General features: G+C 47.8%; 50 protein-coding genes (2 of these 50 cut by a window edge). 41 read left to right on the plus strand and 9 right to left on the minus strand.

Going from position 1 to position 57,671, the window contains the following annotated elements; all coding sequences use genetic code 11:
* Positions 1-1,517, plus strand: the 3' portion of a protein-coding gene (locus LKD36_RS08670; RefSeq protein WP_308459366.1) for a transglycosylase domain-containing protein. Its footprint begins 1,249 nt before the window's first position; only the last 1,517 of its 2,766 coding nucleotides appear in the window; its start codon lies beyond the left edge, outside the window; its stop codon occupies positions 1,515-1,517.
* Between the two features lie 94 nt (positions 1,518-1,611).
* Here LKD36_RS08670 and LKD36_RS08675 read toward each other — a convergent pair whose 3' ends face one another.
* A complete protein-coding gene (locus LKD36_RS08675; RefSeq protein WP_308459367.1) occupies positions 1,612-3,549 on the minus strand; it encodes a transglycosylase domain-containing protein in 1,938 nt (645 codons plus the stop codon).
* Positions 3,550-3,771: 222 nt separating this feature from the next.
* Between LKD36_RS08675 and uvrB the strand changes: the two genes are divergently transcribed.
* The 25 genes from uvrB (at position 3,772) to LKD36_RS08800 (ending at position 34,831) form a co-directional block, all read left to right on the plus strand.
* The gene (gene uvrB, locus LKD36_RS08680; protein ID WP_308459368.1) at positions 3,772-5,757 is read left to right on the plus strand and encodes an excinuclease ABC subunit UvrB; all 1,986 of its coding nucleotides are present in this window, start codon (positions 3,772-3,774) and stop codon (positions 5,755-5,757) included.
* Positions 5,758-5,760: 3 nt separating this feature from the next.
* Complete coding sequence (gene uvrA, locus LKD36_RS08685; protein ID WP_308459369.1) at positions 5,761-8,598, plus strand: excinuclease ABC subunit UvrA; 2,838 nt, start codon at positions 5,761-5,763, stop codon at positions 8,596-8,598.
* A gap of 79 nt (positions 8,599-8,677) precedes the next feature.
* Positions 8,678-9,574, plus strand: coding sequence for a UDP-N-acetylmuramate dehydrogenase (murB, locus tag LKD36_RS08690; RefSeq protein WP_308459370.1), 897 nt, complete (start codon positions 8,678-8,680; stop codon positions 9,572-9,574).
* A gap of 20 nt (positions 9,575-9,594) precedes the next feature.
* Positions 9,595-10,470 carry an RNase adapter RapZ gene (gene rapZ, locus LKD36_RS08695; protein ID WP_118771010.1) on the plus strand — a complete coding sequence of 292 codons (876 nt, stop codon included), beginning with the start codon at positions 9,595-9,597 and terminating at the stop codon, positions 10,468-10,470.
* 7 nt (positions 10,471-10,477) lie between these two features.
* Positions 10,478-11,425, plus strand: coding sequence for a DNA-binding protein WhiA (gene whiA / locus LKD36_RS08700; protein WP_308459371.1), 948 nt, complete (start codon positions 10,478-10,480; stop codon positions 11,423-11,425).
* Positions 11,426-11,445: 20 nt separating this feature from the next.
* A complete protein-coding gene (locus LKD36_RS08705; RefSeq protein WP_118771008.1) occupies positions 11,446-11,703 on the plus strand; it encodes an HPr family phosphocarrier protein in 258 nt (85 codons plus the stop codon).
* 104 nt (positions 11,704-11,807) lie between these two features.
* A complete protein-coding gene (locus LKD36_RS08710; RefSeq protein WP_118771007.1) occupies positions 11,808-12,566 on the plus strand; it encodes a class I SAM-dependent DNA methyltransferase in 759 nt (252 codons plus the stop codon).
* A 23-nt stretch (positions 12,567-12,589) separates the two neighbouring features.
* The gene (gene hslO / locus LKD36_RS08715) at positions 12,590-13,468 is read left to right on the plus strand and encodes an Hsp33 family molecular chaperone HslO (protein ID WP_118771006.1); all 879 of its coding nucleotides are present in this window, start codon (positions 12,590-12,592) and stop codon (positions 13,466-13,468) included.
* Position 13,469: 1 nt separating this feature from the next.
* Entirely contained in the window at positions 13,470-15,395 is a 1,926-nt protein-coding gene (locus LKD36_RS08720; protein ID WP_308459372.1) for an NAD(+) synthase, read from the plus strand.
* Positions 15,396-15,410: 15 nt separating this feature from the next.
* Complete coding sequence (locus LKD36_RS08725; protein WP_118771004.1) at positions 15,411-15,692, plus strand: hypothetical protein; 282 nt, start codon at positions 15,411-15,413, stop codon at positions 15,690-15,692.
* Positions 15,693-15,784: 92 nt separating this feature from the next.
* Positions 15,785-17,047, plus strand: a complete 1,263-nt coding sequence (locus LKD36_RS08730) for a peptidoglycan-binding protein (RefSeq protein WP_308459373.1) — start codon at positions 15,785-15,787, stop codon at positions 17,045-17,047.
* A 172-nt stretch (positions 17,048-17,219) separates the two neighbouring features.
* Complete coding sequence (gene mreB / locus LKD36_RS08735) at positions 17,220-18,218, plus strand: rod shape-determining protein (RefSeq protein WP_118771003.1); 999 nt, start codon at positions 17,220-17,222, stop codon at positions 18,216-18,218.
* Between the two features lie 92 nt (positions 18,219-18,310).
* On the plus strand, positions 18,311-20,542 hold the full coding sequence (gene recD2, locus LKD36_RS08740) for an SF1B family DNA helicase RecD2 (RefSeq protein ID WP_308459374.1): 2,232 nt from the start codon (positions 18,311-18,313) through the stop codon (positions 20,540-20,542).
* Positions 20,526-21,245, plus strand: coding sequence for a ComF family protein (locus LKD36_RS08745; RefSeq protein ID WP_308459375.1), 720 nt, complete (start codon positions 20,526-20,528; stop codon positions 21,243-21,245). The genes recD2 and LKD36_RS08745 overlap by 17 nt, the downstream gene beginning before the upstream one ends.
* Positions 21,246-21,285: 40 nt before the next feature.
* A complete protein-coding gene (locus tag LKD36_RS08750) occupies positions 21,286-21,729 on the plus strand; it encodes a hypothetical protein (protein ID WP_118771000.1) in 444 nt (147 codons plus the stop codon).
* Entirely contained in the window at positions 21,713-22,663 is a 951-nt protein-coding gene (locus LKD36_RS08755; protein WP_308459376.1) for a hypothetical protein, read from the plus strand. Before LKD36_RS08750 ends, LKD36_RS08755 begins: the two co-directional genes overlap by 17 nt.
* A 33-nt stretch (positions 22,664-22,696) precedes the next feature.
* Positions 22,697-23,572 carry a diadenylate cyclase CdaA gene (gene cdaA / locus LKD36_RS08760; protein ID WP_118770998.1) on the plus strand — a complete coding sequence of 292 codons (876 nt, stop codon included), beginning with the start codon at positions 22,697-22,699 and terminating at the stop codon, positions 23,570-23,572.
* Positions 23,550-24,809 (plus strand): CdaR family protein, encoded by a 1,260-nt coding sequence (locus tag LKD36_RS08765; RefSeq protein WP_308459377.1) that lies wholly within the window; start codon positions 23,550-23,552, stop codon positions 24,807-24,809. The genes cdaA and LKD36_RS08765 overlap by 23 nt, the downstream gene beginning before the upstream one ends.
* Positions 24,810-24,885: 76 nt before the next feature.
* Positions 24,886-27,486 carry a DUF2142 domain-containing protein gene (locus LKD36_RS08770; RefSeq protein WP_308459378.1) on the plus strand — a complete coding sequence of 867 codons (2,601 nt, stop codon included), beginning with the start codon at positions 24,886-24,888 and terminating at the stop codon, positions 27,484-27,486.
* Between the two features lie 24 nt (positions 27,487-27,510).
* The gene (locus LKD36_RS08775) at positions 27,511-29,046 is read left to right on the plus strand and encodes a lipopolysaccharide biosynthesis protein (protein WP_308459379.1); all 1,536 of its coding nucleotides are present in this window, start codon (positions 27,511-27,513) and stop codon (positions 29,044-29,046) included.
* 4 nt (positions 29,047-29,050) lie between these two features.
* Positions 29,051-30,070 (plus strand): glycosyltransferase family 2 protein, encoded by a 1,020-nt coding sequence (locus LKD36_RS08780; protein ID WP_308459380.1) that lies wholly within the window; start codon positions 29,051-29,053, stop codon positions 30,068-30,070.
* Complete coding sequence (locus LKD36_RS08785; RefSeq protein ID WP_308459381.1) at positions 30,067-31,053, plus strand: glycosyltransferase family 2 protein; 987 nt, start codon at positions 30,067-30,069, stop codon at positions 31,051-31,053. The genes LKD36_RS08780 and LKD36_RS08785 overlap by 4 nt, the downstream gene beginning before the upstream one ends.
* Positions 31,050-32,108, plus strand: coding sequence for a glycosyltransferase family 2 protein (locus LKD36_RS08790; RefSeq protein ID WP_308459382.1), 1,059 nt, complete (start codon positions 31,050-31,052; stop codon positions 32,106-32,108). The genes LKD36_RS08785 and LKD36_RS08790 overlap by 4 nt, the downstream gene beginning before the upstream one ends.
* A complete protein-coding gene (locus LKD36_RS08795) occupies positions 32,098-32,946 on the plus strand; it encodes an HAD family hydrolase (RefSeq protein ID WP_308459383.1) in 849 nt (282 codons plus the stop codon). The genes LKD36_RS08790 and LKD36_RS08795 overlap by 11 nt, the downstream gene beginning before the upstream one ends.
* Before the next feature lie 10 nt (positions 32,947-32,956).
* Positions 32,957-34,831, plus strand: a complete 1,875-nt coding sequence (locus LKD36_RS08800) for a DUF6020 family protein (protein ID WP_308459384.1) — start codon at positions 32,957-32,959, stop codon at positions 34,829-34,831.
* A 67-nt stretch (positions 34,832-34,898) separates the two neighbouring features.
* Here LKD36_RS08800 and LKD36_RS08805 read toward each other — a convergent pair whose 3' ends face one another.
* Positions 34,899-36,101: a class I SAM-dependent rRNA methyltransferase gene (locus LKD36_RS08805; RefSeq protein ID WP_308459385.1), complete on the minus strand. Its 1,203-nt coding sequence runs from the start codon at positions 36,099-36,101 to the stop codon at positions 34,899-34,901.
* A 358-nt stretch (positions 36,102-36,459) separates the two neighbouring features.
* On the opposite strand from LKD36_RS08805, the gene LKD36_RS08810 reads away from it, so the two are divergent.
* The gene (locus LKD36_RS08810) at positions 36,460-36,651 is read left to right on the plus strand and encodes a small, acid-soluble spore protein, alpha/beta type (RefSeq protein ID WP_118770988.1); all 192 of its coding nucleotides are present in this window, start codon (positions 36,460-36,462) and stop codon (positions 36,649-36,651) included.
* 462 nt (positions 36,652-37,113) lie between these two features.
* A complete protein-coding gene (locus LKD36_RS08815; RefSeq protein ID WP_308459386.1) occupies positions 37,114-37,251 on the plus strand; it encodes a thioredoxin domain-containing protein in 138 nt (45 codons plus the stop codon).
* On the opposite strand, the gene LKD36_RS08820 is transcribed toward LKD36_RS08815, so the two are convergent.
* A complete protein-coding gene (locus LKD36_RS08820; RefSeq protein ID WP_308459387.1) occupies positions 37,230-37,907 on the minus strand; it encodes a hypothetical protein in 678 nt (225 codons plus the stop codon). The two genes, LKD36_RS08815 and LKD36_RS08820, sit on opposite strands and share 22 nt — an antisense overlap.
* A gap of 125 nt (positions 37,908-38,032) precedes the next feature.
* Between LKD36_RS08820 and LKD36_RS08825 the strand changes: the two genes are divergently transcribed.
* Positions 38,033-39,754, plus strand: a complete 1,722-nt coding sequence (locus LKD36_RS08825) for a S8 family peptidase (protein ID WP_308459388.1) — start codon at positions 38,033-38,035, stop codon at positions 39,752-39,754.
* A gap of 71 nt (positions 39,755-39,825) precedes the next feature.
* Here the strand turns inward: LKD36_RS08825 and LKD36_RS08830 are convergent, their stop codons facing one another.
* Both LKD36_RS08830 and LKD36_RS08835 read right to left on the minus strand, forming a co-directional pair.
* Entirely contained in the window at positions 39,826-40,257 is a 432-nt protein-coding gene (locus LKD36_RS08830; RefSeq protein ID WP_308459389.1) for a DUF2115 family protein, read from the minus strand.
* Between the two features lie 10 nt (positions 40,258-40,267).
* Entirely contained in the window at positions 40,268-41,290 is a 1,023-nt protein-coding gene (locus LKD36_RS08835; RefSeq protein ID WP_308459390.1) for a transglutaminase domain-containing protein, read from the minus strand.
* A 161-nt stretch (positions 41,291-41,451) separates the two neighbouring features.
* Here LKD36_RS08835 and LKD36_RS08840 point away from each other — a divergent pair, with 161 nt between their 5' ends.
* A complete protein-coding gene (locus LKD36_RS08840; RefSeq protein ID WP_118770983.1) occupies positions 41,452-41,820 on the plus strand; it encodes a RidA family protein in 369 nt (122 codons plus the stop codon).
* Between the two features lie 69 nt (positions 41,821-41,889).
* Here the strand turns inward: LKD36_RS08840 and LKD36_RS08845 are convergent, their stop codons facing one another.
* Positions 41,890-42,879: a 2-hydroxyacid dehydrogenase gene (locus tag LKD36_RS08845; RefSeq protein ID WP_308459391.1), complete on the minus strand. Its 990-nt coding sequence runs from the start codon at positions 42,877-42,879 to the stop codon at positions 41,890-41,892.
* A 146-nt stretch (positions 42,880-43,025) separates the two neighbouring features.
* Positions 43,026-44,171, minus strand: a complete 1,146-nt coding sequence (locus LKD36_RS08850) for a DUF4317 domain-containing protein (RefSeq protein ID WP_308459392.1) — start codon at positions 44,169-44,171, stop codon at positions 43,026-43,028.
* A gap of 152 nt (positions 44,172-44,323) precedes the next feature.
* Between LKD36_RS08850 and LKD36_RS08855 the strand changes: the two genes are divergently transcribed.
* On the plus strand, positions 44,324-45,406 hold the full coding sequence (locus tag LKD36_RS08855) for a PucR family transcriptional regulator (RefSeq protein WP_308459393.1): 1,083 nt from the start codon (positions 44,324-44,326) through the stop codon (positions 45,404-45,406).
* A 3-nt stretch (positions 45,407-45,409) separates the two neighbouring features.
* Entirely contained in the window at positions 45,410-46,168 is a 759-nt protein-coding gene (locus LKD36_RS08860; RefSeq protein WP_308459394.1) for a sulfite exporter TauE/SafE family protein, read from the plus strand.
* Positions 46,169-46,254: 86 nt separating this feature from the next.
* Here LKD36_RS08860 and LKD36_RS08865 read toward each other — a convergent pair whose 3' ends face one another.
* Complete coding sequence (locus LKD36_RS08865) at positions 46,255-46,665, minus strand: cupin domain-containing protein (RefSeq protein ID WP_308459395.1); 411 nt, start codon at positions 46,663-46,665, stop codon at positions 46,255-46,257.
* Between the two features lie 438 nt (positions 46,666-47,103).
* Here LKD36_RS08865 and LKD36_RS08870 point away from each other — a divergent pair, with 438 nt between their 5' ends.
* The 5 genes from LKD36_RS08870 to LKD36_RS08890 are packed head-to-tail and all read left to right on the plus strand — an operon-like array spanning position 47,104 to position 51,438.
* Positions 47,104-48,381, plus strand: a complete 1,278-nt coding sequence (locus tag LKD36_RS08870; RefSeq protein WP_308459396.1) for a TRAP transporter large permease — start codon at positions 47,104-47,106, stop codon at positions 48,379-48,381.
* A gap of 51 nt (positions 48,382-48,432) precedes the next feature.
* Entirely contained in the window at positions 48,433-49,515 is a 1,083-nt protein-coding gene (locus tag LKD36_RS08875; protein ID WP_308459397.1) for a DctP family TRAP transporter solute-binding subunit, read from the plus strand.
* Positions 49,516-49,550: 35 nt separating this feature from the next.
* Complete coding sequence (locus LKD36_RS08880) at positions 49,551-50,231, plus strand: cyclase family protein (RefSeq protein WP_118770975.1); 681 nt, start codon at positions 49,551-49,553, stop codon at positions 50,229-50,231.
* Between the two features lie 13 nt (positions 50,232-50,244).
* Positions 50,245-50,739, plus strand: coding sequence for a TRAP transporter small permease (locus LKD36_RS08885; RefSeq protein WP_308459398.1), 495 nt, complete (start codon positions 50,245-50,247; stop codon positions 50,737-50,739).
* A 3-nt stretch (positions 50,740-50,742) separates the two neighbouring features.
* Positions 50,743-51,438, plus strand: a complete 696-nt coding sequence (locus LKD36_RS08890; protein WP_308459399.1) for a cyclase family protein — start codon at positions 50,743-50,745, stop codon at positions 51,436-51,438.
* Positions 51,439-51,528: 90 nt separating this feature from the next.
* On the opposite strand, the gene LKD36_RS08895 is transcribed toward LKD36_RS08890, so the two are convergent.
* A complete protein-coding gene (locus tag LKD36_RS08895; RefSeq protein ID WP_308459400.1) occupies positions 51,529-53,640 on the minus strand; it encodes a glutamine synthetase III family protein in 2,112 nt (703 codons plus the stop codon).
* 195 nt (positions 53,641-53,835) lie between these two features.
* Between LKD36_RS08895 and hydF the strand changes: the two genes are divergently transcribed.
* The 4 genes in view from hydF to LKD36_RS08915 are tightly spaced (at most 29 nt apart) and all read left to right on the plus strand, a layout consistent with a single transcriptional unit that may run on beyond the window.
* Positions 53,836-55,026 carry a [FeFe] hydrogenase H-cluster maturation GTPase HydF gene (gene hydF, locus LKD36_RS08900; protein WP_308459401.1) on the plus strand — a complete coding sequence of 397 codons (1,191 nt, stop codon included), beginning with the start codon at positions 53,836-53,838 and terminating at the stop codon, positions 55,024-55,026.
* A 13-nt stretch (positions 55,027-55,039) separates the two neighbouring features.
* Complete coding sequence (locus tag LKD36_RS08905; RefSeq protein WP_118770970.1) at positions 55,040-55,474, plus strand: RrF2 family transcriptional regulator; 435 nt, start codon at positions 55,040-55,042, stop codon at positions 55,472-55,474.
* Positions 55,475-55,503: 29 nt separating this feature from the next.
* A complete protein-coding gene (locus tag LKD36_RS08910; protein ID WP_308459402.1) occupies positions 55,504-56,670 on the plus strand; it encodes a class I SAM-dependent methyltransferase in 1,167 nt (388 codons plus the stop codon).
* A gap of 6 nt (positions 56,671-56,676) precedes the next feature.
* On the plus strand, positions 56,677-57,671 hold the 5' portion of the coding sequence (locus LKD36_RS08915) for an alanyl-tRNA editing protein (RefSeq protein ID WP_308459403.1). Its footprint extends 211 nt past the window's final position; 995 of the gene's 1,206 nt are visible here — the first part of the coding sequence; its start codon is at positions 56,677-56,679; the stop codon falls past the right edge of the window.

The raw sequence follows: 57,671 nt of genomic DNA on the forward strand, positions 1-57,671 counted from the left end.
GCTATGTGGCGACACTGGGAATCACCGACGACGATACGGTCTATGAGAAATCATCTTTCATCATGCAGCCGCAGGCTTCCATGGTCATTGAAGATCAGAAGGCCGGCGAAGTGGTGGCAATGATCGGAGGCCGTGGTGAGAAGACGGCCAACAAGACACTGAACCGTGTTACCAACGCTCTCAGAAACCCAGGTTCTACTTTCAAGATCGTAGCGGCGTATGCACCGGCATTTGAAGAGCTTGGATATGGACCGGGCACCGTACAGTACGACGGACCGTTTGCCTACACAGAGAACGGAAAAGTCGGACGATTAGTCAATAACTGGGATAAGAAGACTCAGTACAGAGGATGGACGACGCTTCGTGAAGCGATTGCCCGTTCCATGAATATCGTGGCAGTCAAGACGATTACGGATGTCACTCCGAGTGTGGCTATAGATTATCTGCTCCGCTTCGGATTCACCAGTCTGCAGCTGGATGGAGCAAACTCCGATGCCGGTCAGGCAATGGCCCTTGGCGGACTGACCAATGGTGTATCCAATCTGGAGCTGACCGCAGCCTATGCGGGAATAGCAAATGGAGGTTCTTATTATAAGCCGAAGCTGTACTCGAAGATCGTGGACAATGAAGGTAATGTGATCCTTGATAATACGGTGGAGGAGCCGACACAGGTGATCTCTGAGCAGAATGCATGGCTTCTGATCGACTGTATGAAAGATGTAGTCACCGGTGCAGGCGGAACGTCCAGTGCAGCCAAGATCAGCAATATGACTACTGCCGGTAAATCCGGTACCACTTCCGAGAACCGTGATGTATGGTTCGTCGGCATGTCTCCGTATTATACGGCAGGCATCTGGGTAGGATATGACAACAACGGTTACAAGCATGAACTGAGCAGTAAGGCAGGAGAGACAAGTTTCCATAAGAAGCTGTGGTCCAAAGTCATGAGCCGGATTCATCAGAATCTGGAAAATAAAGATTTCGACAAACCTTCGGGCATTGTACAGGTAACGATTTGTACTAAGTCCGGCAAGCTGGCAATTCCAGGTGTATGTGACAGCGATGGACGATCCGGCATCGTCATCAATGAATATTTTGCGGATGGCACACAGCCCACAGAGACCTGCGATAAACACGTACTTGCGAATATCTGTGCAGATACGGGTCTTCTGGCAACGACCATGTGCCCGAATCAGATTGTACAGTCCAAAGTACTGCTTCCACCGATGCAGAGTGGAGTGGCAGAGGCAGTCACACTGGATACCGCATATGGCATCAGTTCCAATCTGCAGGCAGCGACCTGTACCGTTCACACGGGAGGTGTCTATCTGCCAAGTATTTATGAGCAGACTGGTTCTGCAGCAGGCGCAGTGACACCGACGGATCCGAATGCGGCGGCAGCGGATCCAAATGCAGCGGCGGCTGACCCGAATGCGGCGACAGCCGATCCAAACGCGGCGGCAGCGGCCGACCCGGCAGCCGGTGATGGAACTGCAGGTTCCGCAGAAGGACAGTAATCATATTACAACAGACATAAAAAGATCCCCGGTATGGGAAGCTGAATATTGGATCAGCCTCATGCCGGGGATTTTTTGTATGTTTGGAATCCGGTTAATCATTCAGGGCTTTGGAAGTCAGTCCCTGATGAAGTTCGGTCATATAAGTGTTCCAGATCGCCAGCGGATAGGAAGCTCCGGAAAGAGCCTTGGCGCTTCTGGGAGAGTCAAATCCGACCCAGACACCGGTGGTATAATATCCAGTATAACCGACAAACCATCCGTCCAGATTATCGTTGGTGGTGCCGGTCTTTCCTGCACAGGGCATGCCGGGAATGGCATTTCCGTGGGCGGTACCGCGTGTCAGAACCCCTTCCAGAATATTGGTCATCTCATGAGCTGCGGATGACTGATAGACCTGCTTTTCTTCCTGTTCCGGCATGACGACGATATTGCCGTCCATGTCGGTGATCATGGTGATGCAGGTGGGCTGCCGGTAGACACCTTCATTTTCCAGGGTGGCATAGGCAGCGGTCATTTCCAGGGAGCTGGCTCCGGTAGTCAGTCCACCCAGGGCAGCAGCCGGTGTATAATCCGTATCTTTAATGGAAGAGAAATTCATATCCAGCAGATAGGAAATCCCCACTTCCGGGGTCAGTTCTTTGAACAGTTTATAGGCAACTGTGTTCTTGGACTGCTCCACAGCCGTGCGTAGAGAGATGGCACCGGCATACCGGTTGCCCGAGTTGGACGGTCCATCCACCTCTTTGGAATCAATAACCGTACTGGAAGCGGAATAGCCGCGTTCCAGAGCTGGGGTGTAGACAATCAGCGGTTTGATGGAACTTCCGGGCTGGCGGAAACTTAAGTAAGCACGGTTATAATCCTGGGAGACACCTTCCTGAGATCTGCCGCCCACAATGGCAGTGACGAGGCCGGTCTCATTATCAATGGTGACGGCAGATGCCTGCAGGGCATAGGTGCCGTTGCTGTTCATAGTATTATAGGCTTCCAGTTCATTGTCGATGGTATCCTGCAGAAGTGCCTGGGCGTCCATATCGATGGAAGTATAGACCCGGTATCCACCGGTATACAGCTTTTCATGACAGGTATCGTAGTCTTCGCCGGTTGCTTCCATAAGCGCCCGTGTCGCACATTCATAGATATAAGTGTGCGCCCAGGTGCGGGTAAACTGCGGGGAGGAGTTATCAAGGGTGATCTGTTCGTTCAGTGCTGTCTGGCAATCACTCTCGGAGATCATGCCGTCATCCAGCATGTTTTTCAGGATCAGGTCACGGCGCGTCAGGGTGTCATCCTTATGCTTCAGTGGATCGTAGAGGCTTGGACTGTTGGGAATCGCACAGAGAAATGCAGCCTGTGACAGGCTTAAGTCCGAAGCATCTTTGTTAAAATACCCCTGGCTTGCCGCCTGAATCCCATAATAGCCGTTGGAAAAATAAATATTGTTGATATAGAATTCCAGCAGTTCCTCTTTGGAATATTTTTTCTCCAGCGCCATGGCGATGAAGATCTCTTCCACTTTACGTTCCCAACGGACCGTATGGGTCAGGTAAATATTCCGGGCCAGCTGCTGAGTGATGGTACTTCCGCCCTGGGTAATGCTCTCACTGGAGATGATGGATTTCGCCGCACGGATGATTGCCAGCGGATCGAATCCATGATGTTTGTAGAACCGCTTGTCCTCAATACTGACAAATGCCTCTTTTACCGTGTCCGGAATTTCATCTGAAGTAAGATAAATCAGGTTGCGGTCGTTTTTCAGAAGAGCAATGAGGTTGCCGTCCTTATCATATACTTCTCCCTGCTGGTCGGTCTGGAAATCAGCGGCGGTGGAAGTCTCCATAATCTGCTGTGCTTCCTGATGTAGCTGGAAGATTTTCTGAATGTATCCGGTTTGAAAGATGATAAAACAGACGCCGAGGAAGATACAGAGGATCGCCAGCTGTGTGATGTTGAAAAACAGGTTTCCCATATCTTTTTTCCGTTTTTTCTTTTTTCGTCGTTTCTTCTTTAAAGGTTCTTCGTTTTCCATAATTACTCCCATTAATATGATGTCGGGGCTCGGACAGAATCTGCAGTTTCTACAGCCCCAAAATATTACCAACATTATACCGTGATTATACAGGTGGAACAAGTAAAAAGTAGGAAAAAGTACAGAACAAACATTCGATTCGTTCTGTACTTTTTTTATTTAGAATGATATACTGATCAGGTAACCATACTAAGAACGAAGTGATAACAATCAGGAGAAATCATGGACCATTTTAAGTTAGTATCTGAATATCAACCAACCGGGGACCAGCCCCAGGCAATCAAAGAGCTGGTGGAAGGTTTTAAAGAAGGCAACCAGTTCGAGACACTTCTTGGTGTTACCGGATCCGGCAAGACCTTTACCATGGCCAATGTGATTCAGCAGCTTAATAAGCCTACGCTGATCATTGCCCATAATAAAACGCTGGCCGCACAGCTTTACGGGGAAATGAAGGAATTCTTTCCGGAGAATGCAGTGGAATATTTTGTTTCCTATTATGATTATTACCAGCCAGAGGCTTATGTGCCCTCCAGCGATACCTATATTGCCAAAGATTCTGCGGTCAATGACGAGATTGATAAGCTGCGCCTGTCGGCGACGGCGGCCCTCATTGAGCGGCGGGACGTGATTATTGTCTCCAGTGTGTCCTGTATCTATGGTCTGGGTGAGCCGGAGAATTTTGAGAAAATGATGGTATCCCTGCGTCCGGGTATGGAGAAGGACCGGGACGAGGTCATCCGGCAGCTCATCGACATCCAATATGACCGGAACGAGATGGATTTTAAACGAGGTACCTTCCGGGTGCGCGGAGATGTGGTGGAGATTATTCCGGCCAATGAATCCGATACCGCTGTGCGGGTGGAATTTTTCGGAGATGAGATCGACCGGATTACCCAGATCGACGTGCTCACAGGAGAGATCAAGGGAGAGCTGGAGCATGTGGCTATTTTCCCGGCTTCTCACTATGTAGTACCTGCTGAGCAGATTAAGAAGGCAACAGCGGCGATTGAGCAGGAACTGGAAGAGCGGGTGCGCTATTTTAAAGGAGAAGACAAGCTTCTGGAAGCCCAGCGCATTGAGGAACGGACGAATTTTGATATCGAGATGCTCAAAGAAACGGGATTTTGCTCAGGAATCGAAAACTATTCGAGACATCTGGCAGGATTAAAGCCGGGGCAGCCTCCCCATACGCTGATGGATTATTTCCCGGATGATTCCCTGATTATTATCGATGAGTCCCATAAGACCGTACCCCAGATCCGGGGCATGTTCTTCGGCGATCAGAGCAGAAAAACCACGTTGGTGGATTATGGGTTCCGTCTTCCATCGGCAAAGGATAACCGGCCATTAAACTTTGAGGAGTTTGAAAGCAAGATCAATCAGCTGTTGTTTGTATCGGCGACACCGGGAGACTATGAAGCAGAACACGAGCTTCTAAGAGCGGAGCAGATTATCCGTCCTACCGGACTTTTGGATCCTGAGGTAGTGGTGCGTCCGGTGGAAGGGCAGATCGATGACCTGATCGGTGAGATTAATAAAGAAGTGGCAGCCCACCATAAGGTACTGATCACCACCCTGACCAAGCGTATGGCGGAAGATCTGACCAACTATATGAAGGAACTGGGTATCCGGGTTCGTTACCTGCATTCCGATGTGGATACGCTGGAGCGGACGGAGATTATCCGGGATATGCGTCTGGATGTCTTTGATGTGCTGGTGGGTATCAACCTGCTGCGAGAGGGACTGGATATTCCGGAGATTACGCTGGTGGCAATTCTGGATGCGGATAAGGAAGGATTCCTGAGATCCGAGACATCCCTCATTCAGACCATTGGCCGTGCTGCGCGAAACAGCGAAGGCCATGTAATCATGTATGCGGACAATATGACGGATTCCATGCGTCTGGCCATTGAAGAGACAGAGCGAAGACGTGAGATCCAGAAAGCATACAATGAGGAGCATGGAATCACCCCACAGACCATCAAAAAGGCCGTGAGGGATTTGATCAGTATTTCCAAAGAAGTAGCTCAGAAGGATCTGCAGTTTGAGAAAGATCCGGAGTCCATGAGCGCAAAAGAACTGGAAAAGCTCATTGGAGAAGTACAGAAGAAAATGAAGAAGGCGGCAGCGGAGCTGGATTTCGAGACGGCGGCAATGCTGCGTGATCAGATGATCGGACTGAAGAAGCAGTTACAGGAGATTTCATAGAAGATGGCAGAAGAGAGAAGAAAATTTATCAAGATCAGAGGTGCCAATGAGCATAATCTGAAAAATATCAGTTTGGAGATTCCGAGAAATGAGCTGGTAGTGCTCACCGGACTTTCCGGATCAGGAAAAAGTTCCCTGGCATTTGATACAATCTATGCAGAGGGACAGAGACGCTATATGGAGTCCTTATCTTCCTATGCAAGACAGTTTTTGGGCCAGATGGAAAAGCCGGATGTGGAGAGTATTGAAGGACTGTCCCCGGCTATTTCCATCGATCAGAAATCCACCAACCGGAACCCCAGATCTACTGTGGGTACGGTAACAGAGATTTATGACTATTTCCGTCTGCTCTATGCGAGAATCGGGATTCCCCACTGTCCAAAATGTGGCAGAGAAATTAAAAAGCAGAGCGTAGACCAGATGGTGGATCAGATTATGACATTGCCGGAGCGGACGAAGATTCAGCTGCTGGCACCGGTAGTAAAGGGACGGAAGGGCGAACATGTAAAGGTGCTGGAGAAAGCCAGAAAGAGCGGTTTTGTTCGGGTGAAGATCGACGGCCATATCTATGATCTGTCCGAGGAGATTAAGCTGGAGAAGAATAATAAGCATCTGATCGAGATTGTGGTAGACCGTCTGGTGGTGAAGCCGGGTATCGAGAAGCGTCTGACAGATTCGATTGAAACGGTCCTTGGATTATCTGACGGACTTCTGGTGGTGGAAGTGATCGATGGTGAGATCATGACCTTCAGCTCCAGTTATGCCTGCCCGGATTGCGGTATCAGTATCGAGGAAGTGGAACCGAGAAGCTTTTCCTTTAATAATCCCTTCGGTGCCTGCCCGGAGTGTTCCGGACTTGGCTATAAGATGGAGTTTGACGAGGATCTGATGATTCCGGACAAATCTCTGTCCATCGCAGAGGGTGCGATTCAGGTGATGGGATGGCAGTCCTGTACGGATCCGTCCAGTTTCACCTATGCGATCTTAAGAGCACTTTCTGAAGCTTATAGCTTTGATCTGAATACGCCGTATCAGGATTTGCCGGAAAATGTCCGCCATATGCTGATCCATGGCACCGATGGCATGGAAGTGTTGGTGCATTACAAAGGACAGCGTGGCGAAGGTATCTATCCGGTAGCCTTTGAAGGCCTTATTAAGAACAGTGAGCGCCGTTACCGGGAGACTGGTTCAGACACAATGAAACAGGAATACGAATCCTTTATGCGGATCACTCCCTGTCGTGCCTGCCATGGACAGCGTCTGAAAGCTACCTCTCTGGCAGTGACCATTTGCAATAAGAATATATATGACATGACCAATCAGTCCGTTCGTGATCTCCATGCATTCCTGGAGCAGATGACGCTGACAAAGCAGCAGCTTCTGATTGGCGATCAGATCTTAAAGGAGATTAAAGCGAGAATCCGTTTCCTGATGGATGTGGGACTCGACTATCTGTCCCTGACCCGTGCAACGGGAACCCTGTCCGGCGGCGAAGCCCAGCGTATCCGTCTGGCAACCCAGATCGGTTCCGGACTGGTAGGTGTGGCCTATATCCTTGATGAACCAAGTATCGGACTTCATCAGAGGGATAACGATAAATTGCTGGCAACCTTATGTAAACTGCGCGATCTGGGCAATTCTGTGATCGTGGTGGAACATGATGAGGATACCATGCTGGCGGCGGATTATATTGTGGATATCGGTCCGGGTGCAGGAGAGCACGGTGGACAGGTGGTGGCCACCGGTACGGCAAAGGAGCTGATGGAGAATCCCAATTCCATTACGGGAGCCTACTTAAGCGGCCGCATGAAGATTCCGGTACCGGAGACAAGACGGACACCTAACGGCTGGATGACGGTGAAAGGTGCCCAGGAAAATAACCTGAAAAATATTGATGTGAAATTCCCATTGGGAGTGCTCACCTGTGTGACAGGGGTATCGGGATCGGGAAAGAGTTCCCTGGTCAATGAGATTCTGTACAAAAGCCTGGCAAAGCAGCTGAACAGGGCAAGAACCATTCCGGGCAAACATAAATGCATCGAAGGAATGGAGCAGCTGGATAAGGTGATCTGTATCGACCAGTCTCCCATTGGAAGAACCCCCCGTTCCAATCCGGCTACCTACACAGGCGTGTTCGATATGATTCGTGATCTGTTCGCGGCAACCTCCGACGCCAAAGCAAAAGGTTATAAAAAAGGGCGCTTCAGCTTTAATGTCAAAGGCGGACGCTGTGAGGCCTGCTCCGGTGACGGTATCTTAAAGATCGAGATGCATTTCCTGCCGGATGTGTATGTTCCCTGTGAGGTTTGTCAGGGAAAACGGTATAATCGAGAGACACTGGAAGTAAAATATAAAGGAAAGAGCATCTATGACGTGCTGGAAATGACGGTGGAGGAGGCACTGACATTTTTTGAAAATGTGCCCTTTGTACGCAGAAAGATTCAAGCCCTCTATGATGTAGGACTTTCCTATATCAAGCTGGGACAGCCATCTACGACCCTGTCTGGCGGCGAGGCACAGCGTATCAAGCTGGCAACGGAGCTGTCTCGCAGAAGTACGGGAAGGACTGTCTATATCCTGGATGAGCCGACTACCGGACTTCATTTTGCAGATGTGCATAAGCTGACAGAGATTCTTCAGCGCCTGGCAGAGGGCGGCAATACGGTCATCGTCATTGAACATAATCTGGATGTGATTAAGACCGCTGACTATATCATTGATATGGGACCGGAAGGCGGAGATGGCGGCGGAACCATGGTTGCCTGCGGTACTCCGGAGGAAATCGCGGAAGTACCGGAATCTTACACCGGATATTATGTGAAAAAGTATTTGAAGAAATAGGAAGATGACTTTTCAAAAACAGGAAAGTGTTGTATGATAAATATTTAGAGTTATGAGTAATCAGAGCAGGAGAAAAAAGATGCTGGAACAATTGCGAAAGCTGGTGGGCGAAGACCACGTATGGATCAATGAACCCATGAAAAATCATACGACATTCCGGGCAGGAGGCTGTGCTGACTATCTGGTTGAGCCGGAGTCTGTGGATGCAGTCCGGGAAATTGTCCGTCTGTGCTGCCAGGAGAATATGCCCTATTATGTAGTTGGGAACGGAAGCAACCTTCTGGTCAGTGATAAAGGTTATCACGGAGTCATTCTCCATTTATATAAAAATATGTCTGATTTTGAGATCAGTGGAAATCACCTGAAAGCCCAGGCAGGAGCGCTGCTGGTTCGTGTGGCGAAGATGGCTGCAAAGGAAGGACTTTCCGGTCTGGAATTTGCATCGGGTATTCCGGGAACCATCGGAGGCGCCATGGTTATGAATGCAGGTGCCTACGGTGGAGAGATAAAGGATGTAGTCACAAAAGTCCGGGTACTTTTGCCGGACGGGACCATCAGGGATTACACGGGAGAAGAGATGGCATTTGGCTATCGGAAAAGCCGTGTGATCGAGGAACAGGGAATTGTTCTGGAGGCAGAGCTGGAGCTGAAGGCAGATGATCCGGAAGCGATTGCTGCCAGAATGGAAGCATTAAAAGAAAAGCGAGTGTCGAAACAGCCGCTGGAGTATGCCAGTGCGGGAAGCACTTTCAAACGTCCGGAAGGTTATTTCGCGGGAAAACTGATAGAGGATGCAGGTTTAAGAGGTTTTAGGGTCGGAGATGCGCAGGTGTCGGAAAAACATTGCGGTTTTGTGATCAACCGTGGAAATGCCACGGCATCCGAGATTATGGAACTGATACAGGAGGTACAGAAGCGGGTGTACGAACAGTCCGGTGTCCGTCTGGAGCCGGAGGTAAAGCTTCTGGGTTTTTAAGGTAGAGAGGGAGATACAACATGAGACTGGTGATCGTGACTGGAATGTCCGGCGCGGGCAGAACGACAGCCTTGAAGGTGCTGGAAGATGCAGGCTATTTTTGCGTGGACAATCTGCCGGTTCCTTTTATCGATAAATTTGCTGAGCTGACAGCGTCAGGAAACAGTGAGATCACAAAAGTAGCCATCGGAATCGATATCCGGAGCGGCAAATCACTGGGACAGCTGGAACAGGTGCTGGAACATATGACGATGGAAGGAATTTCCCATGAGATTCTCTTTCTGGATGCGTCAGATGAAGTCCTGGTGAAGCGTTATAAAGAGACCAGAAGAATGCATCCCCTTGCGGAGTCCGGCAGAGTGGAGCAGGGAATCACACTGGAACGGGAACGTCTGGCATTTCTGAAAAAGCAGGCAGACTATATCATTGACACAAGCCAGCTGCTGACAAGGGAATTGAAACAGGAGCTGGATAAGATCTTTATCCAGAACCGGGAGTTTAAGAATCTGATGATCACGGTTCTGTCCTTCGGGTTCAAGTACGGAATTCCCAGTGATGCGGATCTGGTATTTGATGTGAGGTTCCTTCCGAATCCTTATTATTATGAGAATTTAAGAAAACTGACCGGAAACGATCAGGAGATTCAGGACTTCGTCATGGGTTATGACATGGCCCATGTATTTCTGGACAAGCTGGAGGATATGTTACTGTTCCTGGTGCCGAACTATGTGCTGGAAGGTAAGAATCAGCTGGTAGTAGCTATCGGCTGTACCGGAGGAAAGCACCGTTCTGTGACACTGGCAAATAAATTGTATGAGCGTCTTCAGAAGCAGGCAGATTACGGCGTGCGTCTGGAACACCGGGATATCGGCAAAGACGCTGCCCGGGGAAAGTGAGGATAAAATGTCTTTTTCCGGAGAGATCAAGGAAGAACTTTCAACGCTGGTTCCGGCGGCTCATCACTGCCGTCTGGCAGAAACTGCGGCAATTTTGCTGTTTTGCGGAAAGATCATTCTGACGGAGACAGATTCCTGCTGTGTAAAAATACAGACGGAAAATCTTCCGGTGGCAAGAAAGTACTTTACATTACTGAGAAAAACATTTAATATGAGAGCTGAAGTATCTGTCCGAAAAAGCCGGGAAATACGGTATTATTCCATAGTAATCCGGTGTGATAAGGATGCGAGAAGGCTTCTTGCCGGCACGCATCTGATGAATCCGGATGGACACATTGACGGAGATATCCGTCAGATACATAACAGTCTTCTGAAACAGAACTGTTGCAGGCGTTCATTTATTCGAGGGGCATTTCTTGCAGCAGGGTCCGTCAGTGATCCGGAGAAATCCTATCATTTTGAGATTGTCTGCAGCACACAGGAAAAAGCAGAGGAACTTCAGAGTCTTCTGACTGCATATGAGATCGATGCAAAGATTGTCATGCGGAAAAAGCATTACGTAGTCTATGTAAAAGAGGGATCTCAGATTGTGGAACTGCTGGGACTGACAGGAGCCCATGTGTCTCTGATGCAGCTTGAAAATATACGGATTGTGAAAGAGATGCGGAATTCTGTGAACCGCAAGGTAAACTGTGAAACCGCAAATCTAAACAAGACTGTATCCGCAGCAGTGCGGCAGGTAGAAGACATTAGATACATTCAGAGGACAATTGGATTTCAGGAACTGAACGAAGGATTGGCGGAGATGGCAGTGCTCCGGCTGGAACATCCGGAAGCCAGTTTAAAGGAGCTTGGGGATTTGCTGACGCCACCCGTTGGAAAATCGGGAGTGAATCACCGTCTTCGGAAACTGAGTCTGATTGCGGAAAAACTGCGCGAAGGTAAAGAGGAGTAAAAAGGAGGAGCAGAAACACTATGATTAAGAAACCGATTACTGTTCAGCTGGCAAATGGCCTTGAGGCAAGACCGGTGGCGCTGCTGGTTCAGGTAGCAAGCCAGTATGAGAGTAAGATCTATGTAGAGACAGAGAATAAAAAGGTGAATGCAAAGAGCATTATGGGAATGATGACTCTTGGTCTGAATGCAGGTGAGTCTGTAGTAGTAAGTGCAGATGGAACCGATGAGCAGGCTGCAATTGAGAATATCGAAAAGTATCTGAGCAGTCACAACTAAGCACAGATCACATAGAGGAGAAGGGGCTGTTTGCAGAACCAAGGTTCGCAGCAGCCCTTTTGTTATCATATAGGACAGTTAAGAAAAGCAGGAGAAAAGAGCCTATGGAAGCATACACAGGATTTGCGGAAGTCTATGACCTGTTTATGGATAATATTCCCTATGAAGAATGGGGAACCTATGTAAAAGGGCTTCTGAAAGAATATGGAGTGGATGAAGGATTGGTGCTGGAGCTGGGATGCGGCACAGGTACCATGACGGAGATTCTGGCATCGGCAGGCTACGATATGATCGGTATCGACCAGTCAGAGGAGATGCTGGAGGAAGCACTGGAGAAAAAGCAGGAGTCCGGCCATGAGATTCTGTATCTTTGTCAGGATATGCGGGAATTTGAGCTTTATGGAACGGTGCGGGCAATTATCTGTATTTGCGATTCCATGAATTATATTCTGGAAGAGGAAGAGGTACTTGGTATTTTAACCTCCGCAGCACACAATTATCTGGATTACGGCGGACTGTTTATTTTCGATCTGAATACAGAATATAAGTACCGGGAGATTCTGGGAGAGCAGACCATCGCGGAGAACCGGGAAGAGGGAAGTTTTATCTGGGAAAATTATTATGATGAAGAGTCTATGATCAATGAATACGACTTGACTCTTTTTGTGAAGGAACCGTCAGGACTTTACAGAAAAGAAGAAGAAAATCATTTTCAGAGGGCATATTCGCTGGAGACGATCCGGGAACTGGTGAAGAAATCAGGACTGAAACTTCTTCATATTTACGACGCATTTACCCATGAACCGGCAAGAGAAGATTCGGAGCGGGTTTATGTGATCTGTCAGCGTCCGGAAGAAAAATGACGAAGAAAAAGGAGAAGAGACAGATGAAAGATTATATTGTAAGAGCGACAGCAGCAGAAGGACAGATCCGTGCATTTGCCATTACTTCCAGAGAGCTGGTGGAGACTGCGAGACAGGATCATAATACCAGTCCGGTAGCTACTGCAGCACTGGGACGACTCCTGAGTGCAGGTGCCATGATGGGTGTCATGATGAAAGGTGAAAAAGATGTGCTGACCCTGCAGATCCGCTGCAATGGACCTATCGGAGGACTGACAGTCACCGCAGATTCCCACGGAAATGTAAAAGGATTCGTGGAGAATCCGGATGTGATGCTGCCTCCCAATGCGAAAGGAAAGCTGGATGTGGGCGGAGCGCTGGACCTTGGATTTTTAAGCGTGATCAAAGATCTGGGGCTTAAAGAACCCTATGTGGGCCAGACAGAACTGAAAACAGGTGAGATTGCAGAAGATTTGACTTACTATTTTGCCAATTCTGAACAGGTGCCTTCTTCCGTAGGACTGGGTGTCCTTATGGAGAAGGATAACACCGTCCGTCAGGCAGGCGGATTTATTATTCAGCTGATGCCCTTCGTGGAGGACAGTGTGGTAGATCGGCTGGAGAAGAAGCTGTCTTCCGTAGATTCTGTCACATCCTATCTGGACAGAGGATTTACACCGGAACAGCTGCTGGAAGAATTCCTGGGCGAATTTGGTCTGGAGATTCTGGATAAACTGGATACCCGGTTCCACTGCGACTGCAGCCGTGAGAAAGTAGAAAAAGCGCTGATCAGTGTGGGGAAAAAAGAGCTGAATGACATGGTACAGGAAGGAAAGCCGGTTGAGGTGAAATGCCATTTCTGCAATACCCCATATGTATTTGATATGGAAGAACTGAAAAACCTGATCAGAAGGAGCAAATAAGATGAAATATGGATTTGTGAAGACAGCAGCGGTCTCTCCGAAGATCCGCGTGGCTGATACAGAGTACAATGCACAGGAAACCATCCGTCTGATGAGGGAAGCCTGGGAGAAGGGTGCCAGGATCATTGTATTTCCGGAGCTTGGCATTACCGGTTACACCTGTTCCGACCTGTTCCGCCAGGATATTCTGCTGGAAGGAGCGCAAAAAGCGTTGCAGGAGATCGTAGCGGCAAGTAAAGGCATGGACGGTCTTTTCTTTGCAGGTCTTCCACTGGAAATAAACGGAAAGCTCTACAATGTGGCAGCTGCTTATTCTGACGGACATTTGCTGGGACTGGTGCCAAAGGCATATATTCCCAATTACAGTGAGTTTTATGAGGCGCGTCATTTTACGGCAGCACCGGTTGGATGCACTTCTGTTACATGGCAGGATGGGACAACTGTTCCCTTTGGAACAGATCTTCTGTTTACCTGTAAAACCATGCCGGGCCTGAAGGTGGCAGCGGAGATCTGCGAAGATCTGTGGACGCCCAATCCGCCCAGCGTCTGCCACGCCATGCACGGTGCGACTGTGATCGTCAATCTGTCTGCCAGTGATGAGGTTACCGGCAAGGATTCCTATCGCCGGGATCTGGTGAAGATTCAGTCCGGCCGTCTGGTATGCGGCTATATCTACGCCAGCGCAGGCGAAGGAGAGTCCTCCACGGATCTGGTATTCGGTGGACATCATCTGATCGCAGAGAACGGCTCCGTGCTGGCAGAGTCTGAAAGATTCACCAACGAGACTATCTATGGAGATCTGGACATTGAACGTCTGGTGGGAGAGAGAAGACATTATACGACCTATGATGTAACTGCAGATCCGGATGGTTATATGGAAATAACTTATGAGATGAAATCTGCGGATGCATCTTTTGACCGTTATGTGGACAAGGCTCCCTTCGTGCCGGGACGGAAAGAGGAGCGCGAGAAACGTTGTGAGGAGATTCTTGCCATCCAGTCCATGGGGCTGAAGAAACGTATGGAGCATACCCATTGTAAAAGCGTGGTCATCGGTATTTCCGGAGGTCTTGACTCCACACTGGCACTTCTGGTGGCAGCAAGAGCAGTGGATCGCCTGAACCTGCCAAGAACCTGTATTACAGCAGTGACCATGCCATGCTTTGGAACTACAGACCGTACTTACAATAATGCCTGTGAGCTGACCAGACGTCTTGGGGCACAGCTTCGGGAAGTGGATATTAAGGAAGCGGTCAGCATTCATTTCCGTGATATCGGGCATGACAGCAGTGTCCATGATGTGACCTATGAGAATTCCCAGGCCAGAGAGCGTACCCAGATTCTGATGGATGTGGCAAACCAGACCTGCGGTATGGTCATCGGAACCGGAGATATGTCCGAGCTTGCCCTTGGCTGGGCAACTTATAACGGTGATCATATGTCCATGTACGGTGTCAATGTATCCGTGCCGAAGACCCTGGTGCGCCATCTGGTACGCTACTATGCAGATACCTGCGGGGATGAAGAGCTTTCCGCAATTCTGTTGGATATCCTTGATACACCGGTGAGTCCGGAACTTCTGCCACCGGAAAATGGAACCATCTCCCAGAAGACGGAAGATCTGGTAGGGCCTTATGAGCTTCATGATTTTTATCTTTACTATATGCTCCGCTTCGGTTTTGCACCGGATAAGATTTTCTATCTGGCAAAGCAGGCCTTTGCAGGGGAGTACGATGATGAGATCATTCTAAAATGGCTCAAAACCTTTATGCGCCGGTTCTTTGCGCAGCAGTTCAAGCGTTCCTGTCTGCCGGATGGCCCGAAGGTCGGTACGGTAGCCGTGTCTCCGAGAGGAGACCTGCGTATGCCGAGTGACGCCTGCGCGAAGCTCTGGCTGGACAGTCTGGAGAAGATCAATTTATCATAACGGAGGAGAAAGTATATGGATAACGAATCAAGAGAAAAATTAAGACCTGTTCTGTATCTGGCAGCAGGTGCCTATCTTGTCTATCTGGCATTTAAGATGTACGGAGGGCTGGGACAGATGGCAGGAACTGAACATACGGTGAGCATGATTGCCATGGTAGTATTCGGCGTGTTCGGAGCTGCAACCTTTATCTTCGGGCTTCTGGTGGCGAAGAAAGTATTTCTGGATCAGAAACCGGGTGCATTCGGGGAGACCCCGGAAGAGACCGAAGAGTCGGAGCAGGAAGAGGAAAAATAAGGAAACTTAAAAAAGTCATAATCAGAAACCTCATTCATATAGTTTATAGAGAGTTAAAGTGCGACTATAAAATATGGAATGAGGTTTTTGTTATGCCGGAAAATGAGATGATGGAGACAGGAACAGATGGAATTGTAGGAAAACTGCAGGTCCGTCTGGTGGAAGAAGGGACACGCCGTCCGGTTGCGGGGGCGGACATACAGATCACCTATGAAGGCAGCCCGGACAGTCCGGTGAAAAGTACGGTGACGGATGAGTCCGGAATGACGGGGATTATGGATCTTCCTGCGCCGGATCCCTCCTACAGTGAAAATTATTCGGAGCAGCAGCCCTATTCGGAGTATACGGTGCGGGTGCTGGCTCCCGGTTATGAAGATGTGGAAGTGGCGGGAACGGAAGTGCTGCCGAATGTGACAGCGATTCAGGAGATCCGGATGCGGAAAGCCAGACAGCAGGAAGAATTTTGGCGGATTGTCATCGGCCCACATACACTTTTCGGCAATTATCCACCAAAGATTGCGGAACCGGAGATCAAGCCGGTGACGGAGACCGGGGAGATTGTCTTAAACCGGGTAGTTATTCCGGAATATGTCATCGTTCATGACGGTGTACCTACGGACAGTACAGCAAAAAACTACTGGGTCCGTTACCGGGATTATATTAAAAATGTGGCTTCCAGTGAGATCTATGCCACCTGGACGGACGCTGCCATCCGGGCAAATGTGCTGGCAATCATGTCATTCACCCTGAATCGTGTCTATACAGAATGGTACAGAAATAAGGGATATGATTTCACGATTACCTCTTCTACGGCATTTGATCAGAAATGGATCTACGGGAGAAATATTTTCCAGGATATTTCTGATGTGGTGGATGAGATGTTTGGAAATTATCTGTCCAGACCCAATGTAAAACAGCCGATCCTCACCCAGTACTGTGACGGGCGGCAGGTATCCTGCCCAAACTGGATGACCCAGTGGGGTTCCCAGGCGCTGGGACAGCAGGGATATTCCACCATTGAGATTCTGAGGTATTATTATGGGGAGAGCATCTATATCAACACGGCAGTGGAGATTGCAGGAGTTCCGTCTTCCTGGCCGGGATATGATCTGGGAGAAGGGTCCGGCGGTACTAAGGTACGGCAGATGCAGGAGCAGCTGAATGTAATTGCGCAGGCTTATCCGGCTCTTCCCATGGTAGATGCGGACGGTATTTTCGGGCCGGAGACCAAAGCAGCAGTAGAAAAATTTCAGTCCATCTTTGGACTCCCGGTGACCGGAATCGTGGATTATCGCACCTGGTATAAAATATCCGAGATCTATGTGGGTGTCTCCAGAATTGCAGAGCTGGCATGATCTGCGGATAACAACGATAATTTAAGAAAAACATAAGAAATAAAGTCTTTGCAATTTAAAAAAAATTGAGTATAATGTAGTGTATCGGTTTGCGGGGTAATCCCCCCCTTGACAGAAGAAAAAAACAGATGCATCATTTGAAATAGATGAAAAGAACGAAAGGAGAACATTTATGGCAGGAACAGATGTAGGAATTGATTTGGGAACAGCCAGCATCCTTGTGTATATCAAAGGAAAAGGTGTCGTATTGAAAGAGCCGTCCGTAGTGGCGTTTGACAGAGATACAAATAAGATTAAAGCAATTGGTGAGGAGGCCCGCCTGATGCTGGGCCGTACACCTGGCAATATTGTGGCAGTACGTCCCCTTCGTCAGGGCGTTATTTCTGATTTCACCGTTACGGAGAAGATGCTGGAGCACTTCATCCGCAAGGCAGTCGGCAAAAAGACATTCCGGAAGCCGAAGATCGCAGTCTGCGTGCCAAGCGGTGTTACCGAGGTAGAGAAGAAAGCAGTTGAGGATGCGACCTATCAGGCAGGAGCAAGAGAAGTATTTATCATCGAGGAGCCGATTGCAGCAGCTATCGGAGCAGGTATCGATATTTCCAGACCGTGCGGAAATATGATCGTGGATATCGGAGGCGGTACCACAGATATTGCAGTCATCTCTCTTGGAGGAACTGTAGTTAGCACTTCCATTAAGATTGCAGGTGATGATTTTGATGAGGCGATTGTCCGTTTCATGAGAAAGAAACATAATCTTCTGATTGGAGAGAGAACCGCAGAAGATATTAAGATTAAAGTAGGAAGCTGCTATCCGAGATCCGAGGTAGACAGCATTGATGTCCGCGGACGTAACCTGGTAACCGGTCTGCCGAAGACGGTAACCGTTACTTCTGAGGAGACTGAGGAAGCGCTGAAAGAGACCACTTCCCAGATTGTGGAGGCTGTTCACAGTGTACTGGAGCGCACGCCACCTGAGCTGACTGCAGATATTGCAGAGCGTGGAATCGTTCTGACCGGAGGCGGAGCACTGCTTCGTGGACTGGAAGAGCTTCTGGAGTCCAAGACAGGAATCAACACCATGACCGCAGAAGATCCCATGAAGTGTGTGGCAATCGGAACCGGTAAATTCGTAGAGTTCCTTTCCGGACATAAGGATGAAGAACCGTAATCAATAAGAAGAACAGATGTGGGGCTGTTGCAGAAAGGCAGAAGATCAAAAATCTGCTTTTTTGAAGCAGCCTTTTTTGTACGGGGTTAAGGATGGAGATACGAAAAGGATATGTGGAACACATTGTGTTCCGCAACACAGAAAATGGATATACGGTTTTTCAGATGGTGACCGACGATGAGGAACTGACCTGTGTCGGTGTGTTCTCCGTGATTTCCGAGGGGGAACTGATTCAGGTGTCCGGCACGATGAAGGAGCATCCCTTATACGGGGAACAGCTACAGGCAGAACAGTATGAACTTCTGGCGCCGGAAGATGAGACGGCTATGGAGCGTTATCTGGGAAGCGGTGCCATTAAGGGGATCGGAGCGGCGATGGCAGCACGGATTGTCCGGAGATTCAAAGGAGATACCTTTCGGATTATTGAGGAAGAGCCGGAGCGCCTGTCAGAGGTCAAGGGCATCAGTGAGCGGAAAGCCATGGAGATCTCGGAACAGATGGCAGAGAAAAAGGAACTGCGTCAGGCCATGATGTTTCTGACTCAGTACGGTATCTCCATGTCACTGGCAGTGAAGATTTATCAGGAATATGGACCGAAGACTTATCAGGTGGTGCAGGAAAATCCGTATCGTCTGGCAGATGACATTTCCGGAATTGGATTTAAGATGGCAGACGAGATCGCGGGGCGGATCGGGATTCATACGAATTCCGATTACCGGATCCGAAGCGGACTTTTGTATGTGCTTTTACAGGCGGCTGCGGAAGGACATACCTGTCTGCCGCGAGAGATGCTGCTTCGCCGGGCATCGGAGCTTTTGCATGTGGCAGCGGAAGATATTGAAGTACAGATGATGAATCTCTGTATGGATCGAAAACTGATCCTGAAGGAAAAGAATGACCAGACCATGGTCTTTTACAGCCAGTATTACTATATGGAACTGAACACGGCCAGAATGCTCCACGACCTGAATCTGACCTGCAGGATGGAGGAAGAGGATATCCTGAAGAAACTGCAGGCAGTGGAACGGCAGGAGAAGATGGAGCTGGATGAGATGCAGCGCCGGGCGGTGGTGGAATCGGTGAAGAACGGACTTCTGATTCTGACGGGAGGTCCCGGAACCGGTAAGACGACAACGATCAATTCCATCATCCGATATTTTGAGACGGAGGATATGGAGATCCTTCTGGCGGCGCCTACGGGCCGTGCGGCCAAGCGAATGACGGAGGCGACCGGTTATGAGGCAGTGACCATTCACCGGCTTCTGGAGCTCTCTGGCGCGCCTTCGGAAGATCGGACACAGGTTTCCTTCGAGCGAAATGAGGAAAATCCGCTGGAGGCGGATGTGATCATTATCGATGAAGTGTCCATGGTGGATATTTTCCTTATGCATGCACTTTTAAAAGCAGTGACGCCGGGGACCCGTCTGGTACTGGTGGGTGATATCAATCAGTTGCCAAGCGTGGGTCCAGGCTGTGTATTAAAGGACATTATCCGGTCCGAAGCGTATCCGGTTGTCATGCTGACGAAGATTTTCCGTCAGGCCAGCCAGAGTGACATTATCGTCAATGCCCATAAGATCAACCGTGGAGAACAGGTGACGCTTGATAATAAGAGCCGGGATTTCTTCTTTCTGGAACGGCAGGATCCGAATGTGATTCTGCGGGTAGTGCTTGCACTGGTGCAGGAAAAGATGCCGCGTTATGTAAATGCGAAGATGTACGATATTCAGGTGCTGACACCCATGCGGAAGGGTGTGCTGGGTGTGGAACATCTGAATGAAATCCTGCAGCGGTATCTGAATCCGCCTGCGGAAGACAAGGCAGAGCGGCAGACTGCCCGGGGGATGTTCCGGGAAGGCGACAAGGTCATGCAGGTAAAAAATAACTATCAGATCGAATGGGAGGCAAAAAACCGGTATGGCATAGCCATCGACAAAGGAACCGGAATCTTTAACGGCGACATGGGTGTGATTCAGGAGATTGACCTGCAGGCAGAGCAGGTGGAGGTCCTGTTTGACGATTACCGGACCGTGACCTACAGCTTTGAAAGCCTGGATGAGCTGGAACTGGCCTATGCGGTCACGATTCACAAATCCCAGGGAAGTGAGTATCCGGCAGTGGTGATTCCGCTGCTCACAGGTCCACGGATGCTCATGAACCGAAATCTTCTCTATACGGCAGTTACGAGAGCCAGATCCTGTGTGACACTGGTGGGAAGTAAGGAGACCTTCCGGATGATGGTGGAAAACAGCAGTGAGCAGGCGCGTTACAGCGGTCTTGCGGACCGCATCAGTGAGGTGGAGCAGCTTGAGCAGATGGAATAAATTTGACCCGGTGGGACTTTTGTTTCCACGCAGATGTCCCGTATGCCATGAGGTAGTGGAAGATTCCGGAGAGCTTGCCTGCGACATTTGCAGGACAAGACTTGTGAGAGTTCGGGATCCATTCTGCGGGAAGTGCGGAAAACCACTCGCCGTAGAAGAACAGGAATACTGTGGGGACTGTATGCGAAAGAAGCATGCTTATGACAGAGGGCGTGCCGCATTTGTGTATGAGGAATGGATGCGGCGGTCCATTGCGCAGTATAAATATGGAGGCAGGAGAGAATATGCAGAATTTTATGCAGAGGAAATTCTGCTGGCCTGTGCGCGGGAGATGATAAGATGGAAAGCGGAAGTACTGGTTCCGATCCCGCTTCATCCATCCAGACAAAGAAAAAGAGGCTATAACCAGGCAGAACTTCTGGCGGCGAAGCTGGCGAAAAAAAGTGGCATTCCAATGGATGCGGACTGCCTTATAAGAACAAAAAGAACCCGGGCACAGAAGGAATTAAGTGACCGGAACCGTCTTGAAAATCTGAAAAACGCTTTTTCCGTTCAGGAAAAAAAGGTTCCCTGTAAACGAATCATTCTGGTGGACGACATCTATACGACCGGAAGTACCATGGACGAAGCAGCCCGTGTTTTAAAGGAAAACGGTGCAGAATTCATATATTTTTTATGCATTTCTGTTGGAAGAGGCTCCTGAGTGTGTTATACTATGTAGTATTGAGGTGGAGACTGCTTATATGATTAATGAAGAGAAAGTAATTCTGATGACCAGAGCTTCTCTCTATGAAGAGAAGCAGAAAAAGAAAGCTTTGAAGATCAGCAAATATTTCCGGCATGACTATATCAGCCTGCAGCTCCTTACTGGATGGTTTTTTGCAACCGTCAGCTTTGCACTCTGTGCGGCACTGTGGGCAGTATGTAATATGGAATATCTGCTGAATAATATACATAAGATGGATTTGAAAAGTTTCGGACTGACCATACTGGTGCTGTATGTACTTACAGTAGCGGTCTATTCTTGTCTGCTGTACGGAGTATGTTCCTACCGCTATAGTCAGGCCAGAAGAAGTGTGGGAAGTTATGCTCAGACTTTAAAGAAGATCTCCGATATTTATGAGAAAGAGGAAGCAGCAGGATCGGAGAAAACAGACGGAGGAGAGAAGCATGACAGCATTACTTGAGATAAAACAGCGCATGAAGGAATTTTATGCGAAATATGATATTTATATTATTCCGGCTGTGAAGTTTATTCTGGCAATGGCGGCGTTTCTTACAATCAACAGCCAGATTGGGTTCATGGAGAAGATTACCAGCCCTGTGATTTCCGTATTGCTGGCACTCTTATGTTCCTTCCTTCCAGTCAACATGATTGCCGTATTTGGAAGCTTGCTTATGTGTGCACATGCCTTTGCACTTTCCTTGGAAGTATTTGCTATGACAGCGGGACTCCTGCTGATCATGTATCTTCTGTATTTCCGGGTTGCCCCCGGACAGGGCTATGTGCTGGTGCTGACGCCGCTGGCATTTCTGCTTCAGATTCCTTATGTGATACCGCTGGTGCTGGGACTGGTAGGAGGTCCGGTCTGTGCGGTGCCCATGGCATTTGGAACAATGCTTTACTATCTGATGTATTATATGAAAACGAATGAAACCATGCTGTCCAGTACGGAAACAGAGGGCATGGCTTCCCGTCTGACCTATCTGGTGGAAAATGTGCTGAACAACAAAGCGGTACTGATGACGATTCTGATCTTTGCTCTGGTGCTGATGGTGGTCTATGCGATCCATCGGATGAGTACAGATTACGCGTGGTACATGGCGATCGGTTCCGGCGCAGTGCTGAATGTGGTGCTGTTCCTGACCGGCGGACTGATCATGCAAGTCAGAATTTCCCTGTTGGGCCTTGTGATCGGTACAGCAGTGTCTGTACTGATCGCACTGCTTGTAGAGTTTTTTGTATTCAGCGTGGACTATTCCAGAACGGAATATGCTCAGTTTGAAGATGATGAATATTATTACTATGTGAAGGCAGTGCCGAAGATGTCCATTGCCATTCCTGATAAAAAAGTAAAGAAGATTAATACGAGACGCAGAAACACAAGGAGAAAACACTAAGCAGCAATTATAAAGGAAAAGGATGTGAGACGAATGAATCTTCAACAGCTTTACAGATATCTTTCGCTGGATGCGCTGCATGTGACATGGACGGATGTGGCGGAGATTATCATTTTGTCCTTTATCATTTACCAGATTCTGATCTGGATTAAGACAACCCGTGCGTGGTCGCTGCTGAAGGGCTTTTCGGTTATCATGGCTCTTCTTGCCGTTGCCGCGATTTTTCATATGAATACCATTCTGTGGATTGCGAAGAACTTCTTCAGCCTTGGTATTATGGCGGTCATCGTCGTATTTCAGCCAGAACTGCGTCGGGCGCTGGAACAGCTGGGTGAAAATAATCTGCTGACGACGATTGTTCCGTTTGACAGTTCCAGAAAAGAAGAACTCAGCATCTCCGATCGGACTATCTCCGAACTTGTGAAGGCAAGCTTCGAGATGGGAAAGGCGCGGACAGGTGCACTGATGGTTCTGGAACAGAGCGTCAGCCTGAATGAGTACGAGAGAACCGGTATTGCCATTGACTCTCTGGTATCCAGCCAGCTGATCCTTAATATTTTTGAAAAAAACACACCACTCCATGACGGAGCTGTGATTCTGTCAGGGGACAGAGTGCGTTCTGCCACCTGTTATCTGCCGCTGTCCGATAATATGACCCTGAGCAAGGCTCTTGGAACCAGACACCGTGCGGCAGTGGGTATCAGCGAGGTCAGTGATTCTCTGACGATCGTTGTATCTGAGGAGACCGGTTCTGTATCGGTGGCAAAGAATGGCCGGCTCTTAAGAAATCTGAATCAGGAGCAGTTAAAAGAACAGCTCCAGACTCTTCAGACCAGAATTTCAGAAAAGAACAGAAAGATTAAACTGTGGAAAGGACGTGGCCGACATGAAGACAAAGCTGCTGAATAATCTGCCGTTTAAAATTATCTCTGTGATAGCCGCAATTGTTCTGTGGCTGATTGTGGTAAATATTGATGATACGGTCGAGACAGATGTATTTAAAAATCTGCCGGTAACCCTGATCAATACAGATACACTGACTTCCCAGGATCAGACTTACCGGATTGAGCCGGGTACCGATAAGGTGAATGTAACCGTCCATGCGAGGAGAACGGAGCTTGCGAAGATCAAGTCTTCGGATTTCGTCGTGACGGCGGATATGCAGAAGGATCTGCGCTATGACAGCATGGTGAAGATCGAAGTTATCTATACCGGAAATGCGACGATCGACAGCATCGAGCAGAGCCGGGAGAATGTACTGGTAAGCATTGAAGAGAAAGCAACAGAGGAATTCAAGGTAACCGTAGATACGACAGGAACGCCGAGTGCGGGACTTGAAAAGGGAACGGTAACGCCTGAAAAATCGCTGGTTGAGATCAGTGGACCGAAGTCTGTGGTGGAACAGGTGAAGAAAGTTGTTGCAAGCGTAAATATCAACGGCATTACAGGAACTTCTGTACTGAACTGTCGTCTGAAGCTGACCAACAGCGACGGAGTGGAGATCGACGATTACTCCCAGCTGGAGTATGAGTGGAAGGATAAAGACTTCTCTGTGACGGTTACAACGCTGAAAAGCAAGGTGGTCGGTATCGGTTTTGATATCAGTAAGGCTGCGCCGGAAGGATATGGAGTGGCTTCTGTGAGCTATAAGCCGGAGACGGTGACTATTGCCGGAGGACAGTCCGATATCCGTCCTATTTATAATCTCAATATTCCGCCGGAGGCGCTGAATCCGGAAGGAAAGACGGGAAGGATAGAGCAGACGGTGGATATCAGTGAATATCTGCCGGAGGATATTATTATTCCGGAAGAGGATGAACATGAGATCGTGGTGACTATGGAGATTGTTGCCATGGAGACGATGGAGTACAGTTTCACGCCGGATCAGATCACGTATACCAATATCAGTGACGGAATCAAGGTGGATCTGGCAAACTGCGAGACACTGGTGCTTCCGGTCAGCGGTCTGGCTTCCGATCTGGCAGGTCTGACCCAGGACAGAATCCAGATAACGGCGGATATGTCAGGTGTAGTACGCGCGGGCAATTATTCTGTACCAGTTATGGTCACCATATCGGACGGAGATGCATTTTCCTGCCCGTCTGACCTGGAAGTTACGGTACATGTAGTTTCCACGGATAATTAAAAAAGTAACAGAACAGACAGACTCGAAGCACAGGAGTGTTTTGAGTCTGCCTTTTATGATTTTTGCGGAGGATGGAATGGAAAAGAAAAAAAGATATTTACTGTATTGGGCGGTTGTCTGCCTGCTGGTATTTATAATCGGCGCGGCCATTCCCCGCAGTGAAATGCGTTCTCTTGGACTGGAAGGAGCCAATCAGGCAAACTTAAAAAATGCAACAGAAGAACTGACCGAAGGAAAGACGCTGACATTTACAGTGGCACCGCCGGAAAAAACGACAGACCAGATCGGCTTTTTTGTTACGCTGAACGGACATGAATTTAAGGATGGTATGCTCAGAATCATAGCCAGTGACGGTGAGAAAGTCATTGGAGGGCGGGATTTTCCCCTTGCTGATCTGAATGGAGATCAGTTTCTTTTTGTAAAGCTGGAAGAAGTACCGGAAATACTGACGGTCCGGATTGCCAGTGACAGCAGAAAGGACGGACCGTCCATCTGGCTGAATGAGACGACGGTGACGCCGGGTGAGGCAGTGATGGATGGTGAAACACTGTCCCAGAGTCTTGTCTATAATCTGACCTATACCGTGCAAGTACACCGATTTGTGCAGCCGCTGATACTGGCTCTGATTCTTCTGCTTTTTGGAATGGCCGTGTACAGTGCAGGCGGATTTGTAAAAGCGCAGAAAAGAGAAAATGAACTCCCCAGGCTTCAGCAGGGGATCACCATGCGGAGAATTGCAGGACTTGGCATAGCGGTGGTGCTGTGTGCGCTTCTGTTTTTTTATCTTTATGATACCCGCATTCGAATTGCGCAGAATACGACAGAAAAAGTGACGATTTATCAGCCAGACGGAGATTCACTGGAGATTACGAAGAATACAGCGGAGTTAAAGCAGCTGGTACGTCCGGAACAGGACCGGCTCACCGGATTCGGTATCCGGTTCTGGATTACGGATGGGGCAGTCCTTTCAGGAGGAAGCATGCATGCCAGAGTGACGGATCTGACACTGGGAGAAATCCTGTGTGAAACGGATATTCCGGCGGAACAGTTTATCTCAGGTGAATATGTGGGGCTGTTGTTTGAAAATTCCCAGACGGGTGTGAAAGACCATGAATATGAGATTGATCTGACCTTTTCCAGGGAACTGTGGAACAGTGGCCTGGAAGTGATGACCAGCCACAGAAATCTTTGTGTAAATGCGTATTTGTATTTTAATATTTTCCTCAAGAAATTTTTCTTCTTTATGTTTCTCGGTGTGGAAGGACTGATCTGTCTCTTCTGGTATCTGGCTTTTGTGAGAAAGGTGCGGGTGGAGACACTATTCCTGGTGATGGTACTTGGACTCGGTCTATTCTATAATGTACTGATTACGCCGCAGATGGTGCCGGACGAGGCGAAGCATATTGATATGGCATATCGGTACAGTAACGAACTGCTTGGATATGAGTCGTTGGGAGATACTACCTGTCTTATGAGAGCAGATGATGCGGCAATGGAGTTTACTTCTTCTCCTTCCTTTAAAAATTACCGGAATATCTACTACGGATTGTTTTCACGGGTGCAGGATGATCGGATGGTGGAAGCGGACATTAACAGCAATATTGAGGGAAGCATTCTCTTCTACGCACCGGCGGTGCTGGGTATGACACTCGCACGGCTGCTGCATCTGGGAACGGTGCCAATGCTGCTTCTTGCCAGGTATCTGAATCTGGCAGTTTTCGCCTTGCTTACATGGCTGGGAATGAGACGACTTCCTTTTGGAAAGACAACACTTTTCCTTATTTCTGTACTGCCGGTCAATCTGCAGCAGTGTACGTCATTTTCCCATGATGCCATGGTCCACGGAATTCTGTTCCTGTATGGTTCTCTCTGCCTGGAGGCAATTTATGTGAAAGAAAAACTGACCGGACAGAAAATGCTGCTTCTTGCTGTACTGGGAGTGGCGGCAGTGTATTGTAAGAGCGGAAGTTATCTTCCGATGGTGCTTTTGACGCTTCTGATTCCGGCGGCAGCTTATGGAAGCAGACAGATGAAACTGTTCGGTACCTGTTCGCTGTTCGGAACGGTGCTGCTTACATTCCTGATGAAAAATGCGGCAGTCGTAAGAGAAATTACCGGAACCACGGAAGCAACCAGCGTCGTGACCAGTGTTGCCGGAAGCGGCAGCGGGGACGCAGTCTATGCGACTGGATATACCCTTGGTTATTTTCTTCATGATCCGCTGCAGCTCATTTACATGATTGTCAATACAATTCTCGACAAAGGCGGATTTTACATGGAATCCCTGATCGGCTACAAGCTTGGATGGGTGGAGATCGAGACTTCGGAGATGCTGGTAGTGCTCTTTTTGTTCCTGCTGTTTTTATCCATCTTAACTACACGGGAAGAGGCGGTGTGGATAAACAGTGTGCAGAGAGGAATCATGATCATTTCCTGCCTTGGATGTGCCGGATTTATTGTGCTCGGCATGCTGCTTTCCTGGACACCTGTCGGGCATGTATCCGTGGAAGGTGTGCAGGGACGTTATTTCCTTCCGTTTCTGCTGATTTTACTGACTGCATGCAGAAATAACGGAATTTATCTGCGGACCAAAATGGACAGAACGATTATCACAGCTGCGTTAAGCGGTCAGCTTCTGACGATTGTCTATGTGATTAAACAAGTAATGGCTGTGTAGGACAGCCTGGAGAGGAACGATTTTATGGATAAAAAAAGACTGGCCGTCAATATGGCGGCACAGCTTCTTGCATTTGCCGTCAATATGGGGATCAGTTTTCTCCTGGCACCGATTATCGAAGCCAAGATGGAAAATACCTATGGATTTGTCACGTTGGCCAACCAGTTTGTATTGTATGCCCAGATTGTTGTGTCTGCGTTAAATACAATGGCCAGCCGTTTCATCACAATCCACATCCACAGAGGGGAAGACCAGACGGCCAGTGAATATTTTTCATCGGTATTTTTTGGCAATGTGATGATGGCGGGGATATTTCTGCTGCCGGCGCTTGTCATTGTCATTTTCATGGGGAGTATGCCGTTTTTGAATGTACCGGCGGATGTGCTTCATGACGTGCAGCTTCTGTGGGCTTTTGTATTTGCAAACTTTTTCTTAAGTATTATTACGTCTGTATACGGAATTTCCACCTATGCGACGAACCGTCTGGACCTGACATCCATCCGTACCATGTACGGAGATATTATCCGGATTGTATTTTTATTTGGAACATTTCTGATCTTTAAACCGACACTGTGGTTTATCGGAGCAGCATCCCTTTTAAGCACGGCGTATACAGCCTTCTGGAACCGCAGATTCACTCGGCAGCTTCTGCCCCAGGTGCAGATGAAGATATCCAATTTCCGTTGGAAAAAAGTGTGGGAGCTGGTGTCTCTGGGAGCCTGGAATTCCCTGACCCGTCTGGGACAGCAGCTGCTGGATGGTGTGGATATTCTGCTGTCAGGCGCACTGATTCTGGATGGAAATGCTTCTATGACTATGCTGTCCCTGGCAAAAATGGTGCCGACAGCGATTTCCAGTCTTATGGGAACGGTGGTAGGCGTGTTCAATCCACAGATCACCATTGCCTATGCAGAGGATAACACGGAAAATCTCGTGAAGATTATTAAGAGCTGCAACCGGATTCTCATTTTTATCATGAGTATCCCCATTGCATTTCTGACCGCTTACGGAAGAGATTTCTATGCCATGTGGCAGCCCACCAAGGATGCGGACATGCTGCAGAGACTGTCTCTGCTGGCGGTAGGGGTGCTCTATGTGAGCATGAGCATTCAGGTGCTCTATCATGTATTTATTATTACGAAAAAAGTAAAATGGAATTCTTTAGTTATCCTTGGTTCCGGAGTGCTGTCCTCCTGTCTGTCACTGCTTTTGTTGAAGACAACGGATCTGGGAGTCATGGTATTTCCGTTGTCCAGTATGCTGACCGGACTTCTGCGAAATCTTATTTTTACTCCGATCTATGCGGCCAGATGCCTGAAGATCCGCTGGAACCGGTTCTATGGAGATATTCTGCTGGGTTGGATTTCTATTGGCAGTATTGTGATTCTTGGAAATCTGTCCCGGATGGTATTCCCGGTAGATTCCTGGATAAAACTGATTCTGACAGGCGTGGTCATGGGACCGCTGGCATTGGCCTTAAATTTCCTGATTATTCTTAGAAAAGAGGAGCGGGAAATGGTGATTGGCATGTTTAAGTCCAGGCTGAAAGGAGCAAAATAGAAAGATGTTCAGTATCGTCATTCCGGTCTATAATGCGAAAACGTCACTGGAGCGCTGTGTGGATTCCTGGCTTTGCCAGACGAGAAAGGATCTGGAAATCATTCTGGTGGATGATGGTTCTTCCGATGGAAGCAAAGAGCTTTGCGACGAGTTGGCTAAGAATCATTCTGGCACCTGTCTCCGGGTGATTCATCAGGCTAACAGCGGTGTATCCGCGGCACGAAATGCGGGAATCCGGGCAGCAGAAGGAGAATTCCTTCTTTTCACGGACAGTGATGACTATGTGGAGCCGGACTATCTGGAAAAGATGGCAGCTCTGCAGGAAAACAGTGATGCAGATCTGGTACTCTGCGGGTATCATCATCTCTATGATGGTGCAGATATTGTAAAAGTACCGGGAGAGACCCATGTGAGTACCATGGCAGAGTTCCAGCAGGAATTTCTGGGGCTCTATAAAAAGAGTGATCTTAATATGCCATGGAATAAACTATATCGGAAAGCATTGGCTGGTGTATTTGATACGTCTTTGAGCCTGGGGGAAGATCTCCTGTTTAATCTCGAATATTTATCAAAATGCCGGAGGGTTGCTGTTCTGGGAGAACCGCTGTGCTGGTATGTTCAGGACATGGGAAAGACGACCCTGTCTTCCGAAAAACGTCAGAACCGGATGGAACTGGCAGAACGCATCTGCAGGGAGACGGAAAATTTCTATGAGAAGACCTGGGGAACCCCTTGTAAGGACGGCAGTATTTTTCTTCGTTATATGAACGAAGTCATGGATGAATGTGAGAAACTTCCGGATGACAGAACGCTGGCTTATCGGGAAAAATTAGAAATTCTGCACGGCTATGCGAAGGATCCGCTGGTGAAAAATCGTGGATCCGAGGTGCGGTTTACGTATCCGGATTACCGGATTTTATGGATTTTTTTGAAGAGGGATATGGTACGGACGGTCTATGGTCTGTGCGTGGTACGCAGCCTTCTGGTGAAAGGGCTGCATGAAATACGGAGGAGCCGAAGATGACAACCCCATTAATCAGTGTAATTGTACCGGTATACCGGGTAGAAGAGTATCTGGAACGATGTGTGAAAAGTATTCTTTTCCAGACTTATAAAAACCTTGAGGTGATTCTGGTGGACGATGGGTCTCCGGATCAGTGCCCTGCCATCTGCGATGCCTGTGCAGAAAAAGATGCCAGGGTGAAAGTGATTCATCAGGAAAACAAAGGTCTTTCCGGGGCGAGAAATGCAGGGATCGATGCAGCCTTCGGAGAATATCTAGCATTTGTGGACAGTGATGATTATGTGAGTCCGCATTTTATCGAGGAACTGTATCAGCTTCTGAAGGACACCGGCTGCGCCATCGGACAGTGCCGTTTTTCTTATGTGAAAGGGGAAGGACTGGTGGAAGAAGGCGATTCTGCGTTCTGCATTTACCGAGGAGAGAGTCTGATGGAACAGCTCTATGGACCGGAGGAGAAAGCCACCTGTTTTGTGGTGGCCTGGAACAAGCTGTACCGGGCGGAACTTTTTAAAGAGACAGGAATCCGGTATCCGGAAGGACGGATTCACGAGGATGAGGCGACCACGTATCGGTTGTTTCATGAGGCGAAGAAGCTGGCATTTCTTGACCGGGCGTTGTATGGATATTACACAGAAAATGGAGGCAGCATTACATCTGTCTTCTCTGCAAAGCGGCTGCAGTGGCTGACGGCTCATGAGGAACGGATTGCATTTTTTAAGAAAAATGGTTATGAGAAGCTTCTTCCGGCAGCTTACCGGAAGCTCTGTGACGCCTGCATTACTTTCTATTTCCGCTGTACGGAGCAGGTGAAAGATGCAGAAGAACTCAAGAAAGAGTTGCGGAAGCGGTTGGAAACTTACCGGGCGAACGGGGCTGCCTGGATCGCAGCGCTGCCTTTAAAAACCCGCATGGGATATGAATTATTTTCCATGAGTCCGGGACTTTATGCTAAAATGCTTCAGAAAATGCAGGAGACATTATGAACGAGAAAATCAGTGTCATAGTACCAATCTATAAAGTGGAACAGGTGCTGAAACGTTGTGTGGACAGCATCCTTTCCCAGACCTATGAGAATCTGGAGATCATCCTGGTGGATGACGGGTCACCGGATCAGTGTCCGGCCATCTGCGATGCTTATGCCAGGCAGGATGCCCGCATCAAAGTGGTACATAAGAAAAATGGCGGCCTTACTTCGGCATGGAAAGAGGGAGTCCGGCATGCTGAAGGCGAATGGCTTGGCTTTGTGGACAGTGATGACTGGATTGAGCCGGATATGTATGAGCGGCTATATGAGCCGCTGAAAGCACAGCAGGCGGATATGTCCATGGCAGGTCTGGTCTTTGATTACGAAGATCCCAATTATCCGCCGCGAAAAGAAGGCAACCGGCTGACGAAGGAATATTACAGTGCGAAAGAATGGCAGAAATTGTTCCCGGTACTGATCAATGATGGAAGCTTTATCGGAAGAACTATTCAGCCATCCCGGGTGACTAAACTGTTCCGGAGGGAACTGGTGGAGCAAAATCTTGACCTGTGGGACGACCGAGTGACGGTGGGAGAAGATCTGCAGATGGTCTTTGCGGCTGCAATAGATGCGAAGGGAGTCTGCGTAGTGCCAGATTATTATCCCTATCATTACTGGTATAATACGGCGTCTATGACCGGACAGTATGATGCCCGCTATCTTGAAAAAATTAAACTGCTGCGGGAACGGATGGAGGCAATTTCGGACGCCAAAAAGGGATATGACTTCCGGCCGCAGATACGAAATGATTTCCTGAGTCTTGCCATTATGGCAGTGAAAAATGAGATCTGGAGAAATCATCGGGATCCTTTCTTCACGGTACTTCAGAAAACAAAAGAAATGTGCCGGGACAAGGCAGTGCAGGAAGCGCTGAACAACCATACCATGGACCGTCTGGGATTGTCTGTGAAGATTTATATTTTTATGATGAAACATGGACTTGCATTTCCCTGTTATGTAGTAACTAAGTTATTTTTTACCTTATATTATGGAGTTTTTTCACATGTACAATAAAAAGAGAAAAGCCATCTTCTTTGACATAGATGGAACATTACTGGCCTCGGGGGAGGGAATTCATGAGAGCGTGAGGGAGGCGCTTAAGAAAGTAAGAAATCATGGGCATCAGATATTTATTGCTACCGGGCGTGCCTGGTGCTGTCTGCCGGAAGAACTGCAGGATGTGGAACTGGATGGGCTTATTGCCAGTGCAGGAAGTGATATCTGGTTTCACGGACAGAATGTGTACCGTCAGTCTCTTTCACCGGATCTGATTGAACATACCTGCCAGATCTTAAAAGAGATGGATGCGGTCTATCTGCTGGAAGGATTTGACCGGATCTATGTGTCCGAGAAAGCGCAGCGGATTCTTCTTGGGAAAGAGGTGCTGCCAAATGACAATCCGGAGCTGGTTCGCTGGAAAAAGTATTTCCGGCAGAAGCCAAACCTGTATCCGATCGAGGAATGGACACCGGATGGGGAGAAGGTGCCGAAGATTACCTTTATGTTATTTCAGAAGGAGCAGGTGGAGAAAGTAAAAGAGATCATGTCAGAACATTTTCATGTGGTCTTTTTCCCGGCGGCTTACGATGACTTCTGGAATGGTGAATTGATTTCCCGAACGGCGGATAAGGGGACTGCCATTCAGAAAGCGGCAGAACTTCTTCATATAGGGATTGAGGACACCATCGCGTTCGGGGACAGCATGAATGATTATGAGATGATCGAGAAGGCTGGCTGCGGTGTGGTGATGGCAAACGGGGATGAATACCTGAAGACAATTGCAGACCGGATCTGTGAGTCTGTACAGGAAGACGGCGTGGTTCGGGAACTGGAACGGATGCATCTGATCTAGGAGGCCGTTAATGAAGAAGATTTGGAATACAACAACGAAAAACTGGGTGTGCGGAATACTGGCATGCATGGCACTCATGATTACGATCAATGCGGATTTGAGCAGTATCAGTGCAGAAGCTGCACAGGGTGGATTTTTCAATGTTCTTGCCATGACGATCAAGAAGCTGGAATATGTCCTTCCGGTATTTACCTATCGGGATGGACTGCTGGCACTTCTGGTACTGTTCTTTTTTCAGAAGACAACGATCCGTCAGGAGAGCGGCATTTCGCCATGGAGCGTCCGGATTCCCGCAGGTTTTACTGCTTTTTTCCTGGTATTTGGCTACAGCTTTTACTATACAAATTCCTGGAATCTGATCATTATGGACAAGCTGCATCTGTTTCTGGCAGCGGTTATGATGGTGGGTTATTATGCACTGTTTGTGAGGATCTTTCATCTTGTTGTGGATAAACTTCCGATTTTAGCGGCAGCATGTGGAGAACGTCCCGGAAAATGGTCGGAACTGGTCTTTGAACGGCATGCGTTCTGGGGACCGTTTCTGGTAATTCTGATTTGCTGGATGCCGTACATTCTGGCAAAATTTCCTGCTGCATCCATGCCGGAGACACTGGCGGAGATGCGACAGTTCTACTGGAATGATATCAATAACTATTATCCGCCCATGCACACCATTTTGTTAAGCCTTGTGATGCAGCTGGGAAATGCAGTTCATTCCTATACATTAGGATTTTTCCTGAATCTGGTACTGCAGCTTGGAATGCTGTTATCTGCATTTGCTTACGGATTTACGCTGATGAGAAGATGGCAGACCCCTTATAAGCTTCGCTGGGCAGCCCTTGCCATTATCTGTATTGTAGAATTTTTCCCGATGGAATCCACCGTGGTGGAGAAGGATATCCCGTATGCGGCCTGCGTGATCTTCCTGGTGCTGCTCCTTTATGAACTGGTGCGGCAGATGCACAAGGGAAATGGAATGAACCGTGTGCAGATGGCAGGATATGTACTGGCCTGCATCGGAACAGCGGGATTTCGGAATGAGGGAATTTACCTGGTACTGGTGTCCGGTATTGCTGTGACTTTCTATGTGATGCGCACATGGTGGAAAGAGGACCGCAGGAAATGCGGCAGAGTATTGCTGACCGTGCTGCTTCCGATATTGCTGGTGCTGTTTTATCAGAAGGGATTGCTTCCGGCCTGCGGTGTTGCCGACAACGGACCCAAGGAAGCGCTCTCCATTCCATTCCAGCAGACAGCGCGTTATGTGAGAGATTATGGATATGAGATTTCCGAGGAAGATGCGGAGATCATTTCCCGGGTGTTGGATTATGAGAATCTGGCGGAGAAGTATGATCCGATCACGTCTGATCCGGTCAAATATACCTATCACGCAGAAACGACAGAGGACCTGACTGCTTACTTTGGACTCTGGTTCCGGCAGCTTCTGAAACATCCGGGAAGTGCAGTGGAGGCTACCATGAACAATGCCTATGGATGGTTTTATCAGGAAGGATATGCCCAGAACTATATGATGACATCCAAGATCGACGGTCAAGATGTGCGCTGGGAAATCAACCAGCCAGCTAAACTGGCAGGTGTACGTCAGGTTATGGAACGTGTGGCCAAATGGCTGTCCCGTGTTCCGGTGGTGAACTGGTTTGAAAATGCGGGCATCGTGTCATGGTTTACCATCCTTCTGACAGCCTTCCTGATCGGAGCAGGAAGAAAGCGGTATCTTCTGCCGATGGCTCCGGTGCTGACAGCCCTCATGGTGTGCATTGCAGCACCGACCTTCAATTATCAGATGAGGTATATTATGCCGATCATGTTCTGTGTGCCGTTCTATGCGGCCATGGCTGTGCAGGCATTGAGAGAAAAATTGTGATAAAAAAGACCGGGATTCCGGCTGGTTTTACAGCAGGAATTTCGGTCTTTTTGTGCTATGTGGGGATTTATTTTTCTTCCACCACCTGGAAAATAAAGAACTTAAGATAATAACTTTCATCTGCGGCCCACAGGATCGGATGGTCCGGAGCCTGAGTGCGGAACTCTACCTGACGAAGTCGTTTGTGAGTAGCTTTGGCAGCTTCCTTTACAGTCTTTGCCAGCAGCTCCTGCGTCATAAAGTGAGAGCAGGAACAGGTGGCAAAATATCCCCCGTCTTTTACCAGCTTCAGACCCTTCATATTGATTTCACGATAGCCCTTGATGGCATTTTTGGTAGCTTCTCTGGATTTTGTAAAAGCAGGCGGATCAAGGATAACCACATCGTACTTTTCGCCGGCAGCAGCAAGCTTCGGTAATTCATCCAGCACATTGGCACAGCGGAAGTGAACCGTATTCTGCAGTCCGTTAAGGCGTGCGTTGGCTTCTGCCTGAGAGACTGCATATTCGGAGATATCAAGTCCGGTCACATCACTGGCACCTGCAATACCTGCATTCAGCGCAAAGGTTCCCATATGGGTAAAACAGTCCAGCACTTTTTTGCCTTTGCAGATGCGCTGCATGGCAAGGCGGTTATATTTCTGGTCCAGGAAAAATCCAGTCTTCTGGCCGTTTGCCACATCTACCAGATAGTGTACACCGTTTTCAACGATTTCTACGGTGGTGTCAAATTCCTCTCCGATAAATCCCTTTACTTTTGGTAATCCTTCTTTGGTACGTTCATTGGCATCGCTTCGCTCGTAGACGCCGCGGATCGTGATGCCGTCTTTGGCCAGCAGTTCTCTTAAAATCATTACGATCTCTTCTTTGAAAGCTTCCATTCCGAGAGCCAGACACTCTACTACCAGGATATCTTCATATTTGTCAATGACCAGTCCGGGGAGAAAATCTGCCTCACCGAAAATAATCCGGCAAGAGGAAGTATCCACGGTAGTTTTTCGATAGTCCCATACATTTTTCACCCGCATGGTTAAGAATGCGTGATCGATTTCCTGATCAGCTTTTCTCGTCATCATACGGATGCGGATTTTTGAATTTTGGTTAATAAATCCGTTTCCCATAGGGTAACCGTCAAAATCGTGGACAGTTACCAAATCGCCATTCTTGAACCGTCCGGTAATGGTATCTATCTCGTTATCAAAAACCCAGGCTCCGCCGGACTTGATTGTGCGGCCCTCACCCTTTTTCAATGTTACAATCGTGTGATACATAAAATCCTCTTTCTGTGCTGTTTCCTTACAGCTTTTGTATTTATAATCTGTTTTTAGTTTAGCGGTTGAAAAAAGCAGTGTCAAGAGGTATAAGGCGTGGGAAACGGGCCATACTCTTTTTAGGTTATAGTTTCTTGAATCCAGCCAGTTGAAAGTGACAGGCTGTGAAGAGGAACCGCTTGCGCTAAGTCCTCGATCCAGCGGTACTAGCATTCGAACATCGCTGAATGCTCGTTCTCATGAAGTACCGGGACTGCGGACGTTCCCTTCACAGGCTATCACTTCCGCCTGGCTGGTAATCAGTGAATTATAATTAAAACTAGCTGTTATAACGAAGGAGTAGCAGAAAGGAGTATCTATGGATTTTAACCAGTTAGAAGAGAGCGATCGGATGAAGTATGAAATTGCGGAAGAACTGGGATTGCTTGAGAAAGTGCAGAAGGGTGGCTGGAAATCTCTATCATCCAGAGAGACCGGAAAGATTGGCGGGATCTTAAGCACCAGACGGAAAGCACAGGCGAAAAAAGAAAGACCGGATGTTGCAGAATAGATGGAGTCATCTATTTTGTATCAGTCCCTTTTGCGTGATTTTAACAGTCATTTTTTATTTTGTAGGGCAGATAGAAAATAAAAGTTATTTTTTGCCCAATCAGGCAGTGCAGACACGCGAAAATTCTAAAAAAAATAAGTCTTGTTACTTGATTTGGACATATAGAAAATCTGTGATATCAGATGCCCAGAAAATTAGGAAAATTTGGGCAAAAGATGCATAAGAATCTCTATATGTCCAATTTGTTTAATTTATGAAACTATATAGCGAAAAATATTTTTTTCACTGCAAATATTGGGCGTGGAGAGACACAAACATTCCATATACCCAAATGGATCAGCTGCGAGGGAAGTGCTGCCTTCATACAAAATATTCCACAAGAGGGGCGAAGTCTATCGTCCGGCCTCCGGTTTCATGAAACCATGCAGGAATGGTGTGATAAATAAAAAGGAGGCTGTACGTATGCTATTTCTTGAATATCTCCAATGCTCTGCCTGTCAGAAGGCAAAAAAATGGTTGGATGAGCATCAGATTTCCTGTGAAGACCGTCACATTATGGAGAACAATCCGACGTCTGATCAGATGCGAATAGGAGCCTGATAATCAGCACCCAGCATCTGTTTTTTCTTTTCCTGAAACTGCCAGAAATAGTTTTCTTCCACATCGGACCAGGAGTGGGTGGCGCGGTCGTAGACCTGAAGAAATCCTTCCAGTTCCGGATGCTGGCGTACGGTATTATTTAAGTATTCTTCACCGGTCAGGGGATTGATCTCACCTGCCGGACGGACACGGCGGAATGCTTCAGGGATCTGGAAAGTGATGCGGTCTCCGTTCTCCAGGGTGCGGTCAATCATGTCATCAGTACCAGAAGAATTCTGATCTGTATTCTTTTCAGAAAGCGTAGGGGATGGAGTCTGGGACATTGGAGGTACTGCAATATCAGTTCCATTCTCCATATCCGGAAGGAAAGAAGGCTGTGCCATATGAGGCGGCAATTCTCTGGCTGCCTGCGGCCATGCATATTCGGACGCGATGCGGTCGGCAGGCTCCAGCCGTATGGAAACCCGGTATCCGAGAAGGCCGGCAATCGTGTACATATCCTGCTCCGGGAAATTATCCCGTTTTAGTCGTTGGGTCAGATTCTGTCGGGACATGGGCTGTCCGGTAGACTGGGTATAGAGATCTGCCAGATCTTTGATGGTCATATGTTTTCTGTTCAGCAGTATTTTAATCTGTTCGCCAAATGATAATTCCATAAGAGCCTCCTTCTTTCAGGTGTATATTCTGTGGTTATGATTATAATACAGAGACCTGACGATGTAAATTAGAAAGTTTCTTTTCCGATTATCCGGAATAAAATAAAATAAAAAGGATTTGGCGCATGAACAGTCAGAAAGCAGATAATGATCTGAACCTGGCACTGGATGCCAGGGAAGAAGAACGGGAACGGTCTCTGAACCTGAATGTAGGTTATGACAGGGAAGACCGGACGTGGGAGTTGATTGTCAAATATTCCGGGAGCCTGGAACGGATTGCTTCGGATGCCATGCAGGTAACGAAATTATCCAACGAATATGCAATTTTAAGAGTACGGGAGTCGCTGGTGGAGACACTGGCGGCTCTTCCTGAAATTGAATATATGGAAAAACCGCATCGTCTGTATTTTCAGAGAGAAAATGGAAAGAGGGTTTCCTGTGTGAATCCAGTACAGAGAGCGCCCTTGTCACTCACAGGAAAAGGAGTGCTGATAGCAGTGCTTGATTCCGGCGTGGATTATACCCATCCAGAATTTCGGAACGTCGATGGTACGACCCGGATACGGGCATACTGGGATCAGACAGGTACAGGAACTTCAACGGATGGATGGGTACAGCCAGCAGAGCTTCCACCGGATGGGTTTCATCAGGGGGTAGAATATAGTCAGGAACAGATAAATGAAGCGCTTGTATCTGGAAAGAAGCTGCCAATGATCGACAGCAATGGTCATGGAACCGCAGTAGCTGCTATTGCGGCAGGAACCGGAGGCGTTGCGCCGGACAGTGAACTTCTGGTGGTGAAGCTTGGCATTCCCGGGGAGACTGGATTCCCCAGAACCACGGAACTGATGGAGGGATTGGACTATGTGCTTCGAAAGGCACTGGAATACAGGATGCCGGTGGCAGTGAATATCAGTTTTGGAAATACCTATGGATCTCACAGGGGGACCAGTCTTCTGGAAACTTATTTTGACGATATGAGCAGCCGCTGGAAAAATGTGATCTGTGTAGGCAGCGGAAATGAAGGAAACAGAGCTGGACACACGGCAGAAAATTTAACCGGGGTGAAGGAGCAGCTGGTGGAACTGACAGTAGCCTCCTATGAACCGGCATTGAGTATACAAATATGGAAGAATTATGTGGATCGATTTCAAATCTATCTGACAGCACCGGATGGAACGACAGTCGGTCCTTTTTATGAACAGCCGCCTGCTCAACGCTATCTGACGGGCAGAACAGAACTGTTGGTCTATTACGGGGAACCTGGCCCTTACAGCGTGGATCAGGAAATCTTTATCGAGATGATCCCACTTAGTGGATATATAGATGCAGGGGTGTGGACGATCCGGTTGGTTTCGGAAAAGATTGTGGATGGAGCCTGGCAGATGTGGCTTCCGGGAAGTGCGGCTCTGGGAAGCGATACCCGTTTTTTACGTCCGGTAGAAGAGACGACGCTTACCATTCCCTCCACCGCATCCAAAGTCATTACCGTTGGGGCTTATGATGCGCTGACCAATGCCTATGCAGACTTCTCCGGTCGGGGCGGCAGAAATGGAATTCAGAAGCCGGATCTTGTGGCACCTGGTGTGGATATTCTGACTGCCGCGCCTGATGGCAGATATACTCGCCAGACCGGCACTTCCTTCGCCGTGCCCTTCGTCACCGGTGCCGCGGCTTTGCTCATGCAGTATGGGATTATCAATGGAAATGATCCCTATCTCTATGGGGAAAAAGTGAAAGCATATCTCCGCCGCGGTGCTGCTCCGCTGCCAGGGATTCGGGAGTATCCCGATGAGCGGGTGGGGTATGGAAGTTTGTGCCTGGAAAGTAGTTTGCCAAGTGCTTAAGATTAGACCAAAATAAATTCTAGTTGGGCAGATATAATGACAGAACTGGCATATAGCCAATCCCCGAGGAGTCATGCCTGCTTCCGGCACACGCAAAAATGACAGACACTTCCCGGCACGTCTTCTCTCATAGGACAGAAGTACAACGTAGTATCTTCCTCCTGCTTTGTGGTATAATGCACAGCCTCCTGCGGATGTAGTGGCAGCAGACAGACAAAACAGAGATAGATGCAGGGAAGGATGATCCATTTCCAGCTTTCCGGATGATCTGCCATATAGGTTCCAAGGTAAGCTTTCAGCGTATTTTTAAGAGCAGCGATCTGATCGGAGGAGACTTCTCCTTCCGGAGCTTCCGTGCTGTCCATGATTTCCAGCATGGTGCGGCGGTTGTACTGGCTGATATCTGAAATAGTATCTGTCATCAGTTTTTCATATTCTTCTCTGGAAACAGCTTCTTTTAAATGATTCAGAAGGACTGATTTTTTCATATAGATTTCTCTCATACATTCTCTGCTATTCTGGACTCACCGTCACGGTCACAATCACGTAATCGGCAATTCCATACTGTGCATTAACGGAGATTTGACCGTAAAGAGGAATCTGTTCCATGGCATATTGCGTTTGGTCAAGAACCAGATTCATTTTCGACTGGGCTTTTTCCGTGGGGATGTCACATACAATCTGGAACTCCAGAATATCAGATGTCAGGCAGGAATATGCAACTTCCCAGATTTCTGTATCAGAAGAGGGAAAGAAATAAGGTTCTTTCAGGTAAGGGGCAATCGTCAGCTGACGGTTGGATTCAAGATATCGGTCATCATTGCAGGTGTGGCGCTCTTCCGGGTATTCGGCCTGATGAGTTTCTTCCATAATATAATCAGGTACCAGAAAATAATCATAGACGATATTGGAGCCGTCGGAGACTACCTGATTTTCTACCAGTGGATCATCCCAGGTGACATCCATATTGTACCAGATGCCGTCGACCTGCACCTGATTCCAGGCATGGGAGATGGTGCCGCTCCCATTGTCAGCAGTGCCGGAGATCATCAGTTCCGTGAGATCTGCCTGCCCGCAGAGTGCGGAAAATGCCCGGGCATAACCTTCGCAGACAGCCAGATGATCAAACAGGGCACCTTCCGCAGTGAAGACAGAGTCAGGAAGCGTATTGGCCTGCATATTGTCGTAATCATAATTCACAGTTGTTACCAGATGCTGGTGGATGGCAAATACCTTATCATAATCTGACATATCATCAGTAAAAATCTGAGCTGCAATCTGCCGGATTCCAGCGGAATCGGAATTCGTATCTGTGCCGGTGTCAGGACTTACCGCAGATTCCGCAGAAGAATTATCTGCATCATATTCATGATCTGGAAGTTCAGAAGAAGACCCTTCTTGCAGTTCGTCTTCCTGCCGCAGCAAATATTCCTGAAAAGACTGCGGTGCAACTTCCAAAGCATCATCTGACGGCAGAAACTCTGCACATCCCGTCAGCATAAGGACGGTCGCTATACAAAAAAGGCTTTTTTTCATAATAATCCTCATAAAATGAAAATATCAGCAGTTACGATCGAAAAGGTGAACCAATCATTTTCTTACCAGTATAGACAAAAGAAGAACAGTACGCAAGGCTTGCGCAATTAAAAACTCTGGAGTAAAATGAAGAAAATCGCACACATGAGGAGGAGATATCCATGAATATCATCGCAACAGAAAAAGCACCGGGAGCAATCGGACCCTACTCCCAGGGATACGAAGTAAATGGAATGGTTTTTACATCCGGACAGATTCCGGTAGATCCGGCAACTGGCAACATTCCGGAAGGAATTGCTGCTCAGGCTGAGCAGAGCTGCAAGAATGTAGGAGAGATCTTAAAGGCAGCAGGAAGCGGCTATGACAAAGTTGTTAAAACGACATGTTTCCTGGCAGAGATTGCTGACTTCGCGGCATTCAATGAAGTATATGCAAAATATTTTGTATCTAAACCGGCAAGAAGCTGCGTCGCAGTAAAAGATCTTCCGAAGGGAGTGCTCTGCGAGGTAGAGGCAATCGCAGTAAAATAGAACATATGAAAAACGGCTGCTGAAATAAATCTCAGCAGCCATTTTTTATCGTCCGGCAAAACCGGATCACTATTTCACTTCATTCGGGGTCTCTTCGCCGTTCTCATAGAAGCGGATATTCTGCAGCGTAGTCTGGGCAATAGCTGCCAGTGCTTCGCTGGTGAAAAATCCCTGATGAGAAGTGATCATAACATTCGGGAAGGACAGGAGTCTTGCGGTAACGGAATGCTCCAGAATCTCATCGGAACGGTCTTCAAATACGTTCGGGGTCTCCTCCTCATATACATCAAGTCCGACACCGAAGAATTTATGAGCGCGGATACCTTCGATCAGGTCGTCGGTTTTTACAAGTGCGCCTCTGGATGTATTGACCAGAATTACACCATCTTTCATTTTCGAGATCGTCTCGCGATTGATCAGATGATAGGTGTTGTCCATAAGCGGGCAGTGCAGGGAGATCAGATCACTCTGAGCAAGCAGCTCATTGAGTGTGACATAAGTAGTGAACTCCTTGATGGCCGGATTTTCGAATACATCATAAGCGATGATCTTCATGCCGAATCCGTGGCAGATTCTTGCCATGGCAGCGCCGATCTTACCGGTTCCGATGATACCAGCGGTCTTGCCGTGGAAGTTCATACCCATCAGACCGTTCAGGCTGAAGTCATTTTCACGAACCTTTACATATGCTTTGTGCAGATGACGGTTGACAGCCAGTGCCAGTGCCATGGCGTGCTCAGCAACTGCTTCTGGAGAATATCCTGGTACACGATATACTTTGATACCGTATTTTTTAGCGGTATCCATATCTACGTTATTGAATCCCGCACAGCGGAGCAGAATAAATTTTACCCCGCATTCGTGAAGAATATCGATGGTCTCGCCGCAGATGTCGGCACTTACAAAAGCACATACAGCGTCATATCCGTGAGCAAGCTCAGCAGTATTGACCGTCAGTTCAGTTCTTAAAAATTTGACCTCCACATCAGGGTAGTTTACGAGTTCCTTTGTGAAGGATTCTTTATCATAGGTCTTGGAATCAAAGAAAATAACTTTCATAATATGTGATGCCTCCTTGGGATGAATAAGTTGTTATCCTGTATCTGTCCGTTAGTATACGGCATCGTTAAAAAAATATCAAGCACTTATTTGACAAATATTTATCAAACTTTTTGAAAATATTCGTCAGTTTGACGTGAGCAGAATCAGTCGTCCTGCTCAGGAGCACGGATGGCCTGCACCGGAACACCGTTGACTTCGATGGCATCATCAATCTGAATAAGCAGATAGGAACGGCCGTCAATCATGCGTGTTTCCAGAAGAGCGGCTTTTTCGGGACTGACTTTTACGATGACGTCCGGTGTCTTTACTTCCATAGATTTCGTGCTGGTCAGATTGGTAGCGACAAATTCTGTTTTCTCTCCTGCAGTGCTGTTGTACTGCTCTTCAAAATGTTCAAGCACTTCCTCGGAAGCGCCGCTTCTGGCCAGAAGATTTTTTACTTCAGGGGCAGTGAGTGTGGGCGGTTCCGGAAGATCCTTCTTTTCTTCAATCAGCTCGTTCAGATTTTCATGAATATTGACAACTGTCTCATAATCACAGGTGCTGCCGAGAGTTTCCGCTACCAGCTCCGTGAAGGTCTCTTTCTGGCCTTTGGCAGAGAGCGGAGTCTGACAGCCGAATACCTCTTCCATAAGGGCAGGCTGAAGATTCTCAGGATTCTTTGTGTAATAGAGCATACTGTGCAGGTCGGTATTCCTGTCGTTGAAAGCAGGAAACAGGAATCCTGCGTCAGGAGCCTGGACGATCCAGTCGCGGGAACGATCTTCGATGCTGTTTTTCTCCGCATTGTAGCAGAGACCGGCTTTATCAAGTTTTACCGGACAGATACTGCACATGAGATATTCGTAGGTATCATCAGATGCATCGAACATCTCCATGCCGTCCTCTGCTTTTTTGGGGATATCGTAAGCGGCATGAATCAGGATAATATAGTAGTTTTCCCCGTAGGCATAGTTTTTAATGATTTTTTCGTAGAATTCTTCCAGCAGCACGTCATCGGTCAGGCGGCTGTCACGGAGTTTCAAAAGCCAGCTCTGAGTGCCGTCTGGCATTTCCTGAGCAAGAGGAAATTCCATGTTGAGCAGATTTTTTCCGATAGTTCCAGAAAGAGTTTTACGGAAAATTTCATAATATTTAAAAATTTCTTCCTCAGGAAGAGAGAGAAAAGCTTCCTTTAATTCTGTGCGGATCTGTTTTTCTGCATCCACGTAGCAGCCACAGATACGGGTAATGGCGCAGTTTTCATTGGTGAACTGCTTGCGGATTTCAAGGGTTTCTTTTTTATTCATTCGATTTACCTGCTTTTTATGTATTTTTATGATTACCATACCATGAAACTATGAAATTTTCTACATTTTTTCTTGCGGACTGGAAAAGAGGATGGTATTCTGTTTTATGGAAAATGGAAGAAAATTGGAAAAATATTACAGGAGGGATAAGAATGGTTTCGAATCGACTGCTCCAGGATTGCCTGGAAGACTTTCATAGCATTATGCGATTAAATATGGCACTGTACGATCGAAATTGTACATGCGTGGCCGGAGAAGAAGAAAAAGTTCCGGAACTGGATATATTTCATACATTCTGCAATTCTGCTGCAGATATGCAGGCACTGGGAACGAGATATCTGTTTAAGGTAGGAGCGCAGGAACCAACCTATATTTTATCAGTCAGTGGGGACAGCAAGGATATTTATCCCATGGGACAGCTTGCAGTAAAACAGCTGGAACGAATTCTTGAGATGGGATACAGCAGAGAGGACAGAAATCAGTTTATTCACAATCTGCTCCTTGATAACCTGCTTCCTGTAGATATTGTCAGCTATGCGAAGCAGATGCACATCGGACCGGAGTTCCGCTGGGCAGTGCTTCTGGTGGAAGGAACGGGATGTGAAGCATTTGACATACAGAATATTCTGAAAAATGCACTGTCAGGAAGAACGTCTGATTTTATTGCCCCAATGGAGGAAAACTGCGTCGTTGTAGTCCGCAGACTGGAAGAGCAGGAAGGGGAAAAGGAGATGGAAGAGCTGGCACACGAGCTGACAGATGCGGTAAGTGTTGAGACCAGATGCCGTATCCGTACTTCCTGCGGAACGATTGCCTTATCTTTAAAGGAAGTTTCCCGTTCTTATAAGGAAGCGAAGATGGCACTGGAAGTGGCAGCAATCTTCTATAAAGAGAAAAATGTAATTACATATGAAGAGCTTGGCATTGGACGTTTGATTTATCAGCTCCCGATTCCGCTCTGCGAGATGTTCCTGAAAGAAGTGTTTGGTGATTACAATCCATCTTCTCTCGATGAGGAGATTTTGACGACAGTTTATCAGTTTATGGAAAATGATCTGAACCTTTCGGAAACGAGCCGACAGCTGTTTGTACACAGGAACACGTTGGTATACCGTCTGGAAAAACTTCAGAAAACCATCGGACTTGACATCCGCAAATTTGAAGATGCCATGATTTTCAAGATCGCCATGATGGTATCGGATTATATGAAATATTTGAGAGAGAGACAGTTATAAGACATGGAACTGAAATTAGCTACATTTTTGATTGTATGTCCGCTGGTATTTCTGGCAGGCTTTGTAGATGCCATCGGAGGAGGAGGCGGACTCATTTCGCTTCCTGCCTATCTGCTGGCAGGAGTACCGGTGCATTTTGCACTGGCAACCAATAAAATGTCTTCGGCATCTGGAACCCTGATTTCCACCGTACGGATCTGCAGATCGATTAAGATTCGCTGGAAGCTGGCTATTCCGGCGGTTGCCTGCGCGTTGGCAGGCTCATATATCGGAACAAGACTCAGTCTTTTGACAGATGAGAAAATTCTTCGGTATGTGTTGATCGTGGTACTGCCGGTGGTTGCATTTTTCGTATTGAGAAAAAATTCACTGGTGTCGGAGAAGGCGAAAAGGCTGGATGAGAAAAAAGAGATGGCGGTCTCCTGGATCAGTGCATTTCTGATCGGAATCTATGACGGATTTTACGGACCTGGAACCGGTACATTCCTGATTTTGATTTTTATGGGACTCGCACATATGACTTCTATGGAAGCAGCTGCCTACACGAAGATCGTGAACTTAAGTTCCAATATTGCTTCACTGGTGACTTTTCTGGTGAGCGGGCAGGTGATTCTGCCGTTGGGACTGGCAGCGGCTGTTTTCAGCATAGCAGGACACTATACCGGAGCCGGCATGGTTCTGAAAAACGGAACGAAAATTATTCGGCCGATTATTCTGGTGGTACTGGCCCTTCTGTTTGTTAAAATTGTATTCAATCTGTAAAGAAAAAGCAGGATCTCAACAAATGAAGATTCCTGCTTTTTTGTTTCATGTTTCTATAAACGTTTCACATCATTGCAAATGTTTCATTATTTTTCAGTCGCTTTTAATGCTTCTTCTACGGTGGCCATAGCGCGGTCACGAAGACCTTTTGCCGTATTCGGGGAAGAGAAAATACACAGAACCTTCAGATTCTCTGTTCCGGTATTGGTGATCTGATGCATCACTTTTGGCGGTGCAACAATCATGGAATCCGGTACAAATGGATATTCAACACCGTCTACCATGGCAACACCGGTTCCGGAGATGCAGTACATGGCTTCGGTCTGGGTGTCATGGGAATGAACATCTATCGTACATCCCGGGTCCCATTCTGTCATATGCACGGAGAAGGCGCAGTCGGTGATTTTATCGTCATCTCCCATGAAAATCGGGGTTATGGCGCGGTTGAAAGGAGCCGGAATCCGGATGGAATTTTTTGGATCATAAGTATAATACATGGAATGTACCTCCACAAAATAGAAAATTGATATCCTCATAGTACCATGTGCAGGAAGTTCAGTCAATTGAAAAAAAGACCGGATAGTGCAATTATACTTTTAAATGGTTGAAAAGTACAACGTTTTTGTGTAATATTACAACTATAAAGCCACAATGATTGCAAAAACTGCAACAGAAACAAATGTTTCTCAGTTACACAAAACCGGTTTGAGGACAAAGTATCTAAAGAAGAGGTGACCAAATTGTTAAAAATGTGAAAAAAACTGGTTGAGCGCGATCTTGGCACTAACATTGCTCTATATAGTGGCAGAATGACTTAGTAAAAATGAAAATAAAATAGAAAGGAGGTTCAGGAGACTCCCTTTAGATGAGAGGATGCCAAAAACTGCAAAAGCAGACAAGCTAAGAAACTAATTAATAAAACGAGGTGAAAGAATATGGATTTGTTTGTTTTGATTTTATCATTCTTCGTTATGCTTTTCCTGGGAATTCCGATTGCGTTTGCACTCTGCCTGTCTTCCCTGCTGTACATGGTTCTTTACTCCAGTGTACCGCTGATCATTATCGGACAGCAGATGTTAAAGGGTGTTGATTCCTTTACCCTTCTCGCAATTCCATTTTTCATTATCGCAGGAAGCCTGATGACGAATGGTGGTATTTCCAAGAGAATTGTTAACTTTGCAAAACAGCTGGTAGGCTGGATGCCGGGTGGACTTGCAGTCGTAGATATTGTTGCATCTATGATTTTCGCAGCTATGACCGGTGCAGGCGCAGCAACCACCGCAGCAGTTGGTGGTATGATGATTCCTCATATGGAAGAAGAAGGATATGACCCTGGATTCGCAAGTGCTATTCAGGCAATGGGTGGTGTGTTCGGACCGATTATCCCGCCGAGTACCCTGATGGTATTGTATGCTGTAGCATCCGGCGAATCTGTTGGAGGAATGTTCCTGGGCGGTATTCTTCCGGGACTCTATCTTGGACTGGTTCTGATCATCGTAGTTGTTATGATGTGTAAGAAAAAAGGTTACGGCGGCGGTGCAAAATTTGATGGAAAAGCATTCGTCAAAGCAACCGTAGATGCATTCTGGGCACTGCTTGCTCCGATCATCATTCTTGGTGGTATCTATTCCGGTATCATGACTCCTACCGAGTCTTCCGCAGTATGCTGTTTCTACTGTATGATCGTAGGTCTCTTTATTTACAGAGAGCTGAGTGTAAAAGATCTGGTAAAAGTAGTAGCAGAAGGTGTTAAGAGTTCCGCAGGTATCATGCTGATCGTAGCAGCAACTCAGGTATTTGGATGGGTACTGACCCGTGCACAGATTCCGCAGACGATTGCCAAGATGTTCACCGAGAACGTAAGCAACGGTACCGTATTCCTGTTCGCTGTCTGCCTGATTCTTCTGGTAGCAGGATGTTTCATCGATGCAGTTCCGGCTCTGCTGATTTTTGCACCGATCTTCTGCCCGACAGCTCAGGCTTATGGACTGAACATGGTTCATTTCGGTGTTGTTATGGTCGTAGTTCTCTGTATCGGTCTTGCAACTCCGCCGGTAGGTATTAACCTTTATGTAGCATCCAGTGTTGGCGGTCAGCCGGTACATAAGATCATTCCGCATCTGCCGATTCCGCTTCTGACGATTGCAATCGCAACGATCGTTTTGATCCTTTGCCCGCCAATCGTAACACTGCTTCCGACTCTGTTCGGCTAATACACAGTATTTAAATTTGAAAAAATGATATATGAAAAGGAGATTACAACAATGAAAAAGAGATTAATCGCACTTAGCCTGGTACTGGCAATGGCTGCAACCGCAACTGCATGTGGAGGAAGCAAATCTGACAGCGCAGCAGCTGACACAAGCGCAGCAAGCGACAGCGCAGACGCATCTGCTGATTCTGCTGATGCTTCCACAGAGGGGGGAGTAACCGGAGATTACAGAGAGCTTTCTCTGTTCGCTGGTTCTATTCCGGAGAACACCCCGACTGGTGGTGCACTGGCAGCTATGGCTGATTACATCAACGAGAATTCCAACGGAACTCTGAACGCAATTGCTTACTATGATACTGCACTTGGTGATGCTACTTCCATGGTACAGGGACTGCAGCAGGGAACTGTAGATATCGGAGTATCCGGTACTGCATATTTCTCTGGTCTGAACCCTGAGATCGAAGTATTCCAGCTTCCGTTCCTGTTCGAGGATCTGGAGACTGCACGTAAAGCAACCTCCGGCGCAGCAGCTGAGAAGATCAATGCAGATATGGAGCAGTATGGTGTCGTAGGACTTTCCTTCTGGGAGAACGGCTTCCGTGAGCTGTCCAATGACATCAGAGAGGTTAAGACTCCGGATGATCTGAAAGGAATCAAGATGAGAGTTCTTCCGGCTGAGGTTCAGCAGAAGACATGGGAGGCTCTTGGTGTTCAGACTACTGCTATGGATGCTTCCGAGCTGTACACCGGACTTCAGACTGGTATCATCGATGCACAGGACAACCCGCTGCATGAGATCGTATCCCGTAAACTTTACGAGGTTCAGCCGTATGTCAGCCTGACAGACGCTACCTACACTCCTTTCTACATGGCAGCAAGCAAACTTACCTGGGATGAACTGTCTGAGTCTCAGCAGGCTCTGATCAAAGAGGCAGCTGAGGTAGGCCGTGAGAAACAGTTCGAGCTGACTGACGCAGCACAGGCTGAGGCTCTTCAGACTCTGAAAGATAACGGCGTAACTGTAACTGAGGATGTTGATAAAGAGGCATTCAAGGCTATCGCTGAGCAGCAGTGGACTGTATTCACAGATGCTTGTGGAACTGAGCTTCTTGACATGGTACAGGCTGGAGAATAAGTATTAACTGATTTCCAGAAAAGGGGTACACATATATGAGACGTATTGTGGATTTAACTCTTCCGATTGAAGAGCACTGGCGTTACGGAATCAAAATTTTGCCGGGTAAAACCCATGCAAATGGTGATCCGTGGCAGAACGTAAGTTATAATCTGGAGTCTCACTGGTTCACCCATATTGATTTTCCGCTTCATTTTGATCCGAACGGAAAGACATCGGATGACTATCCGCTTCAGGACTGGGCAATCACAGATTGCCTGGTTCTGGATTTCTCAGATTGCGGAGACAATACGGCAATTACTGGAGAGATGCTGGAAAAGGCGAATGAAAAATACAAAGACAAACATTTTGACAGCCTTCTGATCCGTACGGACCGCGGCAGAAAAGTGGATTGGAAGACGACAGAATTCTGGGATACCTCACCGTATCTGACAGAGGATGCCGGAATCTGGATTAAAAATTATAACCCGAAGGTAGTGGGCTATGATTTCCCGCAGGATTATGCGATTCGTGAAATCCGTACCATGAAACCGGGACAGCCAATCATTCAGCCAGTACATGAGCATGTGCTGAAAGAGGGGAAGATTCTTCAGATCGAGTATATGACAGATCTGTGGAAGATCGGCTCTGACACCTGTCAGCTGGTTGCGCTTCCTCTGAAACTGATGCATGCTGATGGCGGACAGATCCGCGTGGTTGCAGTGGTTGAAGAATAGGAGAACTGAGAATATGAAAAACGCTCTTGATAAATTTGTTTCAGGACTGAATTTCATCTTCGGAATTGTAGGAATTATCATGGTATTTATTGCTACGTATGCAGTACTGGCAAGAAATGTCCTGATTGTTTCCACTCCGTGGAGTGATGAGCTTCTGAAGCTCCTCTTCGTATGGTCCATCTATGTTGGATCTGCAATTCTGTTTATGAATGACGGACTGATCTCCCTGACACTCGTTGAGGATGGATACAAAGAAAAGAAACCGGTTGTATACGGCGTGCTGAAAGCAATTCAGTATATTGCAGCAATTGGTATCTGCGGCCTGGTTACTTCCCAGCTGTTTACCATCGTTGGTACTCAGATGAACACCGGAGAGGCTACCACCGTTCTAAAATACCCGCTGTGGGTAATGAACCTTGGAATGCTTCTTGGACTTGCCCTGATTGTAATCCTCGGAGTCGTAAAACTGATTGGTTTAAAAGAATATTTCGTGAAGAAGGCAGCATAAGAGATGAAAAAATATATTGATTTGACATTGCCGATTGTCCCGCACTGGAGATGCCTGCATGAGGATGAAATCATCGAAAAATGCTCTACTGACAAGGGAGATCCGGCAAGTGTAACCAGATTCCCGCTGCAGACCCACTGGTATACGCACATTGATGCGCCGATTCATCAGTTTGCAGGCGGTAAGACACTGAATGATTTTCCGCTGTCTTCCCTGTTCGGAAAGGCAACGATCCTGGATGTCAGCTATGTAAAAGACAATCAGGAGATCACCGCTGAAATGCTGAAAGAAGCGCTTGGTGATGATGAACCGACCAAGATCATTCTCATCAAGACCTGCTGGGAAGATTCCAGAGGTGTGGAGAATGCATTCAATTTCTGGCAGTCTCATGATTACTGGGATGAAGCTCCGTATATGTCCAAAGAAGCAGCTGACTGGCTAACTTCCCTGAAACCGGACGTGATCGGATTCGATTTTCCTCAGGATTATGACATCAGAAAACTGCGTTTTGGCGTAGATGAGCGTCATTGCTATCTGACGACTCATCGTCATTGTCTGAAATATGATATTATGATGATCGAGTACATGCATAATATGAGAGAAGTGAAAGACAAATTCGTAGAGTTTGTAGGACTTCCAACTGCTCTTGAAAATGCAAATGGTGCACAGATCCGCTGCGTAGCCATCACAGAAGAATAATGATAAAAAAATTCCGCAGTTCCGGTTTCCCGGCCTGCGGAATTTTTTGTCCTCTGCACGGACAGACAGTGCAGAGGACGTATCTGTTTCTTATACTTCAAACATCAGGTCACCATAGGAAGGCATCGGCCATACTTCCTTATCAACCAGCATTTCCAGACTGTCGATAGGACTTCTCAGAGCGTCCATGGCAGTCATTACATGATCGTGATAATAATGTGCACGTTCTTCGTTATCCTGAATGCCGGAAGCCTCAGCGGTCACTTTGCGGAGTACCCGGACAGCGGCATTGGCTTCGTTGAGCAGGGACATGATATCTCTGAGCAGTTCGGACTGAACGGTCGGAGCCACGTCAATCGCTTTCAGAGACTGAATGATACCGGACAGTGTACCGGTGTATTCGATGACAGCCGGAAGAATCTGTTTTACAGTCATATCAATCATGGTCAGCGCTTCGATGTTTACGGCTTTATTGTAACTCTCGTATTTGATCTCGGCACGGGAGTGAAGCTCTGCGGCGTTAAATACATGGAACCGCTCAAACATCTGGATGGATTTATCCGTTACCAGGGCCGGGATAGCGTCTACCATGGATTTCAGATTCGGCAGACCACGGCGTTTTGCTTCTTCCACCCATTCCTCAGAATATCCGTTGCCTCCGAAGATGATCTTCTGATGCTCAGAAATATACTGGATGGTCAGGTCATGCAGTGCAGTATCGAAATCTTCTGCTTTTTCAAGAATGTCGCAGGCGTCTGCGAATGCCTCTGCAACGATGGTGTTGATGACAACGGTGGAGTGGGTTACGGAGTCTCTGGAACCAACCATACGGAACTCAAATTTATTATTGGTAAACGCAAAGGGTGATGTACGGTTTCTGTCGGTGGCATCCTTGGTAAAGTCCGGGAGTGTCTTTACACCAGTATGGAGTTTGTGGCCTCTCAGACTGTGAGTGGCATTTCCGGTACTTAAGAGCTGCGCCAGAACATCGTCCAGCTGTTCTCCGAGGAAGACGGAGACGATGGCTGGAGGAGCTTCATGAGCACCCAGACGATGGTCGTTTCCTACATTTGCAGCAGACTCACGGAGAAGATCTGCATGAATATCAACCGCCTTCAGGATGCAGGCGAGAATCAGCAGGAACTGGCGGTTCTCGTGGGGGCGTTTGCCCGGATCAAGAAGATTGATGCCGTCATCGGTGGTCAGGGACCAGTTGTTATGTTTACCGGATCCATTGACACCGGCAAAGGGTTTCTCATGGAGCAGGCAGACCAGACCCTGCTGTGCTGCGACTCTCTTTAAGGTCTGCATCATAATCTGGTTATGGTCTGCAGCGACATTGGCCTCGGCGTAGATCGGAGCAAGCTCATGCTGGGCAGGAGCCACCTCGTTATGCTGGGTCTTGGCTGGGACGCCCATTTTCCAGAGCTCTTCGTTGACCTGTCTCATGTAACCGCCGACTCTCTGACGGAGGGTTCCGAAGTAATGATCGTCAAGCTCCTGTCCCTTCGGCGGCATGGCGCCGAACAGGGTACGGCCGGTATAGATCAGGTCTTTTCTCTGCAAATATTTATTACGGTCAATCAGGAAATACTCCTGCTCGGCGCCGATGGAGGGTACTACCTTGCGGGATGTAGTGTTTCCAAAAAGCCGAAGGAGACGTAAAGACTGCTCCTGAACAGCCTCCATGGAACGCAGAAGTGGAGTCTTCTGATCCAGTGCTTCACCGGTGAAGGAACAGAATGCGGTGGGAATACAGAGAATGGCACCTGCAGCATCCTCACGGATAAAAGCAGGGGAAGTGCAGTCCCATGTAGTGTATCCTCTTGCCTCAAAAGTTGCGCGCAGTCCGCCGGAGGGGAAAGACGAGGCATCCGGTTCGCCCTTGATCAGGTCTTTTCCGGAGAACTCCATAAGGACGGAGCCTTCCTCGTTGGGCGGAGTGATGAAGGAGTCATGCTTCTCAGCCGTAAAACCGGTCAGAGGCTGAAACCAGTGAGTATAATGGGTTGCCCCTTTTTCAATGGCCCATTTCTTGATGGCTGCTGCAACCACATCAGCAATGGCCGGATCCAGTTCTTTTCTTCCTTCGATTGTTTTTTTCAGTTCATAGTAGACACTTTTGGGAAGGTACTGTCTCATAGCCTTGTCGTTGAATACATTTGTTCCGAAGATATCCATGATTGAATTCGTATTTTCCATAGTAATTCCTTTCTCTTGAGAGTATTAGGACTTCTTCCGCCGGATGTGATGATACCGACATTCTTCTTAAAGATACAATATCTGAAAAAAAAGCACAATAGTCTTTGGGAAAAAACTTCTAATTGTAATATGCATGGAAAAATCCTATACTAGAAGTAGGATTTCTAATTGATACGATGAAAGGGGAGGATATTTATGGGGATGAATGATACACCGTCGGGAGAGAGGGTGCATATTGGATTTTTCGGAAGAAGAAATGCAGGCAAATCCAGTTTGGTTAATGCCGTGACCGGCCAGGATCTGGCTGTCGTATCGGATACCAGAGGAACGACCACTGATCCGGTCCGGAAGGCAATGGAACTCCTTCCCATGGGGCCGGTTCTCATTATCGATACGCCGGGATTTGACGACGAAGGAACTCTTGGGGAATTAAGAGTCCGTAAGACCCGGCAGATTCTGAATAAGACGGATGTAGCCGTGCTGGTGGCAGATGTACAGGAAGGTCTGAAGACCTGCGATCAGGAACTGTTGGAGCTGTTCCGGGCAAAAGGGATTCCTTATCTTATTGCCTGGAATAAGAGTGATCTGCTGAAAGAGATTCCGGAGGCAGGGGAACAGGAAATCTACGTAAGCGCACAGGAACAGTTTCAGATCTGGGAGTTGAAAGAGAAAATTGCCCGTCTGGGGCAGGATTTTGCCGAACAGAAAGTGCTGGTGCGTGATCTTTTAAAACCGGGAGATGTAGTTGTGCTGGTCATTCCTATTGATACGGCAGCGCCGAAAGGACGGCTTATTCTGCCCCAGCAGCAGGTGATCCGGGATGTTCTGGAAGAGGGTGCATCGGCTCTTTGTGTCCGTAACACAGAGCTCACAGAAACGCTGCAGGCTTTGAAAGAGCCGCCTGCCCTGGTGATTACGGACAGCCAGGTGTTTAAAGAAGTGGATGCCAAAGTACCGGAGCATATTTTACTGACCTCTTTTTCCATTCTGATGGCCCGTTATAAAGGATTTCTGGAAGAAGCGGTTCATGGCGTGGAAGCGGTGGCAAAGCTGCAGGATGGAGACCGGGTTCTCATTGCAGAAGGCTGTACCCATCACCGGCAGTGCGACGACATTGGCAGCGTGAAGATTCCGCGGTGGTTACGGAATTACACAGGCCGAGAGGTGGAGATTGTGACCTGTTCCGGTACGGAATTTCCGGAGGATCTGTCCCCCTATGCAATGGTCATTCACTGCGGCGGCTGCATGCTCAATGAGCGGGAAGTCCGTTACCGGATGAAATGCGCCCAGGATCAGGGTGTACCATTTACCAATTACGGAATTGCCATTGCAGAAATGCAGGGAATTTTAAGAAGAAGTATCAAAGTGTTAAATAAGGAAATATAAGGAGTAGACAGACGTGAAAATATCGACAAGAGGAAGATATGCACTTCGGATGATGCTGGATATGGCACTTGCTGATTCCGGAAAACCGGTGCGGGTAAAAGAGATTGCCGAGCGACAGGAGATTTCAGAAAAATATATGGAGCAGATTATGTCCATTCTGAACAAGGCTGGATTTGTACGGAGTGTCCGTGGCCCTCAGGGAGGTTATTTCCTGACCAGAAAGCCGGAAGAGTATACAGTAGGCATGATTCTCAGACTGACAGAAGGAAGCTTAAGTCCGGTGGACTGTCTGGACGAAGGAGCAGAGAACTGCCCACGGCAGGAAAGCTGTGTGACATTTATCCTGTGGAAACAGCTGAATGATGCCATTCGTGGTGTGGTAGATAAGGTAACACTTCAGGATCTGGTAGACTGGAGTCAGGTACAGGGGCAGGACTACTGTATATGATATCAGAGGAAAAAAGAAGGAGCCACACAATGCAGGCAGAGAAATCAGAACTTCAGAAAATCATTCAGACGATCTGGAGCAGTGAGTTATATAAAATCATACTAAGCAATCCGACAGGAGAGGGAACCTATCGGAAAATTGTCCTGAACCGGCAGAAAAAGGGCTGGCAGGCGGAACAGTATACAGAGAAACAGGTATTTCATGAAAATCTTCCGGAAGGAAAGGTACAGGATTACCTGATGGAAAATATGAGCAGCGCATTCCGGCAGTGCGGTGCCTGGGATGGAACCTTTGAGCATACAGTGCGGATTTCCAAAAAGGGAAAAGTAACCGGTATGAAGAAACGGACGGCGCAGACGGAGGCACCGAAGGCGAAGATGGAGAATAATCGGAAGAAAAATTATCTGCTGGAAGAAGGAACCGTCATCCCGCCGTTGGTGGATATGGGGATTTTTACCGCTGAAGGAAAAGTGGTCCGTTCCATGTATGACAAGTACCGTCAGATTAATCGGTTTGTGGAACTGATAGATGATGAGATCGACGCACTTCCCAAGGATCAGACCATCCGTATCATTGACTTTGGATGCGGAAAATCCTATCTGACCTTTATTCTTTATTATTATCTGGTGGAATTGAAGAAGCGGGACGTGGAGATTACCGGCCTGGACTTAAAAGCTGATGTGATCGCCCACTGTAACAAGGCAGCAGAGAAATACGGTTATGACAAGCTTCATTTCCAGGTAGGAGACATTGGAGGATATGAGACAGAGGAACAGATTGACATGGTCATTTCTCTTCATGCCTGTGATACGGCTACGGATTATGCCCTGTATCATGCCATCCGCTGGAAAGCAAAGCTTATTTTTTCCGTGCCATGCTGCCAGCATGAATTAAATAAACAGATGAAGAGTGACAATCTGTCTATTCTGACACGCTATGGAATTGTAAAGGAGCGGACGGCAGCACTGATGACGGATGCCATCCGTGGCAATCTTCTGACAGAGAGCGGTTACCGGACCCAGCTGCTGGAATTCGTGGATCTGTCCCATACGCCGAAGAATCTTCTGATTCGTGCGGTGCGTTCCATGATTCCGGCGTCTGCGAAGAAACAGGCACGGGCAGAGGTGGATGCCATCGAGAAAGAGTTCGGATTACAGCCGACACTGGATACACTTTTACATGGAAAGGAAGCCTGAAATAAGATGATAGAAAAACAGATGACCTCCGGCGGGGAGGAGACGAAGAAATTATATTACGAGGACAGCCACAGGAAGGAATTCAAGGCAACGGTACTGTCCTGTGAAGAGCGGTTGACGGCCAAAGGAAAGAAAGATGGCTATGCGGTGGTACTGGATCAGACAGCCTTTTTCCCGGAGGGGGGCGGACAGTTCGGTGACCGTGGCTTTATAGATGACGTGGAAGTATACGATACTCACGAAAAAGGCGGTATCATTCTTCACTATACAAAGATGCCCGTGGAAGCAGGAACGACGGTGACCGGAAAGCTGGATTTCGCAGAGCGTTTTTCCAGAATGCAGGAGCATTCCGGTGAGCATATCGTATCGGGTATTGTCCATCGCCTGCATGGGTATGATAATGTGGGATTCCATCTGGGCAGTGAAAATACGACACTGGATTTTAATGGAGAACTCAGTGAAGAGGAGCTTTTGGAAGTGGAGCGGCTAGCGAATGAGGCGGTGTTCGCCGATCTGCCGGTACAGATTTCCTACCCTTCCAGAGAAGAACTGAAGACACTGGATTACAGAAGCAAGATTGAGATCGAGGGGCAGGTGCGCCTGGTAGAGATTCCGGGTGTGGATATCTGTGCCTGCTGTGCACCCCATGTAACGCATACCGGTGAGATCGGTATGATTAAATTCATTGCCTGTGACCGTCACCGGGGCGGCTGCCGGGTGACCATGCTGGCTGGTATCCGTGCCCTGAAAGATTATCAGGAAAAGCAGACACAAGTGACAGCGGTATCCGTGGCGCTCTCCGCAAAGCCGGAGAAGATCGGCGAGGCAGTGCTTCGTCTGAAGGAACAGCAGGAGGCTACCCGTTTCCAGCTGAACCGGATGCAGGCCATTTATCTGGAACAGAAACTGGACAGCATTTCCAAGGAAGATACATTCGCACTCCTTTTTGAAGAAGACCTCGATAATGTAGCAGTCCGCAATTTTGTAAACAGTGCAGTGGA

The organism is Hominiventricola filiformis, from assembly GCF_020686965.1.
Taxonomy (GTDB): domain Bacteria; phylum Bacillota; class Clostridia; order Lachnospirales; family Lachnospiraceae; genus Hominiventricola; species Hominiventricola filiformis.

Bases quoted from the DNA above. Each gene is read 5' to 3' on its own strand.
- LKD36_RS08675 (WP_308459367.1), bottom strand. From the start codon at position 3,549: ATGGAAAACGAAGAACCTTTAAAGAAGAAACGACGAAAAAAGAAAAAA.
- uvrB (WP_308459368.1), top strand. From the start codon at position 3,772: ATGGACCATTTTAAGTTAGTATCTGAATATCAACCAACCGGGGACCAG.
- uvrA (WP_308459369.1), top strand. From the start codon at position 5,761: ATGGCAGAAGAGAGAAGAAAATTTATCAAGATCAGAGGTGCCAATGAG.
- murB (WP_308459370.1), top strand. From the start codon at position 8,678: ATGCTGGAACAATTGCGAAAGCTGGTGGGCGAAGACCACGTATGGATC.
- rapZ (WP_118771010.1), top strand. From the start codon at position 9,595: ATGAGACTGGTGATCGTGACTGGAATGTCCGGCGCGGGCAGAACGACA.
- whiA (WP_308459371.1), top strand. From the start codon at position 10,478: ATGTCTTTTTCCGGAGAGATCAAGGAAGAACTTTCAACGCTGGTTCCG.
- LKD36_RS08705 (WP_118771008.1), top strand. From the start codon at position 11,446: ATGATTAAGAAACCGATTACTGTTCAGCTGGCAAATGGCCTTGAGGCA.
- LKD36_RS08710 (WP_118771007.1), top strand. From the start codon at position 11,808: ATGGAAGCATACACAGGATTTGCGGAAGTCTATGACCTGTTTATGGAT.
- hslO (WP_118771006.1), top strand. From the start codon at position 12,590: ATGAAAGATTATATTGTAAGAGCGACAGCAGCAGAAGGACAGATCCGT.
- LKD36_RS08720 (WP_308459372.1), top strand. From the start codon at position 13,470: ATGAAATATGGATTTGTGAAGACAGCAGCGGTCTCTCCGAAGATCCGC.
- LKD36_RS08725 (WP_118771004.1), top strand. From the start codon at position 15,411: ATGGATAACGAATCAAGAGAAAAATTAAGACCTGTTCTGTATCTGGCA.
- LKD36_RS08730 (WP_308459373.1), top strand. From the start codon at position 15,785: ATGCCGGAAAATGAGATGATGGAGACAGGAACAGATGGAATTGTAGGA.
- mreB (WP_118771003.1), top strand. From the start codon at position 17,220: ATGGCAGGAACAGATGTAGGAATTGATTTGGGAACAGCCAGCATCCTT.
- recD2 (WP_308459374.1), top strand. From the start codon at position 18,311: ATGGAGATACGAAAAGGATATGTGGAACACATTGTGTTCCGCAACACA.
- LKD36_RS08750 (WP_118771000.1), top strand. From the start codon at position 21,286: ATGATTAATGAAGAGAAAGTAATTCTGATGACCAGAGCTTCTCTCTAT.
- LKD36_RS08755 (WP_308459376.1), top strand. From the start codon at position 21,713: ATGACAGCATTACTTGAGATAAAACAGCGCATGAAGGAATTTTATGCG.
- cdaA (WP_118770998.1), top strand. From the start codon at position 22,697: ATGAATCTTCAACAGCTTTACAGATATCTTTCGCTGGATGCGCTGCAT.
- LKD36_RS08765 (WP_308459377.1), top strand. From the start codon at position 23,550: ATGAAGACAAAGCTGCTGAATAATCTGCCGTTTAAAATTATCTCTGTG.
- LKD36_RS08770 (WP_308459378.1), top strand. From the start codon at position 24,886: ATGGAAAAGAAAAAAAGATATTTACTGTATTGGGCGGTTGTCTGCCTG.
- LKD36_RS08775 (WP_308459379.1), top strand. From the start codon at position 27,511: ATGGATAAAAAAAGACTGGCCGTCAATATGGCGGCACAGCTTCTTGCA.
- LKD36_RS08780 (WP_308459380.1), top strand. From the start codon at position 29,051: ATGTTCAGTATCGTCATTCCGGTCTATAATGCGAAAACGTCACTGGAG.
- LKD36_RS08785 (WP_308459381.1), top strand. From the start codon at position 30,067: ATGACAACCCCATTAATCAGTGTAATTGTACCGGTATACCGGGTAGAA.
- LKD36_RS08790 (WP_308459382.1), top strand. From the start codon at position 31,050: ATGAACGAGAAAATCAGTGTCATAGTACCAATCTATAAAGTGGAACAG.
- LKD36_RS08795 (WP_308459383.1), top strand. From the start codon at position 32,098: ATGTACAATAAAAAGAGAAAAGCCATCTTCTTTGACATAGATGGAACA.
- LKD36_RS08800 (WP_308459384.1), top strand. From the start codon at position 32,957: ATGAAGAAGATTTGGAATACAACAACGAAAAACTGGGTGTGCGGAATA.
- LKD36_RS08805 (WP_308459385.1), bottom strand. From the start codon at position 36,101: ATGTATCACACGATTGTAACATTGAAAAAGGGTGAGGGCCGCACAATC.
- LKD36_RS08810 (WP_118770988.1), top strand. From the start codon at position 36,460: ATGGATTTTAACCAGTTAGAAGAGAGCGATCGGATGAAGTATGAAATT.
- LKD36_RS08815 (WP_308459386.1), top strand. From the start codon at position 37,114: ATGCTATTTCTTGAATATCTCCAATGCTCTGCCTGTCAGAAGGCAAAA.
- LKD36_RS08820 (WP_308459387.1), bottom strand. From the start codon at position 37,907: ATGGAATTATCATTTGGCGAACAGATTAAAATACTGCTGAACAGAAAA.
- LKD36_RS08825 (WP_308459388.1), top strand. From the start codon at position 38,033: ATGAACAGTCAGAAAGCAGATAATGATCTGAACCTGGCACTGGATGCC.
- LKD36_RS08830 (WP_308459389.1), bottom strand. From the start codon at position 40,257: ATGAGAGAAATCTATATGAAAAAATCAGTCCTTCTGAATCATTTAAAA.
- LKD36_RS08835 (WP_308459390.1), bottom strand. From the start codon at position 41,290: ATGAAAAAAAGCCTTTTTTGTATAGCGACCGTCCTTATGCTGACGGGA.
- LKD36_RS08840 (WP_118770983.1), top strand. From the start codon at position 41,452: ATGAATATCATCGCAACAGAAAAAGCACCGGGAGCAATCGGACCCTAC.
- LKD36_RS08845 (WP_308459391.1), bottom strand. From the start codon at position 42,879: ATGAAAGTTATTTTCTTTGATTCCAAGACCTATGATAAAGAATCCTTC.
- LKD36_RS08850 (WP_308459392.1), bottom strand. From the start codon at position 44,171: ATGAATAAAAAAGAAACCCTTGAAATCCGCAAGCAGTTCACCAATGAA.
- LKD36_RS08855 (WP_308459393.1), top strand. From the start codon at position 44,324: ATGGTTTCGAATCGACTGCTCCAGGATTGCCTGGAAGACTTTCATAGC.
- LKD36_RS08860 (WP_308459394.1), top strand. From the start codon at position 45,410: ATGGAACTGAAATTAGCTACATTTTTGATTGTATGTCCGCTGGTATTT.
- LKD36_RS08865 (WP_308459395.1), bottom strand. From the start codon at position 46,665: ATGTATTATACTTATGATCCAAAAAATTCCATCCGGATTCCGGCTCCT.
- LKD36_RS08870 (WP_308459396.1), top strand. From the start codon at position 47,104: ATGGATTTGTTTGTTTTGATTTTATCATTCTTCGTTATGCTTTTCCTG.
- LKD36_RS08875 (WP_308459397.1), top strand. From the start codon at position 48,433: ATGAAAAAGAGATTAATCGCACTTAGCCTGGTACTGGCAATGGCTGCA.
- LKD36_RS08880 (WP_118770975.1), top strand. From the start codon at position 49,551: ATGAGACGTATTGTGGATTTAACTCTTCCGATTGAAGAGCACTGGCGT.
- LKD36_RS08885 (WP_308459398.1), top strand. From the start codon at position 50,245: ATGAAAAACGCTCTTGATAAATTTGTTTCAGGACTGAATTTCATCTTC.
- LKD36_RS08890 (WP_308459399.1), top strand. From the start codon at position 50,743: ATGAAAAAATATATTGATTTGACATTGCCGATTGTCCCGCACTGGAGA.
- LKD36_RS08895 (WP_308459400.1), bottom strand. From the start codon at position 53,640: ATGGAAAATACGAATTCAATCATGGATATCTTCGGAACAAATGTATTC.
- hydF (WP_308459401.1), top strand. From the start codon at position 53,836: ATGGGGATGAATGATACACCGTCGGGAGAGAGGGTGCATATTGGATTT.
- LKD36_RS08910 (WP_308459402.1), top strand. From the start codon at position 55,504: ATGCAGGCAGAGAAATCAGAACTTCAGAAAATCATTCAGACGATCTGG.